Source organism: Tardiphaga sp. vice304 (assembly GCF_007018905.1).
GTDB lineage: Bacteria > Pseudomonadota > Alphaproteobacteria > Rhizobiales > Xanthobacteraceae > Tardiphaga.
In genome coordinates this window covers 2415152-2471828 of record NZ_CP041402.1, presented here as the reverse complement: position 1 = coordinate 2471828, position 56677 = coordinate 2415152, and the positions used below count along the sequence as shown (strand labels likewise).

At 63.6% G+C, this 56677-nt stretch carries 52 protein-coding genes (2 of these 52 cut by a window edge); 21 read left to right on the top strand and 31 right to left on the bottom strand.

Annotation, left to right across the window (positions count from 1 at the left end; genetic code table 11):
* Nucleotides 1–318: the 5' portion of a hypothetical protein gene (locus FNL56_RS11665; RefSeq protein WP_143577834.1), read on the bottom strand. Its footprint begins 294 nt before the window's first position; 318 of the gene's 612 nt are visible here — the first part of the coding sequence; its start codon is at nucleotides 316–318; its stop codon lies beyond the left edge, outside the window.
* Between the two features lie 160 nt (nucleotides 319–478).
* Entirely contained in the window at nucleotides 479–1864 is a 1386-nt protein-coding gene (locus FNL56_RS11660) for a hypothetical protein (protein ID WP_143572865.1), read from the bottom strand.
* 180 nt (nucleotides 1865–2044) lie between these two features.
* On the opposite strand from FNL56_RS11660, the gene purB reads away from it, so the two are divergent.
* The 4 genes from purB (at nucleotide 2045) to FNL56_RS11640 (ending at nucleotide 5788) form a co-directional block, all read left to right on the top strand.
* Nucleotides 2045–3346: an adenylosuccinate lyase gene (gene purB, locus FNL56_RS11655; protein ID WP_143572864.1), complete on the top strand. Its 1302-nt coding sequence runs from the start codon at nucleotides 2045–2047 to the stop codon at nucleotides 3344–3346.
* A gap of 156 nt (nucleotides 3347–3502) precedes the next feature.
* Nucleotides 3503–4042: an MOSC domain-containing protein gene (locus FNL56_RS11650; RefSeq protein ID WP_143572862.1), complete on the top strand. Its 540-nt coding sequence runs from the start codon at nucleotides 3503–3505 to the stop codon at nucleotides 4040–4042.
* A 40-nt stretch (nucleotides 4043–4082) separates the two neighbouring features.
* Nucleotides 4083–4880 carry a glutamate racemase gene (gene murI / locus FNL56_RS11645; RefSeq protein ID WP_143572861.1) on the top strand — a complete coding sequence of 266 codons (798 nt, stop codon included), beginning with the start codon at nucleotides 4083–4085 and terminating at the stop codon, nucleotides 4878–4880.
* A gap of 131 nt (nucleotides 4881–5011) precedes the next feature.
* Entirely contained in the window at nucleotides 5012–5788 is a 777-nt protein-coding gene (locus FNL56_RS11640) for an acyltransferase (protein WP_143572860.1), read from the top strand.
* A gap of 12 nt (nucleotides 5789–5800) precedes the next feature.
* On the opposite strand, the gene FNL56_RS11635 is transcribed toward FNL56_RS11640, so the two are convergent.
* The gene (locus tag FNL56_RS11635) at nucleotides 5801–5989 is read right to left on the bottom strand and encodes a hypothetical protein (protein ID WP_143572859.1); all 189 of its coding nucleotides are present in this window, start codon (nucleotides 5987–5989) and stop codon (nucleotides 5801–5803) included.
* Nucleotides 5990–6001: 12 nt separating this feature from the next.
* Nucleotides 6002–6217 carry a hypothetical protein gene (locus FNL56_RS11630; protein ID WP_143577833.1) on the bottom strand — a complete coding sequence of 72 codons (216 nt, stop codon included), beginning with the start codon at nucleotides 6215–6217 and terminating at the stop codon, nucleotides 6002–6004.
* A 270-nt stretch (nucleotides 6218–6487) separates the two neighbouring features.
* Between FNL56_RS11630 and rpsD the strand changes: the two genes are divergently transcribed.
* Complete coding sequence (rpsD, locus tag FNL56_RS11625) at nucleotides 6488–7105, top strand: 30S ribosomal protein S4 (RefSeq protein WP_143582002.1); 618 nt, start codon at nucleotides 6488–6490, stop codon at nucleotides 7103–7105.
* 209 nt (nucleotides 7106–7314) lie between these two features.
* A complete protein-coding gene (locus FNL56_RS11620; RefSeq protein ID WP_143572856.1) occupies nucleotides 7315–8385 on the top strand; it encodes a threonine aldolase family protein in 1071 nt (356 codons plus the stop codon).
* Nucleotides 8386–8559: 174 nt separating this feature from the next.
* On the opposite strand, the gene FNL56_RS11615 is transcribed toward FNL56_RS11620, so the two are convergent.
* From FNL56_RS11615 to grxD, 3 genes are all read right to left on the bottom strand, one after another.
* Nucleotides 8560–9852: a serine hydrolase domain-containing protein gene (locus FNL56_RS11615; RefSeq protein WP_143572855.1), complete on the bottom strand. Its 1293-nt coding sequence runs from the start codon at nucleotides 9850–9852 to the stop codon at nucleotides 8560–8562.
* The gene (locus tag FNL56_RS11610) at nucleotides 9833–11086 is read right to left on the bottom strand and encodes a serine hydrolase domain-containing protein (RefSeq protein ID WP_143576131.1); all 1254 of its coding nucleotides are present in this window, start codon (nucleotides 11084–11086) and stop codon (nucleotides 9833–9835) included. Before FNL56_RS11610 ends, FNL56_RS11615 begins: the two co-directional genes overlap by 20 nt.
* 187 nt (nucleotides 11087–11273) lie before the next feature.
* The gene (gene grxD, locus FNL56_RS11605; protein WP_143572854.1) at nucleotides 11274–11609 is read right to left on the bottom strand and encodes a Grx4 family monothiol glutaredoxin; all 336 of its coding nucleotides are present in this window, start codon (nucleotides 11607–11609) and stop codon (nucleotides 11274–11276) included.
* Between the two features lie 332 nt (nucleotides 11610–11941).
* Between grxD and egtB the strand changes: the two genes are divergently transcribed.
* Both egtB and egtD read left to right on the top strand, forming a co-directional pair.
* Nucleotides 11942–13141, top strand: coding sequence for an ergothioneine biosynthesis protein EgtB (egtB, locus tag FNL56_RS11600; RefSeq protein WP_246661660.1), 1200 nt, complete (start codon nucleotides 11942–11944; stop codon nucleotides 13139–13141).
* 38 nt (nucleotides 13142–13179) lie between these two features.
* Nucleotides 13180–14145: an L-histidine N(alpha)-methyltransferase gene (gene egtD, locus FNL56_RS11595; RefSeq protein WP_143572852.1), complete on the top strand. Its 966-nt coding sequence runs from the start codon at nucleotides 13180–13182 to the stop codon at nucleotides 14143–14145.
* Nucleotides 14146–14304: 159 nt separating this feature from the next.
* Here egtD and FNL56_RS11590 read toward each other — a convergent pair whose 3' ends face one another.
* Nucleotides 14305–14541, bottom strand: coding sequence for a BolA family protein (locus FNL56_RS11590; protein ID WP_143572851.1), 237 nt, complete (start codon nucleotides 14539–14541; stop codon nucleotides 14305–14307).
* Between the two features lie 225 nt (nucleotides 14542–14766).
* Between FNL56_RS11590 and FNL56_RS11585 the strand changes: the two genes are divergently transcribed.
* Together FNL56_RS11585 and FNL56_RS11580 are read left to right on the top strand one after the other, a co-directional pair.
* Nucleotides 14767–15939 carry an acyltransferase family protein gene (locus tag FNL56_RS11585; RefSeq protein ID WP_168204659.1) on the top strand — a complete coding sequence of 391 codons (1173 nt, stop codon included), beginning with the start codon at nucleotides 14767–14769 and terminating at the stop codon, nucleotides 15937–15939.
* Between the two features lie 44 nt (nucleotides 15940–15983).
* Nucleotides 15984–16919: a 2-hydroxyacid dehydrogenase gene (locus tag FNL56_RS11580; protein ID WP_210245496.1), complete on the top strand. Its 936-nt coding sequence runs from the start codon at nucleotides 15984–15986 to the stop codon at nucleotides 16917–16919.
* A gap of 208 nt (nucleotides 16920–17127) precedes the next feature.
* Here the strand turns inward: FNL56_RS11580 and purL are convergent, their stop codons facing one another.
* Nucleotides 17128–19332 carry a phosphoribosylformylglycinamidine synthase subunit PurL gene (gene purL / locus FNL56_RS11575; RefSeq protein WP_143572848.1) on the bottom strand — a complete coding sequence of 735 codons (2205 nt, stop codon included), beginning with the start codon at nucleotides 19330–19332 and terminating at the stop codon, nucleotides 17128–17130.
* A gap of 183 nt (nucleotides 19333–19515) precedes the next feature.
* Here purL and FNL56_RS11570 point away from each other — a divergent pair, with 183 nt between their 5' ends.
* The 3 genes from FNL56_RS11570 to FNL56_RS11560 all read left to right on the top strand — a co-directional run bounded on the left by FNL56_RS11570 (nucleotide 19516) and on the right by FNL56_RS11560 (nucleotide 22138).
* Nucleotides 19516–19998 carry a PaaI family thioesterase gene (locus FNL56_RS11570; protein WP_246660936.1) on the top strand — a complete coding sequence of 161 codons (483 nt, stop codon included), beginning with the start codon at nucleotides 19516–19518 and terminating at the stop codon, nucleotides 19996–19998.
* Between the two features lie 67 nt (nucleotides 19999–20065).
* The gene (locus FNL56_RS11565) at nucleotides 20066–21226 is read left to right on the top strand and encodes an acyl-CoA dehydrogenase family protein (RefSeq protein ID WP_143581999.1); all 1161 of its coding nucleotides are present in this window, start codon (nucleotides 20066–20068) and stop codon (nucleotides 21224–21226) included.
* An 87-nt stretch (nucleotides 21227–21313) separates the two neighbouring features.
* A complete protein-coding gene (locus FNL56_RS11560) occupies nucleotides 21314–22138 on the top strand; it encodes an IS5 family transposase (protein WP_143577461.1) in 825 nt (274 codons plus the stop codon).
* Between the two features lie 48 nt (nucleotides 22139–22186).
* Here FNL56_RS11560 and FNL56_RS11555 read toward each other — a convergent pair whose 3' ends face one another.
* The 8 genes from FNL56_RS11555 to purC all read right to left on the bottom strand — a co-directional run bounded on the left by FNL56_RS11555 (nucleotide 22187) and on the right by purC (nucleotide 30244).
* Nucleotides 22187–23713, bottom strand: a complete 1527-nt coding sequence (locus tag FNL56_RS11555) for a L,D-transpeptidase (protein ID WP_143581998.1) — start codon at nucleotides 23711–23713, stop codon at nucleotides 22187–22189.
* Between the two features lie 160 nt (nucleotides 23714–23873).
* Nucleotides 23874–25472, bottom strand: a complete 1599-nt coding sequence (locus FNL56_RS11550; RefSeq protein ID WP_143572844.1) for an ABC transporter substrate-binding protein — start codon at nucleotides 25470–25472, stop codon at nucleotides 23874–23876.
* 284 nt (nucleotides 25473–25756) lie between these two features.
* On the bottom strand, nucleotides 25757–27277 hold the full coding sequence (locus FNL56_RS11545) for a cryptochrome/photolyase family protein (protein WP_143572843.1): 1521 nt from the start codon (nucleotides 27275–27277) through the stop codon (nucleotides 25757–25759).
* Entirely contained in the window at nucleotides 27274–27453 is a 180-nt protein-coding gene (locus tag FNL56_RS11540) for a DUF2256 domain-containing protein (RefSeq protein WP_143572842.1), read from the bottom strand. The genes FNL56_RS11545 and FNL56_RS11540 overlap by 4 nt, the downstream gene beginning before the upstream one ends.
* An 87-nt stretch (nucleotides 27454–27540) precedes the next feature.
* Complete coding sequence (locus tag FNL56_RS11535) at nucleotides 27541–28500, bottom strand: tripartite tricarboxylate transporter substrate-binding protein (protein WP_246660993.1); 960 nt, start codon at nucleotides 28498–28500, stop codon at nucleotides 27541–27543.
* 11 nt (nucleotides 28501–28511) lie between these two features.
* Complete coding sequence (gene purQ, locus FNL56_RS11530; RefSeq protein ID WP_143572840.1) at nucleotides 28512–29213, bottom strand: phosphoribosylformylglycinamidine synthase subunit PurQ; 702 nt, start codon at nucleotides 29211–29213, stop codon at nucleotides 28512–28514.
* A gap of 10 nt (nucleotides 29214–29223) precedes the next feature.
* Nucleotides 29224–29466, bottom strand: a complete 243-nt coding sequence (purS, locus tag FNL56_RS11525; protein WP_143572839.1) for a phosphoribosylformylglycinamidine synthase subunit PurS — start codon at nucleotides 29464–29466, stop codon at nucleotides 29224–29226.
* 10 nt (nucleotides 29467–29476) lie between these two features.
* On the bottom strand, nucleotides 29477–30244 hold the full coding sequence (purC, locus tag FNL56_RS11520) for a phosphoribosylaminoimidazolesuccinocarboxamide synthase (protein WP_086937119.1): 768 nt from the start codon (nucleotides 30242–30244) through the stop codon (nucleotides 29477–29479).
* A 327-nt stretch (nucleotides 30245–30571) separates the two neighbouring features.
* On the opposite strand from purC, the gene FNL56_RS11515 reads away from it, so the two are divergent.
* Entirely contained in the window at nucleotides 30572–30895 is a 324-nt protein-coding gene (locus FNL56_RS11515) for a DUF1476 domain-containing protein (protein WP_143572838.1), read from the top strand.
* Nucleotides 30896–31091: 196 nt separating this feature from the next.
* Here FNL56_RS11515 and FNL56_RS11510 read toward each other — a convergent pair whose 3' ends face one another.
* The 5 genes from FNL56_RS11510 to FNL56_RS11490 form a co-directional block, all read right to left on the bottom strand.
* Entirely contained in the window at nucleotides 31092–32114 is a 1023-nt protein-coding gene (locus FNL56_RS11510) for an LLM class flavin-dependent oxidoreductase (RefSeq protein ID WP_143572837.1), read from the bottom strand.
* A 284-nt stretch (nucleotides 32115–32398) separates the two neighbouring features.
* Nucleotides 32399–32887, bottom strand: a complete 489-nt coding sequence (gene cynS / locus FNL56_RS11505) for a cyanase (RefSeq protein WP_143572836.1) — start codon at nucleotides 32885–32887, stop codon at nucleotides 32399–32401.
* A gap of 22 nt (nucleotides 32888–32909) precedes the next feature.
* Nucleotides 32910–33791, bottom strand: coding sequence for an ABC transporter ATP-binding protein (locus FNL56_RS11500; protein WP_143581997.1), 882 nt, complete (start codon nucleotides 33789–33791; stop codon nucleotides 32910–32912).
* Nucleotides 33792–33839: 48 nt separating this feature from the next.
* The gene (gene ntrB, locus FNL56_RS11495) at nucleotides 33840–34679 is read right to left on the bottom strand and encodes a nitrate ABC transporter permease (RefSeq protein ID WP_143572834.1); all 840 of its coding nucleotides are present in this window, start codon (nucleotides 34677–34679) and stop codon (nucleotides 33840–33842) included.
* 155 nt (nucleotides 34680–34834) lie between these two features.
* Entirely contained in the window at nucleotides 34835–36217 is a 1383-nt protein-coding gene (locus FNL56_RS11490) for a CmpA/NrtA family ABC transporter substrate-binding protein (protein ID WP_143572833.1), read from the bottom strand.
* A gap of 413 nt (nucleotides 36218–36630) precedes the next feature.
* On the opposite strand from FNL56_RS11490, the gene FNL56_RS11485 reads away from it, so the two are divergent.
* From FNL56_RS11485 to FNL56_RS11475, 3 genes are all read left to right on the top strand, one after another.
* Entirely contained in the window at nucleotides 36631–37323 is a 693-nt protein-coding gene (locus FNL56_RS11485; protein WP_143572832.1) for a hypothetical protein, read from the top strand.
* 227 nt (nucleotides 37324–37550) lie between these two features.
* Nucleotides 37551–37865 carry a BrnA antitoxin family protein gene (locus tag FNL56_RS11480; RefSeq protein WP_168202906.1) on the top strand — a complete coding sequence of 105 codons (315 nt, stop codon included), beginning with the start codon at nucleotides 37551–37553 and terminating at the stop codon, nucleotides 37863–37865.
* Nucleotides 37866–37897: 32 nt separating this feature from the next.
* Complete coding sequence (locus FNL56_RS11475) at nucleotides 37898–38182, top strand: helix-turn-helix domain-containing protein (protein WP_143572830.1); 285 nt, start codon at nucleotides 37898–37900, stop codon at nucleotides 38180–38182.
* 289 nt (nucleotides 38183–38471) lie between these two features.
* Here FNL56_RS11475 and FNL56_RS11470 read toward each other — a convergent pair whose 3' ends face one another.
* The 4 genes from FNL56_RS11470 to FNL56_RS11455 form a co-directional block, all read right to left on the bottom strand.
* Complete coding sequence (locus FNL56_RS11470) at nucleotides 38472–39143, bottom strand: HNH endonuclease (protein ID WP_143572829.1); 672 nt, start codon at nucleotides 39141–39143, stop codon at nucleotides 38472–38474.
* A gap of 41 nt (nucleotides 39144–39184) precedes the next feature.
* Complete coding sequence (locus FNL56_RS11465) at nucleotides 39185–40009, bottom strand: IS5 family transposase (protein WP_143577461.1); 825 nt, start codon at nucleotides 40007–40009, stop codon at nucleotides 39185–39187.
* A gap of 119 nt (nucleotides 40010–40128) precedes the next feature.
* Nucleotides 40129–42810, bottom strand: coding sequence for a DEAD/DEAH box helicase family protein (locus FNL56_RS11460; RefSeq protein ID WP_143581996.1), 2682 nt, complete (start codon nucleotides 42808–42810; stop codon nucleotides 40129–40131).
* On the bottom strand, nucleotides 42810–43685 hold the full coding sequence (locus FNL56_RS11455) for a hypothetical protein (protein ID WP_246660935.1): 876 nt from the start codon (nucleotides 43683–43685) through the stop codon (nucleotides 42810–42812). Before FNL56_RS11455 ends, FNL56_RS11460 begins: the two co-directional genes overlap by 1 nt.
* A gap of 36 nt (nucleotides 43686–43721) precedes the next feature.
* Between FNL56_RS11455 and FNL56_RS11450 the strand changes: the two genes are divergently transcribed.
* Nucleotides 43722–44917 (top strand): IS3 family transposase gene (locus FNL56_RS11450; protein WP_441351235.1). Its coding sequence is split into 2 segments (ribosomal slippage): nucleotides 43722–43983 and nucleotides 43983–44917, totalling 1197 coding nucleotides; the frame shifts between segments, so codons are not numbered across the junction.
* On the opposite strand, the gene FNL56_RS11445 is transcribed toward FNL56_RS11450, so the two are convergent.
* From FNL56_RS11445 to FNL56_RS11435, 3 genes are all read right to left on the bottom strand, one after another.
* A complete protein-coding gene (locus FNL56_RS11445; RefSeq protein ID WP_246661644.1) occupies nucleotides 44890–45270 on the bottom strand; it encodes a hypothetical protein in 381 nt (126 codons plus the stop codon). The two genes, FNL56_RS11450 and FNL56_RS11445, sit on opposite strands and share 28 nt — an antisense overlap.
* A gap of 192 nt (nucleotides 45271–45462) precedes the next feature.
* Nucleotides 45463–46284, bottom strand: coding sequence for an isocitrate lyase/PEP mutase family protein (locus tag FNL56_RS11440; protein ID WP_143572825.1), 822 nt, complete (start codon nucleotides 46282–46284; stop codon nucleotides 45463–45465).
* A 182-nt stretch (nucleotides 46285–46466) separates the two neighbouring features.
* The gene (locus FNL56_RS11435) at nucleotides 46467–47681 is read right to left on the bottom strand and encodes a TrmJ/YjtD family RNA methyltransferase (protein ID WP_143572824.1); all 1215 of its coding nucleotides are present in this window, start codon (nucleotides 47679–47681) and stop codon (nucleotides 46467–46469) included.
* A gap of 263 nt (nucleotides 47682–47944) precedes the next feature.
* Here FNL56_RS11435 and FNL56_RS11430 point away from each other — a divergent pair, with 263 nt between their 5' ends.
* The 3 genes from FNL56_RS11430 (at nucleotide 47945) to FNL56_RS11420 (ending at nucleotide 53282) form a co-directional block, all read left to right on the top strand.
* A complete protein-coding gene (locus tag FNL56_RS11430) occupies nucleotides 47945–49675 on the top strand; it encodes an alpha/beta fold hydrolase (protein WP_143572823.1) in 1731 nt (576 codons plus the stop codon).
* Nucleotides 49676–49790: 115 nt separating this feature from the next.
* A complete protein-coding gene (locus FNL56_RS11425) occupies nucleotides 49791–51011 on the top strand; it encodes an NADP-dependent isocitrate dehydrogenase (protein ID WP_143572822.1) in 1221 nt (406 codons plus the stop codon).
* 201 nt (nucleotides 51012–51212) lie between these two features.
* The gene (locus FNL56_RS11420; RefSeq protein WP_143572821.1) at nucleotides 51213–53282 is read left to right on the top strand and encodes a prolyl oligopeptidase family serine peptidase; all 2070 of its coding nucleotides are present in this window, start codon (nucleotides 51213–51215) and stop codon (nucleotides 53280–53282) included.
* A gap of 2 nt (nucleotides 53283–53284) precedes the next feature.
* On the opposite strand, the gene FNL56_RS11415 is transcribed toward FNL56_RS11420, so the two are convergent.
* Together FNL56_RS11415 and alaS are read right to left on the bottom strand one after the other, a co-directional pair.
* Nucleotides 53285–54517: a cyclic nucleotide-gated ion channel gene (locus FNL56_RS11415; RefSeq protein ID WP_143572820.1), complete on the bottom strand. Its 1233-nt coding sequence runs from the start codon at nucleotides 54515–54517 to the stop codon at nucleotides 53285–53287.
* Nucleotides 54518–54521: 4 nt separating this feature from the next.
* Nucleotides 54522–56677: the 3' portion of an alanine--tRNA ligase gene (gene alaS, locus FNL56_RS11410; RefSeq protein ID WP_143572819.1), read on the bottom strand. Its footprint extends 523 nt past the window's final position; only the last 2156 of its 2679 coding nucleotides appear in the window; its start codon lies off the right edge, out of view — the gene reads right to left on this strand; its stop codon occupies nucleotides 54522–54524.

Sequence of the window (56677 nt, the reverse complement as noted above, 5' to 3'; positions counted from 1 at the left end):
TCGGAGCGGCTCGACATGCGGGCCTAATTTTTGAAGAACGACCGCTGCCGCTGCTCCATAGTCCTGTTTATCGATATGAAAGAGCGCGCCGCAGTCTCCTACGATCGACTGGCTGTAATTGAACGAAAAATGCGCGAACGGACGATGCAATGGCATGACCGTTCGCACCAGCATCATGTGATCCTTACGTGAAGTGGTATCGAGAAAGAAGCCGCGCGCGATGTCGGTTGTCGGCGTGATGATGAGGTGGTCGCCGCACAGCACGGTGCCAGGCACCTGCGGCTGGATCAGCTTGAATATCCTGCGCGACCTGCTCATGCTTCAGGTTTGATCCGCGATGAAAGTGAAGCTCGATGACTGGGGTATAGGGCCCCGCTTTGGTCCGCTCCCTCAGTTCGTCCGCACGCGAAAGAGTAGACTTGGCTCCGCCGGTTTTGACGTCATGGACGGCGATGCACGTGCCCAGAACGACTCGTCTTCAGCTCGGCACCGCGATACCGAGCCTGACGTCATTCTCGTTGCGCCACTGCCGGATGAGCGTGTCGAGACCGGCCGGATCCGAGTCAAGTTGCTGACGAATCCGGGCGACGACTGGCCGCAGAGACACGAACCAGCTCTCGTCATGATCCGCCAGAACATCCTCGACATGTGAAAGCGCCTTCTCGCAACGCTGGACATCGCCGACCAGATAGTCAGCCAGAGCAAAATCGAGTTGCACGGGCGCCGTCGTGTTGGCCCGCATGAAATCGAAATATTCCAGGAAGGAAGCAACGGTCTGAATGTTTTCAAACTCGCTTACGAATGGCATGATCTGCCCGAGAACGACGGCCGCCGATCGGCAATCATCCTGGGGGTCGGTAATGGTCCAATAGGTCTCCGGATGCTTAATCAAAGTACCATAGTGCCCGCCAAACAGAAACGATGGCTGATCATGCGGCCGCCACAGTGGCGTCACGCACCGGTGGAGATCATTGTGGTTTTTCCGGCCCGAGGGGAAAAGCCGGAATCCACGCAGGAACATGTCAGCTTTTCCAACGGCAAGGAAATCACCATACAGGACCGAGCCTGGAATCTGCTTCTGAACAATACCGAAAAGGCGAGCCGAGCGTCGCATGCTTGATACGTGACCCCGAAGGATATGAAGCTCGATCACCGGAATATAGCGTGACGCCGAGAAGTGACTTCGCAGTTCGTCTGCACGCGATGGGCTTACCACGGCACCACCCGTCTTTAAATCATAAATGGCGATAATTTCTTGGCTTACCGATCGCAATGCTACGTCGGCTCGAACGCTTCCTTCTTCCCCGTAAGTTGCCGGCGAATTGTTCTTGTAGCTGAACTCGACCACAACCCCGTCCATGCCTTGCGCTAACACTGCCGCCCCGAACGCCGAATGCACAGCCGTGCCGTAAGCCCTCGGGGTGTCATACGGAATAAAATCAAAGACATCCATCACGCCCTTGAGCGTGTTGCTCAGCGTCACAGTCAAACTATCAATCCGTTCGTCGCCGGTTATAGCGTTGTTGTAGATGATTTTTGCTGCGGCGGGCTGAAGGGTCGGTTCTGAGTTGTCCGAGCCGGCCTCGCCGAGAAGCGCTTCGAGACGGGTCGCCAACGGAAGGCTGTTAAAATCCGCAAAAACGGCAGTCACGCTGTTTCCGGATGCGTTTGCCTCCTCTGCGGTCCCTGCCCCGTCGCCGTCCGTCCACCTTCCAAGGTCATCGCGCGGCTGGTCTGGATCGAAACCATCCTTTGCGGAGTAACTCAGCCGGCGCAACTTCAGCTCAACCTTGATGCCCATGAGCCGATACTTCAACCGCGCCAGTTCATCTCCAATCTCGTCGAATTCATTCCGCCCTGTCATCGCTCGGCCCCTTCCTTAGCTAGGTTAATAATCTTATAAGATTATTAACCTATGATCAAGTCGCTTTTGAGCAGTTATGGGAGGCTTTTAAGTCTCTCCCCACCCCTCGCATCCTTGGTGGCCTCTCCCATCCCTTTCTGCTAAAGCGCGGCGTAATCCCCCAAACCGCTGCGAGTGCCCATGATCCCCCGCTATACCCGTCCCGAAATGGCTGCCATCTGGGAGCCGCAGACCCGCTTCAAGATCTGGTTCGAGATCGAGGCGCATGCGGCCGATGCGCTGGCGGAGCTGGGCACCATCCCGAAGGATGCCGCGAAGGCGATCTGGGCCAAGGCGAAGGACGCCACCTTCAACGTCGATCGCATCGACGAGATCGAGCGCGAAACCAAGCACGACGTCATCGCCTTCCTGACCCATCTGGCCGAGATCGTCGGGCCAGAGGCGCGCTTCGTGCACCAGGGCATGACGTCGTCGGACGTGCTCGATACCTGCCTCAACGTCCAGCTCACCCGCTGCGCCGACCTCCTGATCGCCGACGTCGACCGCCTGCTGGCCGCGCTGAAGACCCGCGCCTATGAGCACAAGATGACGCCAACTATCGGCCGTTCGCACGGCATCCATGCCGAGCCGGTCACCTTCGGCCTCAAGCTCGCCTATGCCTATGCCGAGTTTACCCGCGCGAAAGAGCGTCTGATCACCGCGCGAAAAGAAGTCGCGACCTGCGCGATCTCCGGCGCCGTCGGCACCTTCGCGCAGATCGATCCGCGCGTCGAAGAGCATGTCGCGAAAGCGATGGGCCTGGTGCCGGAGCCGATCTCGACCCAGGTGATCCCGCGCGACCGCCACGCGATGTTCTTTGCAACCCTCGGCGTGATCGCCTCGTCGATGGAGCGCCTGGCCACCGAGATCCGCCACATGCAGCGCACCGAAGTGCTGGAAGTGGAAGAGTTCTTCTCCGAGGGCCAGAAGGGCTCCTCGGCGATGCCGCACAAGCGCAACCCGGTCTTGACCGAGAACATCACCGGCCTCGCCCGCATGGTCCGCGCCTATGTGACGCCGGCGATGGAGAACGTCGTGCTGTGGCACGAGCGCGACATCTCGCACTCCTCGGCCGAGCGCATGTTCGGCCCCGACGCCACCGTGACGCTCGACTTCGCACTGAACCGCCTGGCCGGCGTGATCGAGAAGCTCCTGATCTATCCCGCCAACATGCAGAAGAATCTCGACCGCCTCGGCGGCCTGGTGCATTCGCAGCGCCTCCTGATCGCGCTGACGCAGAAGGGCGCCTCCCGCGAGGACGCCTACCGACTCGTGCAGCGCAACGCCATGCCGGTATGGCGCGGCGAAGGCGAATTCCTGACGCTGCTGAAGGCCGACAAGGACGTCACGAAGTATCTCACGGATGCCGAGATCGAGGAACAGTTCGACCTCGGCTATCACTTCAAGCACGTCGACACAATCTTTGGCCGGGTGTTCGGATAAACACCACAAACTGTCGTCCCGGGGCGCGAGCAGCTTGCTGCGAGCGAACCCGGGACCTCGGACTGTTTTGAACATCTCGGGATTCCGGGTTCAGTCGCAGCTGGCGCTGCTCCCGCCCCGGAATGACAGTGTTGGTCGCAGCGTAAGAGAATCTGCATGCCCACCGTCCTCGCCGTCGCTTTCCGCCGCGGCCATCACTTCAGCAAAAATCCGGCGCTCAGCATTCGCCTGCTCACAGGCCTCGGCGTCGAGGGCGACGGCCACTCGGGCACGACGGTGCAGCATCTGTCGCGCAAGCGGTTCAACCCGACGCTGCCCAATCTGCGCCAGGTGCACCTGATCCATTCCGAGCTGTTCGACGAACTGCGCGACAAGGGCTTTGCGGTTGCGCCCGGCGACCTCGGCGAAAATATCACCACGCAAGGCATCGACCTGCTTGGCCTGCCGACCGGCACCCAACTGACGCTCGGCGAGACCGCGACCATCCAGATCACCGGTCTGCGCAATCCCTGCATCCAGATCGACCGCTTCCAGCCGGGCCTGATGACCGCCACGCTGGATCACGACGCTGCCGGAAACCTGATCCGCAAGGCCGGCGTGATGGCCGTGGTGCTGGCCGACGGCGACGTCCGCCCCGGCGATGCCATCACGGTCACGCTGCCGGCGGGCGCGCATCGGACCTTGACGCCGGTGTAGCAACGCAAAAGTAACCACATTCGGCCAGCATAGAGTCCGCATGTCCCCATCCCCGACCATCCTCGTCATCGATTCCGGCCTCGGCGGCCTCACCGTGCTGCGCGAGATCGTACGCGCGCGGCCGGAGGCGCGCTACGTCTATGTCGCCGACGACGTGTTCTTCCCCTATGGCCACCACAGCGAGGACGAGATCATCGCCCGCGTGGTGCCGCTGATCGGCGAGCTGATCGCGCGGCACGCGCCGGACCTGGTGGTGATCGCCTGCAACACGATGTCGGTCTCGGTGATGGCGCCGCTGCGCGCGGCCTATAGCGTGCCGTTCGTCGGCACCGTGCCGGCGGTCAAGCCGGCCTGCGCGGCCTCCACCACCAAGCGCGTCTCGGTGCTGGGCACCCGCGCGACCGTGAAGCGCGAATATACAAGGGCGCTGATCCGCGACCACGCCAGCGCCTGCACCGTGACGCTGGTCGGCTCGCCCAACCTCGCCACGCTGGCGGAGGCGGAACTGAACGGCGCGGCGATCCCCGATGACGAGATTTTGGCCGAGATCGCGCCGTGCTTCACCGAGACGGACGGGCTGCGCACCGATGCCGTGGTGCTGGCCTGCACGCATTACCCGTTGCTGCTGCAGCGGATGATCGCACTGGCGCCGTGGCCGGTGGCCTGGATCGATCCGGCGCCGGCGATCGCACGCCGCGTCAAAGACCTGCTCGGCCCGGCCGGGCACGGCACGCCAGATGCTCCAAGCTTCGCCTATACGTCCGGTTGCGCACCCTCCGCCCCGCTGGCCAAAGCGCTGGCGCCGTTTTTTGGCAGCGCGGCGCTCGTGACCGTCTGATCGCGTTCGATCCCGCCGCTCGTTAAAACACCCGACGGCGCGACCAACGGCTGCACAAACCGCCTGACCATGCTAGGTCACTAGGTACCGGCGGGCGACAGGACCGGGAAACTCTCGTGGGGCGGGACGGAATGCGAGGGACGATTCGCAGAGTGTCGGTGCCGCGCCGGCTGATCGCCGACCTCATGCATGCCTCGGCAAGCGTGCCGTTCGTGCAGCTACGGCGAAAGCTTGGCGTGGCCGCGCTGGCGGAGGCGCGCGCCGGCTGCGCGGTCCGGCCGGGCTGGGCCTCGATCTTCACCAAGGCGTTCTGCCTGGTGGCGCGCGACCAGCCGATCCTGCGCACCATGTATATCGGCGGGCCGTGGCCGCATTTCTACGAGCTGCCGCGCAGCACCGGCATGGTGGCGATCTCGCGCGTCGAGGGCGGCGAGCCCTGCGTGCTGCCGCAGCGCGTCTGCGGCGCCGAGGCCATGACGCTGGCGGAGGTCGATGCGGTGATCCGGCACGCCATGACGGCGCCGGCGCAGCAGGTGCCGATGTTCCGCAAGCTGTTGCGGGTATCGAAAATGCCGCGGCCGCTGCGCCGGCTGCTGTGGGCGGGCTGTTTCATGATCGGCCGGCAGCGCGCCAATTTCTGCGGCAATTTCGGCATCACCTCGGTGGCCGCCTTCGGCCCCGGCAATCTCGATGCGATCAGCCCCGGCCCGTTCCTGCTCAGCTACGGCGCGCTGGATGATGAGGGGGGCATCGAGGTGGTGATCCGCTGGGACCACCGCGTGACCGACGCCGCCCTGATCGCCAGGACGCTCAGCCGGCTGGAACAAGTGCTGAACGGCGAACTGGCGGCGGAACTGCGCGCCAAGTGCCCGCCGGTCGCCATGCCGATTCGGTCAATCGCGATGTGACCGCAGCGCCGGTCAGGCCTTGGATGTGAGGCTTCGTTTGCGCTGGGTGCCGTCGAACAGATCGGCCTCTGCCGGGGAAGCCGCGGGTAATCTCGGTGCCTTGTTGCGCGTCGCATTCGCCATCAGCAAGACGATGCCGCCGGTGGCAAGAAGGCCCGCGAACGTGATGGCGGGAAATACCCAAAACGGGAGGTCATTCATCTTCCACGTCCTTCAGGCCAGTGATGAACCACTGGCCCACCAATGTGTGGCGATCCCGAACGTCAGACAAGCCAGGAAGATCTGTATTTCGCCATAGGGCAGCGATTTGGCATCCCAAATTTTGCCGGCGATCGGGGTCAGGATACCCAGCGAAAACACAGTTGTGGCCAAAGTATTGCAGCAATTGGCGAAAAGCTTCAGATGTTCATTTCGCCGCAAGTGCGCCATGCGGGTTCTGTTTGGTTGCTAGAAACAACAAATACCACCTGAGCGATAGGGACGCCAGAGCCCGCTTACCGGCCGCCCCGGGCCCTGTCTTCCAATTGACATCCGGGGCGGTTCTTCCTAGAACCCCATTTGCTCGCGGGCCGTTTTCGGCCCGCGTTGCGTTTCGCACCCGTGGTTCTCCCCTCAGCTTGAGGATGAGCCTGTCGGTACCGGACTTCTCCGGTACACAGGAGGGCGCGTTTCCTCATCCACACAACCATCGAGGACGCGATGACCAAGCGTAGTGAAGCCAAGTATAAAATCGACCGCCGCATGGGCCAGAACATTTGGGGTCGTCCCAAATCGCCGGTCAACAAGCGCGAATACGGCCCCGGCCAGCATGGCCAGCGCCGCAAGGGCAAGCTCTCGGACTTCGGCGTGCAGCTGCGCGCCAAGCAGAAACTGAAGGGCTATTACGCCAACATTTCCGAGCGCCAGTTCCACTCCATCTACGTGGAAGCCGGCCGCATGAAGGGCGACACCGGTGAAAACCTGATCGGCCTGCTCGAGCGCCGCCTCGACACCGTGGTGTACCGCGCCAAGTTCGTCGCCACCATGTTCGCGGCCCGTCAGTTCATCAACCACGGCCACATCAAGGTGAACGGCAAGCGCGTCAACATCGCCTCCTACAAGGTGAAGGTCGGCGACGTCGTCGAAATGAAGGAATCCTCGAAGCAGCTCGCTTTCGTGCTGGAAGCCTCGACCCTCGGCGAGCGCGACACCCCGGACTACGTCGAAACCGATCACTCCAAGATGACCGCCAAGTTCATCCGCATTCCGCTGCTGTCGGACGTCCCGTTCGCCGTGCAGATGGAGCCGCATCTGATCGTCGAATTCTATTCGCGCTAAACGCTAACAGCGCTGACGAGATCAAGGCCCCGGTTCACCGGGGCCTTTTTGTTGGAGCGCCGTCTTCTCCCCCGTCATTGCGAGGAGCTCTTGCGACGAAGCAATCCAGCTCTTACAGCGTTTACAGCCCTCTGGATTGCCGCGTCGCTGCGCTAAGGGGAAAGCCAAAGCTCTCCCTGACCTCCCAATGACGGCTGAAAGGACTGTGCATGACCACCTACACGCCGACGCCGACCGATCCCGCGCAGCCAAAAATCCGCATCAATTTGTTGTCCGACACCCAGACCCGGCCGACCGCGACGATGCGCGCGGCGATGGCCGAGGCCGAGGTCGGCGACGAGCAGATCGGCGACGATCCCTCCGTCAACGCGCTGTGCGAGCGCGTCGCCGATCTGCTCGGCAAGGAGGCCGCGGTCTTCATGCCGTCGGGCACGATGTGCAACGTCGCCGCCACTTTGGTGCATTGCCGGCGCGGCGACGAGATCCTGGCGCATCCCGCCGCGCACCTCATCAGCCGCGAAGGCGGCGCGCATGCCGCACTCGGCGGCTTCCAGGTCACCGCGGTGCCCGGCGAGAACGGCCAGTTCACGCCGGAGGCATTGCAGGCGGCCCTGCATCCGCGCAACCGCTACGAGCCGCCGCAGACGCTGGTCAGCGTCGAGCAGACCGCCAATATCGGCGGCGGCACGATCTGGCCAAAGCACGCACTCGACGCGGTCAGCGCGATCGCGCGCCATCATGGCATGGCGACGCATATGGACGGCGCGCGGCTGCTCAACGCCTGCGTCGCCACCGGCATTTCCGCGCGCGACATGTCGCAGGGCTGGGATTCGGTGTGGCTGGATTTCACCAAAGGTCTCGGCGCGCCGCTGGGTGCCGCGATGGCCGGCTCGCGCGATTTCATCGACGAGGTGTGGCGCTGGAAGCAGCGGCTCGGCGGCTCGATGCGCCAGGCCGGCATCTCGGCCGCGGGCTGCCTGTATTCGCTCGACCACCATGTCGAGCGGCTGGCCGACGATCACGCCAATGCACGCGCTTTGGCCGGTGGTCTGGCGCAGATCGAGGGCATGGTGGTGCAGAGCCCGCAGACCAATCTGGTGTTTTTCGATCCCGCCGGCTGCGGCATCACGGGGCCGGCAATGGTCGCGGCATTGCGCCAGCAGGGCGTGCTGCTGGCTGTGATGGACGGGCGGATCCGGGCGTGCACGCATCTCGATGTCAGTGCGGCGATGATCGAGGAAACGCTGGGGCTGGTGCGAGATATCGTCAGGAAGGCGTGAGTCTTAAACTGTCGTAGCCCCAAACTGTCATTCCGGGGCGCGAGAGCAAAGCTCGAGCGAACCTCAGCCACTCCAATTGGAGTGGCGGGGAACCTCGACATGGGACGATGAACATATCGGGATTCCGGGTCTGCACCGGCCGGCTTCGCCGTCCGCTGCATCCCGGAATGACAGCTAATTCGTGAGTGCCCCATACACAATCTTCCTCACCGCTCCCTCGACCGGCGACCGCTGCGACGGCGCCTGCATCATCACGATGACGAACATGTCGTCCACGGGATCGATCCAGAAGAACGTGCCGCCGACGCCGTCCCAGCGATACTCGCCGACCGGGCCGGGTTCGCTGGCGAGTTCTTTGGTACGCACCGCGAAACCGTAACCAAAGCCGGAGCCGTCGCCCGGGAAGTAATAATAGTCGCGCTTGACGCCGCTCCCCGGCCCCACATGATCTGACGTCATCAGCGCGATCGTCTCGGGCTTCAGATAGCGCCGGCCGTCCAGCGTGCCTCGGTTCAACAGCATTTGCGCAAAGCGCGCGTAGTCGCTGATCGTGCCGATCAGCCCGGAGCCGCCCGCCTCCCAGCGCTTGATATCCAGCGGGTCATGCATCCCCACCACCGGCCCGAGCATGCGGTCGCCGGCGAAAGGTTCGGCAATGCGCGGGCGCTTCTGCTCGTCGGTGACGTAGAACGAGGTGTCATTCATGCCCAGCGGATCGAACAGCCGCGCTTTCAGGAAGGCGGACAGCGGCTGCCCGGAGATCACCTCGATGACGCGGCCGAGCACGTCGGTGGAATGGCCGTAGTCCCAGAGCGTGCCGGGCTGCTCGGCGAGCGGCAGCCGCGCGATGCGCTCAGCCAGTTCGGCATTGTCGATGTCGCTACTGTCGAACATGTCGAGCCGCGAATAGCGCCGCCGCGCCGGATCGTTGCCGTAGAAGCCGTAGGTGATGCCCGAAGTGTGGCGCAGCAGGTCCTCGATGGTGATCGGACGGTTGAGCGCTACGAATTCGGACGTCGCGTGCTCGTCGCCGCCGGCGCGGTCGATGCCGACCCGGGTTTTCGCAAACGCCGGAATGTAGGTCGACAGCGGATCGTCGAGCCGCAGCCGGCCCTCCTCGACCAGCATCATGACGACCACCGAGGTGATCGGCTTCGACATCGAATACAGCCGGAACATGGCGTCCGGCTGCATCGGGTTGCCGGCGTCACGGCGGCCGAAGGCCTCGAAATACACCGGCCGGCCGTGCTGCTGCACCATCGCGATGGCGCCGGGAATCTTGCCGGTGCCGACTTGCTCGCCGAAATAATCGTTCAGCCGCGCCTGCAGGTCCGGCGCAAATTTTCGCGCCGGCTGCGGCGCGGATTTTATCGCCGCAGGCGGCGTCTCGGCCCGCGCCGCGGACGCAACGCCCAGCGACAGCAGGCCGAGCAGCAGCGTGCGGCGGTCAGTGTTGCAGCGCTTCATACACCAGCAATTTCAGGGAGCGCTGGATGCGCTGCCGTTCCGACGGGGTCTGCTCCAGCAGCACGACGAAGAAATCATGCTTGGGATCGATGATGAAATAGCAGCCGGAGGCGCCGTCCCATTTCAGCTCGCCCAATGACCCCGGCGGCGGCGGCTTGGCGTTGCCGGCATCGGTGCGTACGGCGAAGCCATAGCCGAAGCCGAAACCGTCGCCGGGGAAATACATCGCGTCGCGCGCGATGCCGGATTCCTTGCCGATCTTATCGGTGGTCATGTCCTTGAAGGTGGCCGGGCTCATATAGCGTTTGCCGTCCAGTTCGCCGCCATTGAGCAGCATCTGCGCGAACTTCGCATAGTCCGACATCGTCGAGACCATGCCGCCCGAACCGGATTCCCATTTCTGGTAGGTCTCGGGCCGGTTCTGCCGCCCGGTGCGGAAGTCGCGGTCCCAGCCGATCGGCTTGGCCAGCATGATTTCCTTTTCCTTCTCCTTCACGAAGAAGCCGGTGTCCTTCATGCCGAGCGGCCCCAGAAACTTCTCCTGCTCGAAGGCCAGCAGCGACTTGCCGGAGATCACCTCGATGACGCGGCCGAGAATATCGGTCGAATGGCCGTAGTCCCAGATCTTGCCGGGCTGATACTCCAGCGGCAGTTGCGCGATGCGGTCGGCAAAGTCCTTGTTGTCGAAATTGCCATTGTAGATCTGCGCATTGCCATAGGCGCGCCGCACCATGCTGTCGCCATAGAAGCCGTAAGTGATGCCGGACGTGTGCAGCAGCAGGTCGCGGATGTTGACCGGGCGCTCCGGCGCCACGATCTCCAGCGCCTTCTCGCCGTTCTCGAGCTTCTTCTCGACGCCGACCTTCACGGAGCCGAACGAGGGAATATATTTCGAGACGGGATCGTCGAGCTTGAGCCGGCCCTCATCGACCAGCATCATGGCGGCGAACGAGGTGATCGGCTTGGTCATCGAATGCAGCCGGAAGATCGTATCGTCCGTCATCGGCTGGCCGGTGTCGGGATCGCGGACGCCGAAGAATTGCTTGTAGACCGGCTTGCCATGCTGCTGGATCAGCACGATGGCGCCGGGGATCTTGTTGTCGGCGATCTGCTTTTCGAAGAACTCGCCGATCTTCTTCAGCCGGTCGTGCGAGAAATGCGCGCTGGCGGGGATGTCGAAAGTGCCTGGCGCGGAAAACCGGTCTTCGGCAAGTGCCGGAAATGCGGCCACCATCAGCGCCGCACAGAGCAGCGCGCGTATTCCGTGTCGCAAAATCGTCACCCTTCCTGTGCTGGCCCGCGACAAGTGTAGCGATGGCGGACGGGCATACAAGGGGCGCCCCGCAAGGGCGGTAGGTCGGAACCTTCATCGCGCCTTTCCCGAACGCGTGACCGCGTTCGGGAACAATAAAGCGAGTCGATCAGGCGCCGGCCGGCGCGGTGACCACGCCCTTGTCGGCCAACAGGCTCTGCAACTCGCCGGCCTGGAACATCTCGCGGATGATGTCGCAGCCGCCGACGAACTCGCCCTTGACGTAGAGCTGCGGAATGGTCGGCCAGTTCGAATAGGTCTTGATGGCGTCGCGCAGCTCGGCGGATTCCAGCACGTTGAGGCCCTTGTAGCCGACGCCGACGTGATCGAGGATCTGCACCACCTGGCCCGAGAAGCCGCACTGCGGGAACTGCGGCGTGCCCTTCATGAACAGCACCACGTCGTTGGTCTTCACTTCGTTCTCGATGAATTGCTCAATGCTCATGATTGCGTCCCTGTTGCGGCTGGTCCACCGGCCCGCCTGCTGCCTCACGCATATATGTAGCCGAAACCGTTTCGCACCCCAACCAAAAGGTTGCACCATTCGGCCGTCGAACCGTTCAAAAAATCCGTTCAGCCGTTGATCCCGCAGGCTTTTCCGGAGCTTCGGACGTCCGCCCGATGGCATGACGGCAAGCCTTTAATCCGGCTCGGGATGTCCTATTTAGAACAGAACGCCCGCGGAACACGTTTCGCCAAGCTGCGTTCTCTCCAAAACCGGAGTTTGTCGTGACGAATCTTGCCCCCGCCGTGGCCCCGTTAGCTGCCCGCGCGCCGATCTCGACCGGCTCGCTTGCCCAGCAACTGGGCGATGCCTTCCTCAAAGTCCGCGTTGAGACCGAACGTCGCGCCGCGTCACTCTCGGCTGAAGACCAGCTCGTGCAGTCGATGCCCGACGCCTCGCCGGCGAAATGGCACCGCGCTCATGTCACCTGGTTCTGGGAGCAGTTTCTGCTCGGCGACCACGCGCCGGGCTACACGCCCTACCACCCCGATTACGCCTATCTGTTCAATTCCTATTACGTCTCCGCCGGCCCGCGCCATGGCCGAGCCCAGCGCGGCCACCTCACGCGGCCGGGCGCCGACGACGTCACCGCCTATCGCCGCCACGTCGACGACGCGGTGATCGCCTTTTTCAACGCCACCGATGACGCCAAGCTGGCCTCTTTGGTGCCGCTGCTGGAAGTCGGCTTCAACCACGAGCAGCAGCACCAGGAGCTGATGCTGACCGATATCCTGCATGCGTTTGCGCAGAACCCGATCCCGCCGGCCTACGACCCCGACTGGCGCTTTCCGGCCTCGACCACGTCAGGCGGTCCGTGGCTGACGCTGACCGAGGGCATCCACACCATCGGGCACCAGGCCGACAGCTTTCATTTCGACAATGAGAAGCCGGCGCATCGCGCGCTGGTCGGCCCCGTGAAGCTCGCGCGCAACCTCATCACCAACGGCGAGTGGCTGCAGTTCATGGAAGCCGGCGGTTATACGACGCCGACGCTGTGGCTGATGGACGGTTTCGCCGCCGCCGAGCGCGAGCAGTGGCAGGCTCCCGGCCATTGGCGCCAGGTCGATGGCGAATGGCGCGTCATGACGCTGGGCGGCCTGCAGCCGGTCGATCCCGCAGCCCCCGTCTGCCATGTCAGCTATTACGAGGCAGACGCCTTCGCGCGCTGGAGCGGCAAGCACCTGCCGACCGAGATGGAATGGGAAGTCGCCGCGCGCGCCGGCGGCCTCAACGACGCCTTCGGCATCGTCTGGCAGTGGACCCGCAGCTCGTACTCGCCCTACCCCGGCTACCGCGCCATCGAGGGCGCGCTCGGCGAATATAATGGCAAGTTCATGGTCAACCAATTGGTGCTGCGCGGCTCGTCGCTTGCAACTCCGGACGATCACAGCCGTATCTCCTATCGCAATTTCTTTTATCCCCATCACCGCTGGCAATTCACCGGGCTTCGGCTCGCCGATTACGGTGCCTGATTCAGTCGCAGCGCGTCAGCGTTGAGGAGAGGTTTTCGATGAATATCCATGCCCCGCAGGGCATAGCCCTGCTCGACGAAGCCACCACCCTGTTCGCCGCCGACGTCACCGAAGCGCTCTCGCAACACCCGAAAAAACTGTCTCCGAAATATTTTTACGACGCCGCCGGCTCCGAGCTGTTCGAACAGATCACGGTGCTCCCGGAATATTACCCGACCCGCACCGAACTTGAGATCCTGCGCGAGCGAGGGCCCGACATCCACGCCATCGTCCCGAAGGGCGCAGCATTGGTCGAATTCGGCGCCGGCGCCACCACCAAGGTGCGGCTGCTGCTGAATAGCTGCGAGTTCGGCGCCTATGTGCCGGTCGATATTTCCGGCGAATTCCTCAATGCGCAGGCCGCCGAATTGCGCGCAGATTTTCCGTCGCTGAACGTTTATCCGGTGACCGCGGATTTCACCGCGCCGTTCGAACTGCCGGCGGAAGTGAAGGCGATGCCGAAGGTCGGCTTCTTCCCGGGCTCGACGCTCGGCAATTTCGAGCCGCACGAGGCGAGCGCATTCCTGCGCAGTTCCCGCGCCATTCTCGGGCCGGGCGCGCTGCTGGTGATCGGCATCGACCTGGAGAAGGACGAGAAGCAGCTTTACGCCGCCTACAATGACGCCGCCGGCGTCACCGGGAAATTCAACAAGAACGTCCTGGTCCGCATCAACCGCGAACTCGGCGGCGATTTCGACCTGTCCGCATTCACGCACCGCGCGATCTACAACCGCGAACGCCACCGCATCGAGATGCATCTGATCGCCCGGACCGCGCAGACCGTGCATCTGCTCGGCCGCAGCTTCACCTTCCGCACCGGCGAGAGCCTGCACACCGAGAGCAGCTACAAATACAGCCTCGAGCGTTTCATGGCCCTGGCCAAGGGCTCCGGCTGGACCCCCAAGGCATCATGGACGGATGCCGGCAAACAGTTCTCGGTTCACGCGCTGGTCGCGGGGGAGTAGTGCCCGGACCTCGCCCCCGTCATTGCGAGGTCAAGGAAAGCCTTTGGCTTTCCCCTTAGCGAAGCGACGCGGCAATCCAGAAGGCGGCAAGCGCGAAAAGAGCTGGATTGCTTCGTCGCAAGGGCTCCTCGCAATGACGGCGGAGAGGTCGGTCGGTAACTAGCCCTCCGGCACGCCGGTCTGCAGCGCCAGCGCGTGCAGCACGCCGCCCATCTGGCCTTGCAGCGACTGGTAGACGATCTGGTGCTGGGCAACGCGGGATTTGCCGCGGAAGGATTCCGAGATCACGGTGGCCGCGTAGTGGTCGCCGTCGCCGGCGAGGTCGCGGATCGTCACCTCGGCATCGGGCAGCGCGGCCTTGATCATGGTCTCGATATCGTGGGCGTCCATCGGCATTGTCGAATCTCCAGGCCATCGAATCGGGCATAAAAGCATCGCGGCGGCTTCCCGAACTTAGCCCGGGCAGCGCAGCGCGTCACGGGTTTCCGGGGGATATATCGCCGCGGCAGCCCTTTCAAAGCCAGCTCGTGACGTCATGACCATCGCGGAATTTCGTGCTAGCTCGCAGCGTGCGCCGCCCTGGCGCGCAATGACATGCAGCCCAGGAGAGTTTTCACCACCATGTCAGACCGCAATGCCGCGCTGGACCGCGCCCGTACCTTCATCACCCTCTTGGTGCTGGTGAACCATTCGGTGGTCGCCTACACGGCGTTCGGCCGGTTCTATCCCAACCACTATCTGTGGTCGACGGCGCCGGTGGTCGACAGCCAGCGCTGGATGGGCTTCAATTTACTGACGCTGTTCAACGACGCATTCTTCATGTGCCTGATGTTCCTGCTGTCCGGGCTGTTCGTCGCAGGCTCGCTCAGGCGCAAGGGTATTGCCGCCTTCCTGCGCGACCGCGCACTGCGGCTCGGCCTGCCGTTTCTCGTGATGCTCATGGTGCTGATGCCATCAGCCTATTACGCCTCGTTCCGGCTGACCGGCTCGACGCTCGGCTTCTTCGAGTTCTACGCCGCCAATCTCCGCGAGGGGATCTGGTTCGATGGCCCCGGCTGGTTCATCTGGTACCTGCTGTTTCTCGACCTGTTGGCGATTCCGATCCTGTATTTCGCCCCCGGCCTGATCGACGGCATCAACCGGCTGTCGCAAAAATCCTTCCAGCGCCCTGCCTTGTTCGCCGGCGCGCTGGCCATCGTCTCGATCATCGCCTACGTGCCGATGCTGTTTCAGGTCGGCGCTGTCAGATGGTTCAACTGGGGGCCGCTGCAGGTGCAGCTCAGCCGCGTCGTGATCTACGGCGTGTTCTTCTTCGCCGGCATGGGCATCGGGGCTGCGAATATCGATCAGGGCCTGCTGGCAAAGACCGGCACGCTGGCGCGGCGCTGGTGGATCTGGCTGACGGCGGCGTTGCTGTCGTTCGGCGGGCTGACCTGGCTCGTCAATTTCCGTCGCATGCTTCTGTCCAACCTGCCCGGAGCGCCGCCGTTCTGGTGGCAGTCGAGCTACGGCGTGATCTATGCGGTCGCCTGCACCTTGATCTGCCTCGCGATTCTGGCGCTGTTCCTGCGCTTCGGCCAGCGCGAGCGCAGCTTCCTCGATCCCATGCGCGACGACGCCTACGGCATTTATGTCGTGCACTATATTCCGGTGCTGTGTCTGCAATACGCGCTGCTGAACGCGCCGCTCACGGCCATCCCGAAAGCGCTGATCGTGTTCGCCGGCACGCTGGCGCTGAGTTGGGGCGCGACCGCGCTGCTGCGCCGCATACCCGGCGCCCGGCGCGTGCTGTAATGCGCCATCCGGCGGAGATTCGCCGGCGAAATGGACAGGTGCAGGTGATCAAGCTTCTTTTCAACGTCAAGCCCGACCTCTACGCGCAATATCGCGCGCCGATCCTCGACGCGCTCAAGCGCCGCGGCCTGTCGGCCGAGACGGGTCTCCCCGGCGACATCGCGCCCGACGCGGTCGACTACGTCATCCACGCCACCGGCGGGCCGGTCACGGACTTCGCCGTGTTCACCCGCGCGCGCGCCGTGCTGAGCCTGTGGGCCGGCGTCGAGAAGATCGTCGGCAATGCCACGCTGACCCAGCCCTTGTGCCGCATGGTCGAGAGCGGCCTGCGCCAGGGCATGGTGGAATGGGTGGTGGCGCATACGTTGCGCGCGCATCTGGGCATCGATCGTTACGTCTGCCAGAAGCCGCGGACGTGGGAGCAGCATGTGCCGCCGCTCGCCAGCGATCGGTCGGTCACGGTGCTGGGCTTGGGCGAACTCGGATCGGCGGCGGCATCCACGCTGGCCTCTCTCGGCTTCCGCGTCACCGGCTGGGCGCGAAGTGCGCGCGACATTGCCGGCGTGCGCTGCCTCGCCGGCGCGGACCGCCTGCCCGAGGCGCTGGCCACGGCCGAGATCCTGGTGGCGATCCTGCCCGAGACGCCCGACACCATCGATTTGCTGAACGCCCAACGATTGGCGCTGCTGCCGCAGGGCAGTTGCATCCTCAATGCCGGCCGGGGTTCATTGATCGATGACGCCGCACTGATCGCAGCCCTCGACCGCGGACAGGTTGCCAATGCAACGCTCGACGTGTTCCGCACCGAGCCGCTGCCGGCCGATCATCCGTTCTGGTCGCATCCCGGCGTGACGATCTCGCCGCATGTCGCCGCCGCCACGCGCGTCAGCTCGGCCGCCGAGGCGATCGCGGACAATATCGCGCGCGCGCAGAGCGGCGCGCCGCTGCTGCATGTGGTGGACCGCACGCGGAGCTATTGAGAGTCGGTTCTATCAAATAAAACGCAGCCGCCCGTAATCCCCTCCCCCTTGCGGGGAGGGTCGTCCGAACGGAGGACGATGCGTAGCATCGTTCGCAGTGGAGGACGGGGTGGGGGTGCCGCGGGCGACGGCGCCGGTGGCACCCCCACCCCCAACCCCTCCCCGCAAGGGGGAGGGGAGCTACAGCGCTTGGTTTTGATAGTTGAGCTTAAGCCTTCGCGCCCATATAGGCCGGCAGCCAGGCTTCGTGCGCGTGCTCCAGCGCCTTGACGTGCAGCGCGCGCTCGCCGGCGACCACGACTTCGACGCCGCCGGTGACGCCGATCTGCACGCACGGTACGCCGACGCTCTTCAGCTTCGACAGCACGGTCAACAAATCCTCGTCGCGGACGGTGACGATGTAGCGCGCCTGGTCCTCGCCGTACCACCAGGCGTGCGGCACGATCGCTTCCGGCGCGGCGTCCAGCTTGCAGCCGATGCCCGAGGCGATCGCCATCTCGGCCAGCGCGATCAAGAGACCGCCGTCGGAGACGTCATGCACCGCGGTCGCAGTCCCCGCGTGGATCATGCCGCGCACCACGTCGCCGTTGCGCTTCTCGGTTTCCAGATCGACCGGCGGCGGCGCGCCTTCTTCGCGGCCGCAGATGTCGCGCAGGTATACCGACTGGCCGAGCCAGCCTTCGGTCGCGCCGATCAGGAGGATCGCATCGCCCTGCGTCTTGAACGCCAGCGTCGCCGACTTGGTGAAGTCGTCGAGCACGCCTACGCCGCCGATCGAGGGCGTCGGCAGGATGCCGCGGCCGTTGGTCTCGTTGTAGAGCGAGACGTTGCCCGACACGATCGGGAAGTCGAGCGCGATGCAGGCCTCCGCGATGCCCTTCAGGCAGCCGACCAGCTGGCCCATGATCTCGGGCCGCTCCGGGTTGCCGAAATTGAGATTGTCGGTGATCGCCATCGGACGGCCGCCGACCGCGGTGATGTTGCGCCAGGCTTCGGCCACCGCCTGCTTGCCGCCCTCGACCGGATCGGCCTCGCAATAGCGCGGTGTGACGTCGACGGTCATCGCCAGCCCCTTCGGGCCGTCCTCGATGCGCACCACCGCAGCGTCGCCGCCGGGGCGCTGCACGGTGTTGCCGCCGATCACATGGTCGTACTGCTCCCACACCCAGCGCTTCGAACAAAGCTCCGGCGTGCCGATCAGCTTCTCCAGCGCGTCGGCAATCCCCATCGGCGCAACGATGTCGCGCGCATGAATCACCGGCTGCGCCGGCGTCGGCACGTGCGGGCGGTCGTACAGCGGCGCCTCGTCGCCCAATTCCTTGATCGGCAGGTCGACCATGGTCTCGCCATTGTGCTTGACGACGAAGCGCATCGTCGGCGTGGTGTAGCCGACGATCGCGAAATCCAGCCCCCACTTCCGGAAGATCGCCTCGGCTTCCTTCTCCTTCTCCGGCTTCAGCACCATGAGCATCCGCTCCTGGCTTTCCGACAGCATCATCTCATAGGCGCTCATGCCCATTTCGCGCGTCGGCACGGTGTCGAGGTTGAGTTCGACGCCGAGGTCGCCCTTGGCGCCCATCTCGACCGCGGAACAGGTCAGGCCCGCGGCGCCCATGTCCTGGATCGCGATCACGCAATCCGCGGCCATGATCTCGAGGCAGGCCTCCAGCAGCAGCTTTTCGGCAAAGGGGTCGCCGACCTGCACGGTCGGGCGCTTCTCGGCGGAATCCTCGTCGAATTCGGCCGAGGCCATCGACGCGCCATGGATGCCGTCGCGGCCGGTCTTGGAGCCGAGATAGACGATCGGCATGTTGACGCCCGACGCCGCCGCGAGAAAAATCTTGTCGGCATCCGCGAGGCCGACGGCCATCGCGTTGACCAAATTGTTGCCGTCATAGCGGGTGTGGAAGCGCATCTGGCCGCCGACGGTCGGCACGCCGAACGAATTGCCGTAGCCGCCGACGCCGGCCACCACGCCACTCACCAGATGCTTCGTCTTCGGATGCTCCGGCGCGCCGAAGCTCAAGGCGTTGAGGCAGGCGATCGGCCTTGCGCCCATCGTGAACACGTCGCGCAGAATGCCGCCGACGCCGGTGGTCGCGCCCTGGTAGGGCTCGATATAGCTCGGGTGGTTGTGGCTCTCCATCTTGAACACGATGGCCTGGTTGTCGCCGATGTCGATCACGCCGGCGTTCTCGCCCGGCCCCTGCAGCACCCACGGCGCCTTGGTCGGCAGCCCCTTGAGATGCAGCCGCGACGACTTGTACGAGCAATGCTCGTTCCACATCGCCGAGAAGATGCCGAGCTCGGTGAACGACGGCTCGCGCCCGATCAGCTTGAGGATGCGCTCGTACTCGTCGGGCTTGAGGCCGTGGGAGGCGACGAGTTCGGGGGTGATTTTCGGCTGATTCATGGGAGCTCTGCGTTCGTGGTGGTTCCTCCCGGGGGAAGAACGGAACAGCGGGAAAAGGGCTTTTACCCCCTGCGCCCACCCTGTCCAAGGCTTTAAGGAAAATGCCGCCGGAGGCGCCATTTGCGCCCGGCGATGGAAACGGATTTAACCACTTTCAGCTGCCAATCCAAGGAGTTCAGCCGCGTGAATGTGCCTCTCGACGCCACCATCCCGTTCCATGCCGACGCCTTTACCGCCACGGAGGGCGAATTCGCCGGCTGGACCACCTGGAAGCGGGATTCCTTCGAATCGCTGTCCGGCCCGTTCTGGCACCAGGTTCAGCCCGACGGCACCGTGCGCTGCGCCTTCCGCGTCGAGGCGCGCCACCTCAACGGCATGAAGAACGTCCACGGCGGCTGCTACATGACCTTCGCCGATTACTGCCTGTTCGCGCTCGCCTCGCGCGAACTCGCCGGCCCCGGCATCACCGTCTCCTTCGCCTGTGAATTCCTCGACGCGGCCAAGGAAGATGAGTTGATCGAATGCGACGGCGAGATGACCCGCGTCGGCGGCTCGCTGATCTTCCTGCGCGGCATGCTGCGCTCGGGCGAGCGCAAGCTGTTCTCGTTCTCCGGCACCATCAAGCGCGTGAAGAAGAAGGTGCGGCCGGCGTTGGCCGCGGAATAGCCGGCCCGCATCACGGACGCCCCACAAAAAAAGACGCCGCCACGGCGCAGACCTACCGAGGAACCCCATGACCGAACGAGCCGACGCCATCGCCGCCAGGATCGAGGCCTTCATCCGCGCCGAGGTGTTTCCTTTCGAGAAGGATCCGCGGATCGGGGCGCATGGCCCGTCGGACGAACTGGTGCAGGAGCTGCGCGACAAAGCGCGGATCGCCGGCGTGCTGACGCCGCATATTCTTCAAGACGGCTCGCATCTGACCCAGCGCGAGACCGCCATTGCGCTGATCGCCTCCGGCCTGTCGCCGCTGGGGCCACTGGCCTGCAACACCATGGCGCCCGATGAGGGCAACATGTATTTGCTGGGCAAAGTCGGGACGCCTGAGCAGAAGACGCGCTTCCTCGAGCACCTGGTGTCCGGCCGCGCGCGCTCGGCGTTCTTTATGACCGAGCCTGCGGAGAGCGGCGGCGCCGGCTCCGATCCGTCGATGATGCAGACCACCTGCCGGCTCGACGGCAACCACTGGGTCATCAACGGCACCAAGAAATTCATCACCGGCGCGGAAGGCGCGAAGGTCGGCATCGTGATGGCGAAGTCCGACGACGGCGCCTGCCTGTTCCTGGTCGACCTGCCGGACCCTGCGATCCGCACGCTGCGGATCCTCGATACGATCGACAATTCGATGCCCGGCGGCCACGCTGAAATCGCCATCGAGGATCTGCGGGTGCCCGCCGACCAGATGCTCGGCGCGCCGGGCGACGGCTTCAAATATGCCCAGATCCGGCTCAGCCCGGCGCGGCTGTCGCATTGCATGCGCTGGCTGGGCCTTGCGATCCGCGCCAACCAGATCGCCACCGACTATGCCTGCCGCCGCCACGCTTTCGGCAAGCCGCTGGTCGACCACGAGGGCATCGGCTTCATGCTCGCGGAGAACCTGATCGACATCAAGGCATCCGAGCTGATGATCGACTGGTGCGCCGGCGTGCTCGACAGCGGCTCGCTCGGTACCGCCGAGAGCTCGATGGCCAAGGTGGCGGTGTCGGAATCGCTGATGCGGATCGCCGACCGCTGCGTGCAGGTGATGGGCGGCAACGGCGTCTCCGGCGACACCATCGTCGAGCAGGCGTTTCGCGAGATCCGCGCCTTCCGCATCTATGACGGCCCGACCGAAGTACACAAATGGTCACTCGCCAAGAAGATCAAGCGCGACTGGAAGGCCGCACAGGCCTGATCTCTAAGAGGCTGACTGAAAAAGAAGCTGAGTGATTTCAGCCAGTTGTGATTCCTTCGGATTTGCGAAGATTCGAGGGAGAGCACGATGGTCTGGACTGAAATCACCCGCCGACACTATAGGCGGGCGAGCTTGCGATATGAAAGCGATACGACGGATGCCGAGTGGTTTGTGATGGAGCCGCTTCTGCCGCCTGCTTCGGCGCTCGGTCGCCCGCGTGCGACAGATATGCGAACGGTGATGGATGCGATCCTGTATATTGCGTCGACCGGCTGCCAATGGCGGCAGTTGCCCAAGGATTTCCCGCCCTACTCGACGGTGCAGGGCTATTTCTACGCGTGGTCGCGCGGCGGACTGTTTGCGTCGCTGAACTACACGCTCGTGATGGCCTCGCGCGAGGCGGCTGGCCGAGAGGCGAGCCCAACGGCCGGAGTGATTGACAGCCAGTCGGTGAAAACCACGGAAAGCGGCGGCCCCCGGGGCTATGATGCAGGTAAGAAAATCAAGGGCCGCAAGCGCCACATCGTCACCGACACGCAAGGAAACTTGGTCGGGCTGGTCGTGCACGAAGCCAGCATTCAGGACCGTGATGGTGCCCCGTGCGTTCTTGCTTCGATACGTTATCGCTATCCGTGGCTGCGCCATATTTTTGCCGATGGTGGCTATGCCGGAGATAAGCTGCGTCAAGCTTTGAAGCGCATCGGCAATTGGACGATAGAAATCATAAAACGATCCGACAGGGAGCAGGGCTTCGAAATCCTACCGCGCCGATGGGTCGTCGAACGAACGTTCGGATGGCTCGGTCGCTGCCGCAGATTGGCAAAGGACTTCGAGACCACAATCGCCAGCGCCGTTGCCTGGGCGTTCGTCGCTCACATTCGCGTCCTTATAAGACGGCTTGCAAAAGCCTGAAATCAAACGAATTCATTATGAGTCAGACTCTAACGAATAGCGCGCGGCCTACCAGAAGCCGCGCGGGCCCTGGCGCATCGGCTGGCCGCGGCGCGGTTCTTCCGGCTGGAAGCCCCAGTTGCGCGGCGAGAACAGGTCGAAGCCATCGTCCGGCGCGTCGCGGTCAGCCACCATCACCGGCGTCGGCTTGCGGGTAATGAAGCCGCCCTGCGGCTGGTCGGCCAGCACCGCGACGAACTCGGTGCGGTAGTTGGTTTCCTTGCTGAGCGGCTCGTCGGAAATCACGATCGAGGAGCGCGGCCCCGCGGTCGGCGCGATGCGGTCGAGAATGTCCTGCGGGAGGGTGACGCGGTCGAGGGCGTCCTTTGCGCTGCCGGCGCCGTCGATCGAGACCGCGCTCCAGCGCAGGCCCGTCTCGGTCTTGGCCATCGCCGTGAACACATGGGTGCCGATCGGCCGGTCGGGATCGCGGATCGCAATCGGCGCCTCGATGCTGAAATCGAACACCTCACCGCCGCCGTCCGGCGCCGGCTTGTGGGTGTTGCGGCGCACGTAGAGCCTTTGCGTGGCGCGGCTGATGTAGATCGACACCGGCTCCAGCCCGAGCCTGGCATCGGTCAGGGCGGTGGCGGCATCGGCCTTGCGGGTGGCGGCGGATTTCGCGGTCTCCTTGAGAGCGGCGACGCTTGGCCTCGCAGCCGCGGCGTCGGTGGCGGCGTCGAGCTGCGTCGTTGCCTCTGCGACCGCAGCCGTCGCCTTCTGCTGCCGTTCTCCTGCGCGCGCGCGCGCTTCGTCGGTCGTGGCGGCGGCAAGCGCCTGCCCGGCATTGGCAAGGTCGCGATCGGCGCGGGCCTTCTGCGCCTGCAGCTTCTTCAGCGATGCATCGAGCGCCTTCGCCTCGCGCGCAGCGGATGCCGCAGCCTGCTTCGCCTCGTCGGCAGCCTTCGCCGCATCCGCGGCCTCGCGGGCCAGCGTCTCGGCGCGCGCAGGCGCGGCGGCAATGGCTTCCGGCTTCGGCACCAGCAACGCCGGGTGCGAAATGTCGATGGGCGCAGCATCGTTCGGCGACACGATCACCCGCATGCCGATCCGTGTCCGGTCGAACACCTTCCCGGCAAAGCCGAACGGCATGCGGACGCAGCCATGCGAGGCCGCGTAGCCCGGCAGCGGCCCGCCATGAATGGCGACGCCGTTCCAGGTGATGCGCTGCATGTGCGGCATGAAGGCGTCGTCATACAGGCTCGAGTAGTGCTCCTTGTTTTTTTCCAGGATGGCAAACACGCCGGCCGGGGTCTCGCGCCCCGTGGTGCCGGTCGATACCGGCGCACGATGGATCCAGCCATCGGCATCGTAGAACGTGACGTGCTGCGTCTTGATCGAGACGATCGCCATGATCGGCTCGCCGGCCTCGCGCGGCGCGGTGGCCTCGGTGATGGCCGCGGGGCGTTTCGATTTCGACGCCGCGTCAGCGCGCAATGGTACGAGGGCGGCGATAACGGCCAGGATCGCGATGGCGGGAGCGCCGCGGCGATGGATCGGTCCGCGGGGTCTGGCCGTCGAAATTCGCTGGATCATGCGGTGCCTCGGTCGGATGGGCCGACGCACACGCGCCGTCGAATCTCTCTTATACGACCGAATGTGCCCGCGGAAGGGCGACGCCGTCTTTCCCCCCCCGCGCCTAGCGAAGCTTCGCTTCGCGCGGAAAGGGAAAGGCCGCCCGCGTTTGCCGCTCGCCCTACTGCACGCTCACCTGCGTCATGTCGAGAAACCACGACTGCGGCGAGACGTAGCCCTTCACCTTGCCGCTCATCGCACGGGGATTCAGGTCGTGCACGATGTAGAGCCACGGCGGATTGTCCACCAGCCGCTCATGCGCCTTGGCGGTCGCCGCCGCAATCGTCTTCGGATCGGTCGACTCCGCCAGCGTCTTCAGCGCGTCCTCGAACGCATCATCCTTCCACTGCTCGAAATTGAAGCCGTTCGGTGAAAAATTCGCCGCGGCGAAGTACCGCGCCATGATGCCGGTGTCGGAGGTCGGCGACGAGATGTTGAGCGCCAGCGCGCCTTTCAGGCTGGGTGCGTCCGGCAGCGCACGGGCATTGCCGAGCAGCACCGTCCATTCGATCACGTCGAACTCCACGGTGACGTTGCAGGCCTCCTTCAAATTCTGCTGCAGGAACTCGTTCATCGGCAGCGGCAGCATCTGGCCGGAGCCGGACGACGACACCTGCACCTTGAACGACAGCGGCTTCGCCGCCGTGAAGCCGGCCTCGGCCAGCATCGCTTTGCCCTTGGCCGGATCGTATTTGTAGCGGTTGACCGGATTGCCGAAGTTCGGATCGCTGGTCTTCAGCCAGCCGGCCGAGGGCTCGGCGGTGCCGGACAAAAGCCCGACCAGCCCCTCGCGATCGACGCAGTAGTTCAGCGCCTGCCGCACTTTTACGTCCTTGAACGGGCTGTCCTTGGCGCCGATGTTGAAGAACCACGGCCAGGCATGCGGATAGGAGCCGGTGGTGATGGTGAAGCCGGCGGCTTTCAGCGACGCCAGGCCGTCCGGCGGCGGCACCTCGATCCAGTCGACCTGCCCGGAGCGCAGCGCGGCGAGCCGCGCATTGGCCTCCGGCACCGGCATCAGGACAATGGTGTCGACCTTGGCCTTGTGCGTGGCGTCCCAGTAGCCGTCGTTCTTCGCCAGCTCGACGCGCTCGCGCGGGACGAGTTTGGTAATGCGGAACGGGCCGGTGCCGGCGGCCGGCAGCATCGCGACCTTGGCCCAGTCGCCGGCCTTTGCAAACGACGCCGGCGAGGTGAACAGCAGATACACCGCCATATAAGGGAAATACGACGCCGCGGTCGTGGTCGAGATCGCCACCGTATTGTCGTCGATCTTCCTGTAGCTGCCCATCAAGGGCACGCGGGCGCGCGACATCGCGGAGGCCGCGACCTCGAACTGCGGGCTGTCGTTCTTGAAGTAGCGCTCCAGATTCCAGATCACTGCGTCCGCATTGAAGTCGGTGCCGTCATGGAATTTGACGCCCTTTCGCAGATGGAAGATCCAGGTCTTGTTGTCGCCCGGCGCCTGCTCCCACTTTTCCGCAAGACCCGGCCGTAATCCTGCGAGTTTCTTGTTGTCGGCGAGGTCCCACAGCACGAGGCCCTCGAAGATCGGATAGCCCATGAAGCGCATGCCCTCGAAGCCGTTGTTCGGCAGGCCGGTGGCGGTCGGAATGTCCGACGCCGTCATTGCGATGCGCAGCGTCGATTGCGCAAGTGCCGGTTGCGCGAGCAACACCGCGCCGAGCGCGAGGGCGTGGGTGAGGTGACGGTTCAGCATGATCTCTCCAGCGTCCATGAGGGACAGGCGCAGCCGTTGCGCGGAGAGAAAGGAGCAAGTTTTGGGCCAAGGGGACGCTGCTTCCCCTCCCCCCGTGCGAAGCGAAGCTTCGCTAGGCTGGGAGGGTGGCGCGTTTGAGAGCGAAGCGAACAAACGTGACGGTTGGGGGTGCCACAAGCGCCTTCGGCTGTGGCACCCCCAACCCGACCGGCCTGCGGCCGGCCACCCATGGCGGACGAATTCGTCCGCCAGACCCCGCAAGGGGGAGGGGAAGAAAGCGCGCGCTACTTCACCACCAGCCCATTCAGAAACGCTTCCGCATCCGCCAGCACCGCTGCTTTGTGCCCCTCGTCCCAGCGAGCGAGCGTGCCGTAGGGCATCGCCAGGCGCTGGTTGCCGCGCAGCGTGCCGGCATTGCGGATCAGGAACGCCCAGTACAGGTAATTGAACGGGCACGCCGTCGGCCCCGACTTCTGCTTCACGTCGTATTTGCAGCTCTTGCAGAAGTCCGACATGCGATCGATATAGGCTCCCGACGCGGCATAGGGTTTTGACGCCAGCAGCCCGCCATCGGCGAATTGCGACATGCCCTGCACGTTCGGCAGCTCGACCCATTCATAGGCGTCGGCATAGACGGCCAGATACCACTCCGCGATCTGTTTCGGCGCGATGCCGGCCAGCAGCGCGAAATTGCCGGTCACCATCAGCCGCTGGATGTGGTGCGAATAGGCATGGCGCCGGGTCTGCCCGATCGCCTCGCGCAAGCAGTGCATGTCGGTGTCGCCGGACCAGTAGAACCACGGCAGCGGCCGCGTGGCACCCAGCGCATTGGTCTCGGCATAGTCCGGCATTTTCAGCCAGTAGACGCCGCGAATATATTCGCGCCAGCCGAGGATCTGGCGGATGAAGCCTTCGACCGCATTGAGTGGCGCGCGCTTCTCAAGATACTCGCGCTCGGCGGCGATGCAGACTTCGCGCGGCGTCAGCAGCCCGGCATTGAGGTAAGGCGAGATCGCAGCGTGAAACACGAAGGGTTCGCCGGTAGCCATCGCGTCCTGATAGGTGCCGAAATTCGGCAGCGCGCCCTGCAGGAAGGTGTCGAGCGCGCGCAGCGCGTCCGTCCGCGTCACCGCCCATTCGAACGGCACGAGATCGCCGAAATGATCGGCAAACTTCTCGCCAACCAGCGCGAGCACCTCTTTCGTGATCGCATCCGGCGCAAAGCCGAAGCGTTGCGGCACCTGCACGGCCTTCGGCAGCCGCTTGCGGTTGTCGCTGTCGAAATTCCATTGCCCGCCGGCGGGCTGGTCGCCTTCCATCAGGAGATCGGTCTCGCGCCGCATCTCGCGGTAGAAGAATTCCATCCGCCACGCCTTGCGGCCCTCGGCCCATTGCGCAAAACGCTCCGGGCTGGCGAAGAAGCGATCATCGTCGCGGATGATTACGGGGACGCCGAGATCGAGCGCGCGAAAATCGGAGAGCACGCGCCACTCGCCGGGCGAGGTGACGACCACCCGCGACGGCGCATGGCGCATCACCGCGCGTTGCAGCTCGCCGGAGATCGAGCCGCTGCTGCCGACGTCGTCGAGTTTGACGTAGTCGACGACGATTCCTTCAGCGCGCAGTTCCTCGGCAAAGTGCCGCATCGCCGACAGCACGAAGGCGATCTTCTGCTGGTGGTGCTTGACGTAGGTGGTCTCATCGGCGACCTCGGCCATCAGCACGACGTCGCCGTCGGCATAGTCGCGCAAGGACGCGACATCGCGCGTCAACTGATCGCCGAGCACCAGGCGCAGGCTGGTCATGACCGCGCCGCGCCGGCGGCTTCACGATTCTGCCGGCGCAACTCGCCCTTGCAGCGATCCGAGCAGGTTTTCACCTCGTCCCAGTCCTTCGCCCATTTCTTGCGCCAGGTGAACGGCCGCCCGCACGCCGCGCAGGTCTTCTGCGGCAGATCGGATTTCAGGCGCATTTTCGGCATGGGGATTGGCTCGTCATCTGCGGGGTATGATCAGATACGAGGCAAACGCGAACGGGTTGCACGCGAGCGTAAAACGCGGGTAGCGCGCTACGGCGCCTTGTCGCCGGCGAGCATGCTGCGATATTTTGCGACGTCGCGCACGACCAGCGCCTGCAGCACCTCGGGCGCATGCTCGTCGGCATCGGGCGCCACGGTGGAGAGATCGACGAAACGCTTTTTTACGGCGGCGCTTTCCACCGCGGCGCGGGCCGCGGAGTTGAGCTTCGCGATGATCTCGGGCGGCGTGCCCTTTGGCGCGAACAGCCCGTTCCAGCCCTGCGCCTCGAACTCCGGCAAGCCCGCTTGCGCCGAGGTCGGCAGATCCGGCAGCGAGCCGAGCCGCACGTTCGAGCCCACGACCAACCCGCGCACGAGCTTGTCGTCGATCGCCTGCGATACGGACGCCGCGGAATCGCAGACGCCGTCGATCTGGCCGCCGATCGCGTCGGTCAGCGCCGGCGCGGCGCCGCGGTAGCCGACCAGCGTGACGTCGATGCCGGCGGCGGCCACGAAGCTCTTGCAGATCAGGTAATTCGACGAGCCGACGCCGGCATGGCCGAGATTGATCTTGCCGGGATTGGCCCGGGCGTAAGCGATGAATTCCTTCAGCGTCGCCGCCGGAAAATCCTTGCGCAGCGCCACGATGCCGAAGGTCTTGGCGATCATGCCGACCGGCACGAACGAGTCCGGCGTGAACGGCAGTTTTGGATAGATGGTGTAGGTCGCGGCAGAAGTGCCGGCATTGCCGATGGCGATGGTGTAGCCGTCAGGCGTGGCGCGCGCCGCACGGGCCAGCGCAGTTGAGCCGCCGGCGCCGACCACATTCTCCAGAATGATCGGCTGGCCGAGATGGGTCGCCATCTGTTCGGCGACGACGCGGGCGATCACGTCGGAGGTGCCGCCGGCCGCGAACGGTACGATCATGGTGATGGCGCGCTTCGGGAAATCCTGCGCCTGCGCGGTCACGGTTGAGACGACCGCCAGCACGGCGGCCGCGACAAGCCGGATTGCTGCGGGCTTCACGCTGCCTTCGCGAGATGATCGACCAGGCCCGCGAACAGCCCGCGGCCGTCGGTGCAGCCCATGATGTCTTCGACGTGGTTTTCCGGATGCGGCATCATGCCGAGCACGTTGCCGCGCTCATTGACGATGCCGGCGATCGAGGCTGCCGCGCCGTTGATGTTGTGGGTGTCGTTGACCTCGCCGGCCGGCGAGCAATAGCGATACAGCACGCGGCCGTCGCCTTCGAGGCGCTTCAGGGTCTCGGCGTCGGCGGTGTAGTTGCCCTCGCCATGGGCGATCGGCACGCGGATCACCTGGCCCGCCTTGTAGCCGCGGGTGAAGGCCGTGTCGGAACGTTCGACGCGCAGATGCACGTCGTGGCAGATGAATTTCAGTTTTGCGTTGCGCATCAAAATGCCCGGCAGCAATCCGCTTTCGCACAGGATCTGGAAGCCGTTGCAGACGCCGAGCACCATGCCGCCATCGGCGGCAAAGGCGCGCACCGCATCCATCACCGGCGAGCGCGCCGCGATGGCGCCGCAGCGCAGATAATCGCCGTAGGAGAAGCCGCCGGGCACCACGACGAGGTCGGTGCCCGCAGGCAGCGCGGTGTCGGCGTGCCACACCATCGACGCGTCATGGCCCGACGCGAGCTTCAGCGCCCGCGCCATGTCGCGCTCGCGATTGATACCGGGGAAGACGAGGACGGCGGATTTCATGTCAACTGACCTAGCTTAGAACTTCGACCTGGTAATTCTCGATCACGGTGTTGGCGAGCAGCTTGTCGGCGGCGGCCTTCAGGGCCGCCTCCGCCTTGGCCTTGTCGCCACCGGGGATCTCGATGTCGAACACCTTGCCCTGCCGCACAGAAGCAATACCTTCGACGCCGAGCGACTTCAGCGCGCCCTCGATGGCCTTGCCCTGCGGATCCAGGATGCCGTTCTTCAATGTAACCGTCACACGCGCTTTCACGGAAAAATCCTCAGCTCTTCACCAGTACCGGGCCGGTGCCCATCGGGCGTTCGTTTTCGGCGAGAATGCCGAGCCGCTTGGCGACCTCGGTATAGGCCTCCAGCACGCCGCCGAGATCCCTGCGGAAACGGTCCTTGTCGAGCTTCTCGTTCGACTTGATGTCCCACAGCCGGCACGAATCCGGCGAAATCTCGTCCGCCACGATGATGCGCATCATGTCGTTTTCGAACAGCCGGCCGCATTCCATCTTGAAGTCGACCAGGCGGATGCCGATGCCGAGAAACAGCCCGGTCAGGAAGTCGTTGACGCGGATGGCGAGCGCCATGATGTCGTCGATTTCCTGCGGCGTCGCCCAGCCGAACGCGGTGATGTGCTCTTCCGAGACCATCGGGTCGTTGAGCTGGTCGTTCTTGTAATAGAACTCGATGATCGAGCGCGGCAGCTGGGTACCTTCCTCGATGCCGAGGCGCTGCGACAGCGAACCCGCGGCCACGTTCCGCACCACCACTTCCAGCGGCACGATCTCGACTTCGCGAATCAATTGCTCGCGCATGTTGAGGCGGCGGATGAAGTGGGTGGGGACGCCGATGTCGTTCAGATGCTGGAACAGATATTCCGAGATCCGGTTGTTGAGGACGCCCTTGCCCTCGATCACCTGATGCTTCTTGGCATTGAACGCGGTCGCATCGTCCTTGAAGTGCTGAATCAGCGTGCCCGGCTCCGGACCCTCATACAGGACCTTGCCTTTGCCTTCGTAAATGCGACGTCGACGGCTCATGGGGATGTACCGTGTGTTGTTGAAATCCATGGGTGATATGGGCTCCGGGTGACGGGATCGACCTACGACGGAGCTGCCGTATTGGCCAGGATCGGTAAAAGAAACGAAACGAGAACCGGGCCCGCAAGCAACCTAGCCGATCGAACCGGCCGATACAATCGATCAGGCCTGGAACCCCCGGGGTTTTACCCGTCCCGCTGCCAAACGGACCGGTCGCCTGCGACCTTGCGTCAATTGTAGGCAACGCGTTCTATCCCTATCTAGGGCTCGGAAACGCCCAGACAACGGCTCCATCGTTTCATTTTCAACACAAGACAGGATTTAACCATGTCCTCATTCGACAAGCGCGGCGACGCCTTCGAGAACAAATATGCGCTCGACGAGAGCCAGAAATTCAAGGCCGAAGCCCGCCGCAACAAGCTTCTCGGCCTGTGGACCGCCGAACAGCTCGGCCTGTCCGGCGATGACGCCGCCGCCTATGCCAAGGAAGTGGTCGCCGCCGATTTCGAGGAAGCCGGCGACGCCGACGTCGTCCGCAAGGTGCACGGCGACCTCACCGCCAAGGGCGTGGCCGTCACCGAACCGGCAATTCGCGCCAAGATGCACGAGCTGATGGCCACCGCCGTCGAGCAGGTGAAGGCCGGGACGTAAAGCGAGGCTTCTTTACCCCCCTTGCAGTGAGCCAGGGTGGGGGGCGCTATAGCTACCCTCCCCCTTGCGGGGAGGGTCGGCCGAAGGCCGGGGTGGGGGTAGCCCCGATCTCTGCAGAGCATGTGGCACCCCCACCCCGCTCGCTTCGCTGACGCTCAGCGAACGACCCTCCCCGCAAGGGGGAGGGTGAAGGAAGTCACCGCCAGCCCAGCCCCGGCGCGACGTGCTTGATGATCGCCTCGATGACATGCGCGTTGTAGTCGACGCCGAGCTGGTTCGGCATCGTCAGCAACAGCGTATCGGCCTCGGCGATCGCCTCGTCGGCCGCAAGTTCCTTGATCAGCACGTCCGGCTCCGCCGCATAAGAGCGGCCGAAGATCGCGCGCTCGGTGCCGCCGAGATAGCCGACCTTGTCCGAGTCCTTGCCGTCGCGGCCGAAATAGGCGCGGTCCTGGTCGTTCATCAGGGCAAAGATACTGCGCGACACTGACACGCGCGGCGTCCGCGTGTGACCCGCCGCCTTCCAGGCGTCCTTGTAGAGCCGGATCTGCTCGGCCTGCTGGACGTGGAACGGCTTGCCGCTCTCGTCGATCTTCAGCGTCGAGCTCTGCAAATTCATGCCGAGCGTGGCCGCCCATTGCGCGGTCGCATTGGTCGAGGCCCCCCACCAGATCCGCTCGCGCAAGCCGTCCGCATGCGGCTCGAGCCGCAACAGGCCGGGCGGATTGGGAAACATCGGCTGTGGGTTGGGCTGCGCGAAGCCCTTGCCCTGCAGCACGTCGAGAAACACTTCCGTATGCCGCCGCGCCATGTCGGCGTCGGTCTGGCCCTCCGGCGGCGCATAGCCGAAATAGCGATAGCCCTCGATCACCTGCTCCGGCGAGCCGCGCGACAGGCCGAGCTGCAGCCGGCCGCGCGAGATCAGGTCGGCCGAGCCCGCATCCTCCGCCATATACAGCGGGTTCTCGTAGCGCATGTCGATCACGGAAGTGCCGATCTCGATTGTCGAGGTGCGCGCGCCGACCGCCGCCAGCAGCGGAAACGGCGCCGCGAGTTGTCGCGCAAAATGATGCACGCGAAAATACGCGCCGTCGGCGCCGAGCTGTTCGGCGGCGACCGCCAGATCAATCGATTGCAGCAGCGCGTCCCCCGCCGACCGCGTCTGCGAGGACGACGACGGCGACCAGTGGCCGAACGAGGAAAAGCCGATGTTCTTCATATGATGGGTGCTCGGAGGGACGTGTCACTCTATCTAGCGCGAAATCCGCGCCGCAACAGGCCTCTTCGCGAAACGCTGGGTTTCCAGAAAGCCGGGGCGGCCCCTCCCGCCTGTCGTCCCTGTCTCCCTGCGCCGAAGGCTCATGCCAATCGGGAACCGGCATGTCGAACGGCCGCGTCAACAACGGCATGTCCGGGTAACAGGCATGCTTACGAAAACCGCCGCGCTGGTTTCAGCGCGGCGGTTTGTCGTGTTGGCGATCCCGGCAGACCGGCGGAACGCGCTTAGTCTTCCTTGAACCCGTATTCCTGGTTGTTGCCGGTGGCGCCGTAATATTTGTATGGTAGGAACTTGCCGGACATCGTGATCTGCACGCGGTCGCCCTTGGGATTGGCGACGCGGTTCATCACCATGTCGAAGTCGATCGCGCTCATGATGCCGTCGCCGAATTCTTCCTCGATCAGCGCCTTCCACGCCGGGCCATTCACCATCACCATTTCGTAGAAGCGATAGATCAAAGGATCGGTCGGCGGCATCTGCACGTTCTCGGCGCGCATCGGCACCTCGTTGAGCATCAGCATCTCGCTCTTCGAGAGGCCGAACAATTCGCCCGCGGCGGCGGCCTGCGGTTTTGTCAATTTCATGTTGCCCAGGATCGCACCTATGATCAGCACTTCGGAATGGCCGCCGATCTTGTCGCAGATGTATTTCCAGCTCCACTCGTTATCGCGCTTGATGTCGAGCAGTTTCTCGGTGAGGTCGGAACGGATCATCGTCTTCTCCTTCGGTGAAAATTTAGCGCGCAACGGCTGCGGGCGCGGCGAATAGCGGCGCCGAGGCCGGGCGGACATGCGGCACGCGGCGCGGGTCGAAATCCGGGTTCTCGGTCGTGAACGTCTTGCTGCGCGTCACCAGGAAATCGATGATGTGGTTGCGCAGCGGGTAATAATCCGGGTGCTTGTGCAGATCGAGCCGCGAGCGATCCTTCGGCAGCGGGTTCTCGACCACTTCGGCCAGCACGGCGCCGGGGCCATTGGTCATCAGGAAGATCTTGTCGGCGAGATACATCGCCTCGTCGACGTCGTGGGTGATCATGAAGGTAGTCTGGCCGGTGTCGCGGGTGACGCGGCGCACCTCGTCCTGCAGCGTGCCGCGGGTCAGCGCATCCAGCGCCGAGAACGGCTCGTCCATCAGCATGATCTTTGGCGTGATCGACAGCGCCCGCGCGATGCCGACGCGCTGCTTCATGCCGCCGGACAGTTCCGACGGCCGCTTGTGCTCGGCGCCGGTGAGCCCGACCTTGTCGATGAAGATCTGCGCATGCGACTTGACCTGCGCCTTGGTCCACTTCGGCCATTTCGAGGTGACGGCGTAAGCGACGTTGCCCATCACCGTACGCCACGGCAAGAGCGCGTGGCTCTGGAAGATCACCGCGCGGTCCAGACTCGTACCTGATATCTCGCGGCCATCGACGATCACCGTGCCGGCCGAGGGCTCATCCAGCCCGGCGAGGATGTTGAGCACCGTGGTCTTGCCGCAGCCGAAATGGCCGATGACGCAGCCGAACTCGCCGGAGGGCACGTTGAGCCACAGGTTCTCGAACACCGCGACCTCGCCGCCCCCGACCGCCGGATAGCGCTTCGAGATACCCTCGATGGAGATGAATTTTTCGGTCATGCGCAAGGAGCCAGATTGTCGTTCATGTAGATTACAAATCGCATCGCCCTACTCCGGAAAGGTGACGAGGCGGGTGCATTGCGCCAGTATCTGATCGAGGATCATGCCGACCACGCCGATCATCAGGATCGCGATGATCACATTGGTGATCGACAGATTATTCCACTCGTTCCAGACGAAGTAACCAATCCCCGTTCCACCGACCAGCATTTCAGCCGCGACGATCACCAGCCAGGCGATGCCGATCGAGATCCGCATGCCGGTGAGGATGGTTGGTGCTGCGGCCGGCAGGATGACGGTGAAGGCGCGGCGGAGGTGGCCCACTTCCAGCGTGCGCGCGACATTGATCCACTCTTTTCGCACCGCGGCGACGCCGAACGCGGTGTTGAGCAGCATCGGCCAGATCGCACAGATGAAGATCACGAAGATCGCCGACAGTCCGGAATCCTTGATCGTGTAGAGCGCCAGCGGCATCCAGGCCAGCGGCGAGATCGGCTTCAGCACCTGGATGAAGGGATCGAGCGCGCGGCTCATCAGGGGCGACATGCCGATCAGGAAGCCCAGCGGAATCGCCACCAGCACGGCGAGCAGATAGCCGATCCCCACGCGCGCGATCGAGTACGCCAGCTGGATGCCGAGGCCCTTGTCGTTGGGGCCGTTGTCGTAGAACGGATTCCGGAGATGCTCCCACAATTTCGCGCCGACATCGAGCGGACCCGGCATCGCGGATTTGCCGGCGGTGGCGGTGAGGCCCATCAGCTTGGCATATTCCGGCGACATGGTCGCGGCCGTGCCGGTGCCGCGCGTGGCGAGGTGCCACACGCCGAGGAAGGCCGCAAGGATGAGCAGCGAAAGCAGCGCTGCGCGGAAGCGAAGGGAGAAGGTCATGTGGGTTCTCCACCCTCCCCTGGAGGGGGAGGGTCGGCTGCGAAGCAGCCGGGGTGGGGTGACAGCGCTTCAGCATTCACCCCCTCCCGACGATACTTCGTATCGTCGACCTCCCCCCTCGAGGGGGAGGTGAAGCAAGCAGCGCGGACCATCACTCACGTCGCCTTCTTGATCTTGAAGCTCGCCAGATATTCCTTCGGCTTTTCGGGATCGAAGGTCTTGCCCATCACCTGGAACGACTTGTAGGCGGAGGCCGGCGGCGTCAGGCCCATTTCCTTCATCACCTTTCCGGTGTCGGCGGCGAGATAGATCTGCTCGGCGACGCCCTTGTAGTCGACGTCGCCCTTGATCTGGCCCCAGCGCTGCATCTGGGTCATCATCCACACCGCGAACGACTGCCACGGGAACGGATCGAATTCGACGCGCTTGGGATCGACCTTGATGTTGCCAAGGCCGTCGGCATAGGTGCCGGTCAGCACCTGCTCCAGCACCACCGGCGGCGCGTTGAGATAGGCCGCCGGCGCGATCGCTTCCGCAATCGACTTGCGGTTCTCCGGCTTCGAGGCGTAGGCCGTGGCGTCGACGATGGCGCGGGTCAAGGCTGCGAACGAGTTCGGCGACGTCGTGATGAATTCGCGCGAGGCCGCAAAACTGCAGCACGGATGGCCGTCCCAGATTTCCTTCGACAGAAGATGCATGAAGCCGACGCCGTCATAGATTGCGCGCTGGCAGATATTGTCGGGTGCTAAGAAGCCGTCGATGTTGTCGGCGCGCAGATTGGCGACCATCTCCGGCGGCGGCACCGAGCGGATCTGGATATCGGTGTCGGGGTCGATGCCGTGCTCGGCGAGATAATAGCGCAACAGATAATTGTGCATCGAGTAGTCGAAGGGGACTGCGAGCTTGAAGCCCTTCCAGTCCTTCGGGTCGCGTCGGTCCTTGTGCTTCATGGCAAGGGTAATGCCCTGGCCGTTGATGTTCTCGATCGCCGGCACGGTATAGGGGATCGGCGTCGAGCCGAGCCCCAGCGAGATCGCGATCGGCATCGGCGCCAGCATGTGCGCGGCGTCGTATTCCTTGTTGATGGTCTTGTCGCGGATCACCGCCCAGCCGGCGGTCTTGACGACGTCGACCTTGAGGCCCTGCTTTTGATAGAAGCCGAGCGGGTCGGCCATGATGATCGGCGTGGCGCAGGTGATCGGGATGAAGCCGACCTTGAGGTCGGTCTTCTCGAGCTTGCCGGCGCCTTGCGCGAACACTTCGGTCGCCATCTTGATCGGGAAGAACTGCGACAGCACGCCGAGCGCCGCCGAGGCGCCGACCGATTTCAGGAAGGCGCGCCGCTGGATCTCTTTCGGAAATACCGCGCGCATCACCGCGGAAGCGACCACGCCCTCATAGCGCTTCGCCTCGTCCTGCGGCGCCGCGCAGGCGAGCTGCATGGCGGCGTCATGTTCCTCGGCGCTGGCGTGCTGGCCGCAGGGGCAGCCGGAGCGCAGACGACGGGCGGGATCGAACGGATTGTCGAATGTGGACATGGGACCTCCTGCGTGGACGCTACCGATCTGTACGCAAGGAGTGTGCCAGCCCCCGCGCGCCGGCGCGGCGCGGCCAGATGGGTGCTGGCGAACCCCCGGCGCAAGACGGCCGGCGGCTTCCCGGCCGGGTGATTAAATTTGCGGCAGCGTATCGCGTCGATTGCGGGCAGATGGATGCTGGTAGCGCCGCCGCCCCCCTCTTTGTCGTTCCGGGGCGCGGGCGGCGCCAGCCGAACGCGAACCCGGAACCTCGAAGTGTTTTGCGCTGAACATGTCGAGGTTCCCCGCCACTCCAACTGGAGTGGCTGAGGTTCGCTCGCGCTGGCGCGCTCCCGCCCCGGAACGACAGCTAGTTGCTTTTATCCCTATTCGGTATATAATTTTCGCCTGTCCGTAACGTAAAGGGAGTGAGCATGCCCGACCCTCTCGTTCCCCTCTTCCATCCCCGCATCCGCGCCCTCGACGACACCGTGCTGCGGATATCGCCAACCCCGGCGGAGGACGGCCCGCCGCCGGTGGCGGGCGGCCGCCCCAAAGGCTGCAAGCGGCTGCACACCAATGCCACCGTGGCCCGGGTGCGCCAGCTGATCGAAGACACCACGCTGACCCACAAGCAGATCGCGGCGAGGACCGGCACCAGCGCCGGCACCGTCGGCGTCTGGACGCGCGGGTTCGGCTGGAAGCGCCACCCGTTTGCGCCGCGCTGCACCGACACCGTGCCGACCGCGCGCGCCGGCCGCAGGCTGAAGCTGCGCCTGCTCGGTCACAAATTGTATGAGCTCGCCGAGCGCTGCGTGCAGCAATTGTGGGAAGACCCTTTGGTCGATCTCGACCGGCTGATCGAGGCCATGCAGGTGCTCAACATGGCGCGGCTCTACGTCAAGGGCCGCGGCCGGCCCGGCAGACCCGGCCAGGCGCCATCCACCGGGAAAGAGTGGCTCGACCGCGACGCAGCGATGCGCGCAGCACTCAAGGAGCTGCGCCGCGGCGGCGTCCGCCTCGACCGCATCCCCGAAGCCGCCATGGCGCTGCTGGAAGACGCGCATACGCCGCCGGAGCGGGACCATCCGGCGTTCAAGCCGAGGGGGCCGAGAAGGAGGAAGTAGTCAGTTCGATGGCGCTCCGTCACCTCTCCCCGCTGGGGAGAGGTCGGATTGCAAAGCAATCCGGGTGAGGGGGCTGCGCGTCGCCGATTCGCCGTCATGCAGGACACTGATCTGACTTTTGTCTAGCTCAGTGTCCTGCATGGAGCTTAACTGGCACCCGGCCAACAAGCGGGAGCAACAGCGGTATGAGCAAGGCCAAGACTAGCACCACCAAGGCACGGGCCATAATGGTAGACGGTAAGCCCTACGGCAGGAAAACCGACGGCAGCCTCGTGCCGCTGACGGGCAAGACCGACTGGACGCGCCTCGACCGGATGACGCCCGTGGAGGTCGAAGCGATCGCCGCTGCCGACAGGGACGGCGCGCCGATGAGCGACGAGGACTGGGCCAAGGCCGAGATCGTCCATCCGCACAAGGTCGCGGTCGGCCTCAAGCTCGATCATGATCTGCTCGGCTGGTTCAAATCCCAGGGCAAAGGCTACCAGACCCGCATCAACACCATCCTGCGGCATTACTACGAAACCCATCGCAAGGCGGGTTAGGCCGCGGCGCGCGATAATGCGAGGAATCGACGATGACCGAGCAGCGTTTCGACAGCGTCTGGGACGCCCTTGAAAACTCGCCGGCGGAGGCCGCCAACATGAAGGCGCGCGCCGGCCTGATGATCGCCATCCGAGACGCGATGGACGGCTGGCAACTGTCGCAAGCCGAAGCAGCCTCGCGGCTCGGCGTGACGCAACCGCGCATCAACGATTTGCTGCGCGGACGGATCGACAAGTTCAGCCTGGACGCGCTGATGATCCTGGCGACGCAAGCGGGGCTGACGGTGGAGTGGCGGGTGGGCAAGCCGGCGGCGTGAGGAGCTCGACCGCGACGCCGCGATGCGCGCGGCGCTGAAGGAGCTGCGCCGCGGAGCGTCAGGCTCGACCGCATCCCCTACGCCGCGATGGCGCTGCTGGAAGACGCGCATACGTCGCCGGAATTGGACAATCCGGCGTTCAGGGCGCGGGCGCCGAGAGGCGGCGCTAGTGCGCAGAATTGTCAGAACCAGTTTTGGCTGGCGACGCAAGTACCCGACTTTACCGATCGACTATTAATCCTCGCAGTTCAGGCGGCAGCATCCTGAACGTCCAGTTTTGAAAGAACTATTAGATACGGTTGCTCTTGCAGAGGTTGCAGCTCTCGCAGAGCAATTGCAGATTTCTGATCGAATTTGACCCCCCTCGCGAAAACGGCACGATGTGGTCGAAACACAAGCGCTCCCGTGTAGTACACTCAACGCAACGCCCACCATCCCGCTGCCAGACTTCGCGCTGAACTATTCGCGGTATTGCTTCTCGGCGTGGCTTTATAGGTCCGGCTTTTGGCATCGATGCTGGATCGATGAGTTGAGACCCACTATCAGCACTCGATTCATCAGCCTCCAGCGGATTCAACGTCCCCTTCGTATCACCGTGCGATTTGACCTCGGGTCGCGGGGCATTGGTGAGCATCGCTCGAATATATTGCGCTACATCATCTAGCTCTGCTGCATTACGGATTATCATTTTGAGGGCTGGCTCACCACGCCTCAAGCCGACCACCGGGTAAGTCCCGCTATGTCGACCTGCCTCGCCTGGGTATTCGAGAGCAATTTCCGGTACAGTCTGATCTCCACCGGGATAAGGCAGCCAAACAAAGGCGGCGTATTCGCGGTTCGGCTGGTCCATCTGCAGGACTACCCCAACATCACTGGAAAGACTCCACGATTTGACCTTGACGTTCTCGCGTGACGGGGACCCAAACTCTTTTGTAAATCGTTCAACGACCGCAGATTTCATGTGATCTCTAAGAGTCTGACTCATAATGAATTCGTTTGATTTCAGGCTTTTGCAAGCCGTCTTATAAGGACGCGAATGTGAGCGACGAACGCCCAGGCAACGGCGCTGGCGATTGTGGTCTCGAAGTCCTTTGCCAATCTGCGGCAGCGACCGAGCCATCCGAACGTTCGTTCGACGACCCATCGGCGCGGTAGGATTTCGAAGCCCTGCTCCCTGTCGGATCGTTTTATGATTTCTATCGTCCAATTGCCGATGCGCTTCAAAGCTTGACGCAGCTTATCTCCGGCATAGCCACCATCGGCAAAAATATGGCGCAGCCACGGATAGCGATAACGTATCGAAGCAAGAACGCACGGGGCACCATCACGGTCCTGAATGCTGGCTTCGTGCACGACCAGCCCGACCAAGTTTCCTTGCGTGTCGGTGACGATGTGGCGCTTGCGGCCCTTGATTTTCTTACCTGCATCATAGCCCCGGGGGCCGCCGCTTTCCGTGGTTTTCACCGACTGGCTGTCAATCACTCCGGCCGTTGGGCTCGCCTCTCGGCCAGCCGCCTCGCGCGAGGCCATCACGAGCGTGTAGTTCAGCGACGCAAACAGTCCGCCGCGCGACCACGCGTAGAAATAGCCCTGCACCGTCGAGTAGGGCGGGAAATCCTTGGGCAACTGCCGCCATTGGCAGCCGGTCGACGCAATATACAGGATCGCATCCATCACCGTTCGCATATCTGTCGCACGCGGGCGACCGAGCGCCGAAGCAGGCGGCAGAAGCGGCTCCATCACAAACCACTCGGCATCCGTCGTATCGCTTTCATATCGCAAGCTCGCCCGCCTATAGTGTCGGCGGGTGATTTCAGTCCAGACCATCGTGCTCTCCCTCGAATCTTCGCAAATCCGAAGGAATCACAACTGGCTGAAATCACTCAGCTTCTTTTTCAGTCAGCCTCTAATGTTGCATTTATAGAAATGCTGCTAGAATGTGCATCTTACAGCTTGTATTCTCGAAAGCCCTCGCTCAGGCCCTTGAAGGATTTGGGACTGTATTTCTCGAAGCTTTCTTGATCAACGTAGACAAAGTCATACGCGACATCGGACTGCACCCTGTTGATGTCCTCGCACCATTGCCGCAGCCGCGCCATTTTCAGCGGCACATCGAGGTCTTCCTGACCCTTTGTCTCGACAATGAACGTGCGATTTGGCCCAAGCTTGACTAGAAAATCGGGATAGTAGTTCGAGATATTGCCATCCGCGTTGACGTAATCCAGTTTGAAATTCACGGCAAAATAGTTCTTCGCATAGGACACGACATCGACGCAGCCATCGAGAAAACCAGCGAAGACGAGTTCCAGATGACTATCTCCCACAATCCGGTTAAAGACGCTCTTCTTTGGGACGACATACCCCTGATCTTTCGTCACGAACGGCCGCGTTTGACGGAGCTTGATCGTGTCTCGGATCTCTGCATCGCCCTTGTCTTTCACGGTCAACGCATTGATGGCCTTTTTGAAGCCCTCGAGCAGCGCTTTAGTTGCAGCCAGCTCCGACAAATTCCGCAACGTGTTTGGGCTCTCAAGATCGACCTCCCGGCCGAACAACTCCGATTGCACAAACGCTTTAACCTTGCCGTAAAGCACGTCATAGCCGCTGACTAAGCGAAGATCTTTCATGATCGTCTGGGCAAAATATCCCAGTACGCTCCGAAAATCGGCAACTCCAGCAGTATCAAGGATGGTTGTATGGGTCACGGCGCCCGTGGTGATATCCTTGAAGACGATTTCGCGCTGTTCCTCCTCGCTGAATTTAAGATAGGCGGCGATCTGATGCCCGAATGAGGTCACATCGAGATCGCCGAGCGATTTGTATTCGCGATAGATGCGCGGCGTCATCACCGGGATTTCGATGTCGAGTGCGTCGATGTCCTTCTTTTCGTTTTCGTTATCGATCTCGATCACCAGCGGCGTCTTCGGCTTGGTGCCATCGCCCATCGCCTTGCGTTCCAGCTCGACACCCTCGGCCTGGATGGATTCAACAAACTCCATAAAGGCATCAGTACCAACGACGCTGACATATTCCTCAATTCCACCAGGATACATTTTGCGAAGGCCACGACCGAGCGTCTGCTCCGGCAAGATATTACTCTTGGAAGAATAAGCGCGCAAACCGACGATGGTCGTCACGTTGCGGACGTCCCAACCTTCTTTCAGCATCAGTACCGATACGATGGCCTTGTACGGACTTGCCGGATCATCGATCTCGTTGGCCTGCTTGCGGAGCAATTCGAGTTCTTCGTTAGCCTTGCCGGAGGCGGCTTCCGAAATATCACCATTAGATTTTGTGTGGATGACCAGCACAGCGCCTTTCAGATCGGGATAAACACCTTCAAGATAGGCAGCCACGTCATCACAGTTTCGAGTGTCATCCGTCATGACGAATAGGATGGCCTTCTTACCAAGCTTCCGGTGCTCGGCGTCGGCCTTCCGCCATTCGATCACGCCCAAGTCGATATAATCTGCATATTTCTCAGTGTACTTAGCACTTTGCCGCTCCGATAGCTTCGCTCGGCTTGGGGCATCGGGGAGCACCGGATGCTTGACGACATTTTGCGAGATCGCTTCGACTAGCGGGTAGTCGGCAATCGTTTGAACGAAGATTGCGCCGTTGTTGTGCTTTGGCGTCGCCGTCACGTCGATCTGCAATGAAAGAGCCGAGCCCTTCTGCAGAAGCCGGTTATGAATATCCTCGATCGACTTGAACCAGGCCAGCCGCGAGTCATGGATATGATGGGCCTCGTCGTTCAGCACCATCAGTTCGTCGATATCCCGGACGATCATTCCGAGATCAACCTTGGAGTCGGTTGTTGCTCCGGTCGGCCGCTTGCCGAGGAAGTAGTCCATCGTGTCGTCGTCATCAGGCGATGGTGGGATGTCCTCCCCGGCATAAACGCGGTGGATGTTGGTCAGGAAGATGTTGCCGGTCGGCTGCGCGATCCGCACCTCGTCCTGCACATGCAACGTCAGTTGGAAATCATCCCGCCAGTTACGCCCGTCAAAACCATTGTCAGGAATTACAGGATCGTTAAAGAACAAGTGCAGACCCTGAAAATCCTTGTAGATGCGATCCAGAGCGATGATGTTGGGCGCGATCACCAGAAAATTGCGGGCAAGCGCCGAACCCGGCTCATAGAGCTTGTGATAAAAGCTCCAGGCGAGGGCGAGGCTCAGAACCTTGGTCTTGCCTGCACCGGTCGCCATTTTGACGACGAACCGCCGCCATGTCTCATCGAACATACTGGCGGAAACGGCGCCGCTGCTGTCGAACCGCATCAGGTCGAATTTGTCTTTCACGCCGACCACATCGGTCAGATAGATAATCGTCTCCAGCGCCTCGCGCTGGGAAAAGAAATACTGAAACTCCGCCATCGTGCCGTCGGCCTGCGGGATCAGATGCGGAGTTTTGAACCACCAGTTCAACAGGCTACGGCTGGTGTCGGACGCGCCTACATATCCGCCGTCGCGAAACTCCTTCACTTTCTGGCGCAAAACCGCCACGAGGGGCGGCATCAGCTTGTCCATGCTAGTCGCGCGAAGCGCCTCGTCGGCTGGAAACCAACGTATCGCAGGATCGAGGATCGCGTGCGGTAAATTTGGAAAGTCCGGGTGCAACGCCATTACTTTTTCTTTCCCACCGTCACTTCGGCGATCGTCATGGTATCGTTGCCAAAGATATCCACCACCTTCACGGCAATCTTTCGCCTCCCGGGCGGGCATTCGTGGGCCACGCTGGTCAGTTCAAGCTTACGGTTCTTTTTCGTACGAAACGACTGCCATTCATTTTCAAAGATGTAGTCGCCCGTCCAAGTTTCCTCCCATTCACCTGTGTCAGGGTGTTGGAGGCGGATGATTTCGCGCTTGTTCTCGAAATCGAAATCGACTGACCAATAGTCAATCCAGTCAGTCCAGTTTTGAGTAAGCGTCGCGCGGCTGACGATGCCGTTTTCGTCCTTGCTGACTTTGACGATCTGCCCCTTCTCGACGACGATCTTGGTTCCCTTATCTTTCAGGCCCGCCTCGGCATTGGCAATCGAATCTTGGGAATAGAATACGGAAAAGTCGGTCAATTCGACCGCGACACTGCCCCCTTTGACGTGTGGTTTGATCTCGATGAATGAGACATCATGGAATACAACTTGGTGCTTCTCAACTGCGCGCTTGTCGAACACATCGGCAGGAATATATTTTGGGGCGATGTCAATACCTTTCGCCCGCGCGTCGTCGAGAACGTTGGGGAACAGACCCATCTCAAACTCGAAACCGAGAATATCGACTTTGGTAATATGCTTCTTGCGGCATTCGAGAATGATCTCTTCCACGAACAGCCGCGAAACCGGCATGTTGACCGGGCCAACCGCAACCAGACGTCCCGCGCGCTTGCCGCTAAAACTGATGAAGCCATCGGTCCGCTCGGCGCGATAGGCCCGCAGAATGAGATCGAGGAACGCGCCCTCCTTTTCCTCAAGTGACCTGCGCCCCTGAACTTCCGCCAAAAATGGGTAGAATCCGTCACCTGAAGGAAGACGGAGATGAAGCAGTCGAGGTTCACGGAAGAGCGGATCATCGCGATCCTGCGGGAGCACGAGGCAGGCTCAAAGACCGGGGACGTTTGTCGCAAGCACGGGATCAGCAGCGCGACGTTCTACAAATGGAAGGCGAAGTATGGTGGGCTCGATGTGTCGGAGGCCCGCCGCCTGAAGGTTCTGACCGACGAGAATGCCAAGCTAAAAAAGCTGCTGGCCGAAGCGATGCTCGACAACGCCATGTTGAAGGATCTCAATTCAAAAAAATGATGACGCCCGTCGCGAAGCGACAAGCTGTGGCTCACCTTTGTTCAAGTTTTGAGGTCAGCCAGCGGCGGGCGTGTGCGGTCATCGGAGCGGATCGAACCTCGGTACGCTATCGCAGCGTGCGGCCCGACGATGTTGTCATTCGCGCGAGGTTGCGCGAACTGGCCAATATCAGACGGCGGTTTGGCTACCGTCGCCTGCTCCTACTGTTGCGCATCGATGGCGTTTCGATCAATCACAAGAAGCTGCGGCGTCTGTACGCCGAGGAGCGGCTTCAGGTTCGACGGCGTGGTGGTCGCAAGAAAGCGCTGGGAACAAGGGCTCCGATGACGTTGCCCCAAGGTCCCAACCATCGCTGGTCGCTCGACTTTGTCAGCGACACGCTGACCGACAGCCGGCGCTTCCGCATGCTGGCCGTGGTGGACGACTTCACCCGCGAGTGCATCGCATTGGTTGCCGATACGTCGCTCTCGGGCACAAGGGTCGGCCGAGAGCTCGATGCGGTGATCGCCCGGCGTGGTCCCCCGCTAACGATCGTCAGCGATAACGGTACCGAATTTACCAGCATGGCCATCTTGCGATGGTCACAGCAGACCAGGATCGAATGGCACTACATCGCACCAGGCAAGCCGCAGCAGAACGCATTCGTAGAAAGCTTCAATGGGCGCCTGCGCGACGAACTCCTGAACGAGACGTTGTTCTCGTCCCTCAACCATGCCCGCGAAGTCCTTGCTGAATGGCAGGACGACTACAACACCGTCCGCCCTCACAGCGCGATCGGCAATCTTCCACCGGCTACCTATGCCAAGCTCCACGCGTCCGACATGCAACGGGACGGACCGCATGAGCTGATTTGGGGCTCCGCGCCCCGTCCCGTTGCATCACCGAGCCACACAGGCTCAAATGATCAAAGGATTCTTCCCATCGCTGGATGAAGCTTGGGGCTCAGGTCAAATGGCCCATTTTTTAAAGATGATAGAATGAGCTTATTATCGCCCCAGATGAGTTTGTTTGACCAGCCCTTGAGCTGCCGGCCCCTACTGTCAGTCGAAAATAGATCCTTCTGTGAAGCAGTGTCTTCCGGCTTTTCGGCGCGCGGCTCGTCGACCTGTTCGATGGTCTGGAATGGCAAAACGACATTGCAAACCTCGTTGGTCTTGCCGTTCCAGACCAGTTCGATCTCGCGTTTATCCTCGAACAGTAGGAAGCGATACTTGTCCGGCAGCGGCTTGTCGGCCTCGACAAATCGGATGATGCCCTGCTGTTCCTGTTCAGTCAGCCGCGCCATGCCCGCCTCATCCCTTGTTTTCAACTAACGTTCAAACGCCGATTCCGCTTACCCGTTCATGCAGCAAGCGGGCGATGCCGGCAAGGCCAGCTCAATTTTTGCCGCGCCGTCATTTGCTTTTCCTGAGAAGTTCATTTTTTCAATGTTCTAAGTTCACTCGCGCAGGGGTGCTCGCGCCCCGGAACGACAGTTCTATGGCTTTGCAAACAACCCATTCAACTCCGCGCCCTTCGCCGCCCCCGCGAACGCCGTGAACGTGCCCTGCTCCGCGATCTCCGTCGCCGCCCCCATGAACCCCGCCCAGGCCACGCGCGCGAGCGCGCCGCCGACGCTGATGCGGCGGACGCCGAGGTCGGCCAGCGCCTGCACCGTCATGGTCGGCTGCACGATCAGCAAATTGACCGGCTTGGGATGCACGGACTTCACCAATGCGGCGATGTCCGCGGGCGTGCTGATGCCCGGCGCATAGAGGCAGTCGGCGCCCGCTTCGGCGAAGGCGGTGAGCCGCGCGATGGTTCTGGCGAGGTCGCGCTCGCCGGTGAGAAAACCTTCGCAGCGCGCCACCAGCATCACGGCGGGATCGACGCCGTCGATCGCCGTGCGCGCGGCACGGATGCGCTCGACCGCGAGGCGGTCGTCATAGAGCGGCTGGTCATTGCGGCCGGTGGAATTCTCGATCGAGAGGCCGGCCACGCCGGTGCCGACGGCGCGAGCGACGTTATCAGCAACGCCGTCGGGATCATCGGCGAAGCCGGCCTCGAAATCGGCGTTGAGCGGCAGGTCGGTCGCCGCATTCAGCATGGTGAGGTGATCGATCACGTCGTCTGACGTGACATGGTTGTCGGCGCGGCCGGTCGACCAGGCATAGCCGGACGAGGTCGAGGCCAGCGCCTTGAAGCCGGCGCGGGCAAGATAGCGCGCGGAGCCCACGTCCCAGGGATTGGGGAGGACGAAGCAGCCCTGTTCATGCAGCTTGCGAAACGCGGCGCGTTTCTCGGCGGTGCCGATCGCCATCGTCGCCTCCCTGTTGGGCCCAGTACCGGTCGCGGCCGGGCGACGTCATCGTAGCCCGGATGGAGCGCAGCGTAATCCGGGAATGTCGGGTGCGTGGAAGCGCCGGTCCCGGATTTCGCGGAGCTTATCATCGGGCGCGCTACGCGCGACCCGTTGGCTTCATCCGGGCTACGGCTGAGAGATCATGCCTCCCCCGGCATGCTCCCCGCCAGCGCCGTCTCCAGCCGCGCCAGCACGGCGTCGAGATCGCCGGTCACCTCGGACGTAGACATCGCCACCACGGTGTAGCCGCGCTCCTGCAGCCACGCGGTGCGCGCGGCGCGGTCGGTGACGATCATTTCGGTCTCGTCGGCATTGACCAGCTCGATCGCGGTGCGTTGCGGGAAGGAGACGAAATCCGGGATGTGGCGGCCGACCGGGGTCTGGCGCTTGAACTGGCCGGCAAAGCGGCGGTCGGTGCGCAGCGCTTCCCACAGCAGGCGCTCGGCGTCGGTCGGGTTACGGCGCAGGAGGCGCGCGAGGCCGCGCACGGTGCCGCTCTCGTGCGGGGATGCGCCCTGGCCGTGTTCGGCCAGCAGCGCGCGCAAGCGCGTGGCCTGTTCGCCGTCGAGCACGCCGCCCTTGGCCGGGCCCTTGCGGCCCTCGGCGATCGCCATCACCACGCCGTGCAGCGTGTGCATGTCCTGCTTGGTCGGGTCCATCCGCGAAAAGATGTTGCGCAGATTGACCAGCATGGTCTCGCGCTTCTCCACCGGGCGCAGGAATTCGACCTTGTCGAGCTCGCGCACCAGATTGTCGAAGAACGCCTGCATCTGGTGCTGCGAGGCGGGCTCGGAGCGCTCCGGCATCGCATAGGGCAGCGCGCTTGCCGTGGCGTGCTTGAAGCATTCGTAACCGCACAACAGCACGGCCTGCGCCAGGTTGAGCGAGGCGAAGCCCGGATTGACCGGGAAGGTGATGATGCGGTTGGCCAGCGCCACCTCTTCGTTGAGCAGGCCGTAGCGCTCGCGGCCGAACATTATGCCGGCGGTGGCGCCGGTCGCGACATGGGCGATCGCCTCGCGCGCGGCGGCTTCCGGGGCGACCACGGGCTTGGCCTGGTCGTGGGCGCGCGCGGTGGTCGCGAACAGCAGCGTGCAGTCGGCGACCGCTTCCTCCACGGTGTCGAACAGCTCCACCTTGTCGAGGATGTGGTCGGCGCCGGAGGCGGCGCGGCGCGCCTGCACGTTCGGCCAGCCGTCGCGCGGCTTGACCAGGCGCAGCCGCGTCAGGCCGAAATTGCCCATCGCGCGCGCCGCCATGCCGATGTTCTCGCCGAGCTGCGGCTCGACCAGCACCACCACGGGGCCGGCGATCTCGATCATCGCTTTGCTCTGGTCGGTGCCTGAACCGGACATTTACTTCACCTTCTGATTCAACGTCGCAAGAAGCGGCCGGGCGCCTGACATCAGGCTGGTGCGCCCGCTCGCGCTGCTGCTGTTCCTCCATCCCGGCCGTTTTATCAAGCCGAATGATGGGCTTGGCCGCTTTTCCCGAGATCCTTAAGAAAGTGTTTCACAAGTTCCATGAGCCTGTTTTCTTTCATAAAACTTTCGCCTATTAGTCGAAAACGCAAATGAAACGAACCTGCGGCGTGGACCGCGGGGTGGGGGAGGATGAGATGCGCGCACATTGGACGTTGGCCATTTTCGGGGCCATCTTGATGCTGGCAGGCTCGCTGCTGGCGCATTTCACGCAGACGACGGGCGGCATCACGGTCAAGGACATCCGCTTCACGGGCGCCCGCGGCCAGACCATGAGCGCCCTGCTCTACACCCCGCCCGGCGCCACCGCGAAGACCCCGGCCCCCGGCATTCTCGCCGTGCACGGCTACATCAATTCGCGCGAGACCCAGGACGGCTTCGCCATCGAATTCGCCCGCCGCGGCTATGTCGTGCTGGCGCTCGACCAGACCGGCCATGGCTATAGCGACGGCCCGGCCTTCTCCAGCGGCTTCGGCGGGCCGGACGGCCTCGCCTATCTGCGCAGCCTCGACATCGTCGACAAGGCCAATATCGGGCTTGAGGGCCATTCGATGGGCGGCTGGACCATCCTGTCCGCGGCCACCGCGATGCCGAACGACTACAAGGCGATGGTGCTGGAAGGCTCGTCGACCGGCAAGCCGTTCGCCGCCGACGGCACGCCGGTCTGGCCGCGCAACCTCGCTTTGGTGTTCGCCAAATATGAGGAATTCTCCACGCTGATGTGGGGCGTGCCAAAGGCGCGCGACGTCGTCACCAGCCCGAAATTGTGGGCGCTGTTCGGCACGACCGCGGCCGTCGAGCCCGGCCGCGTGTACGGCGATATCGGCCAGGGCACCGCGCGGGTGCTCCATACGCCGGCGATCACGCATCCCGCCGAGCACATCTCGCATGAGGCGATCGGGCATGCGCTCGACTGGTTCGGCAAGACGCTGACCGGCGGCACGCCGCTCCCGGCGACCGACCAGATCTGGTTCCGCAAGGAGATCGGCACCGGCCTCGCGTTGCTCGGCTTCATCGCCTTCCTGCTCGGCATCTTCAATGGCCTTTTGAAAGCCCCGATGTTTTCGCGGCTGATGCTGCCGGTCCCGGTCGACGGCACCCAGCCCGCCGAGACCCCGGTCGACCGCGGCCGCTGGCTCGGCGCGCTCGCGCTGTCGGCGCTGCTGCCGGCGCTGACCTATTACCCGGCATTCGCGCTGGCATCGACCTATGTGAAGCCGCAGGCCTGGCTGCCGCAGGGCATCACCAACCAGATCGTGGTCTGGGCGCTGATCAACGCCGCCATCGCTTTGGCCTTGATGCCGTTCGCGCCGAAGCGCGCCAGCCGGCGCGGCATCGTCGGCCTCTCGGTCGGTATTGCGCTGGTCACCGTGGCCTGCGGCTATCTGGCGCTGTGGCTGGCCGATCTCGTGTTCAAGGTCGATTTCCGGTTCTGGATCCTGGCCCTGAAGCTGCTGAGCGGCAAGCAGGCGCTGATGGCGCTGATCTATCTGGCGCCGCTCACCGTCTTCTTCGTGGTGGCGTTGCACGTCCTGCACCGCAATTTCTCGACCCTGTCGGCGCGCCCGGGTGCGGTCTATCTGACCAATATCGTGGCGCTGGCCGGCGGCTTCGTGGTGCTGCTCGGCGTGCAATATGGCGCGCTGTGGCTGAACGGGCAGCTGATCGATCCGGCGCCCCTGGTGCTGACCTCGATGCCGCTGAACACCATCGTGGCGATCCAGTTCCTGCCGCTCTTGGCGATCGTGGCGGTGATTGCCACCTTCACCTGGCGCCGCACCGGCTCCAGCCTGCCCGGCGCGCTGATCTGCGCCTTGCTGGTGGACTGGTACGCGGTGGCGGGCACGGCGACGCAGGCCGCGTTCTGAGCCAAAATTTGGGCGGAAATGGCATGGCCCGTCGGCTTCCGCCGACGGCCGGCCGGTGCTATAGCCCCCCTCACCATCCCCTGCCCACCGCAACGCGATAAAGGCCCGATCATCCATGGCAAAAATCAAGGTCGCCAATCCCGTCGTCGAACTCGACGGCGATGAAATGACACGCATCATATGGCAGTACATCAAGGACAAGCTGATCCATCCTTTCCTTGATATCGACCTGCAATATTACGACCTTGGCATGGAATACCGCGACAAGACCGACGACCAGGTCACCGTGGACGCGGCCAATGCGATCAAGAAGGTCGGCGTCGGCGTCAAATGCGCCACCATCACGCCGGACGAAGCGCGCGTGAAGGAATTCGGCCTCAAGCAGATGTGGAAGTCGCCGAACGGCACCATCCGCAACATCCTCGGCGGCGTGATCTTCCGTGAGCCGATCATCTGCAAGAACGTGCCGCGCCTGGTTCCCGGCTGGACCAAGCCGATCATCATCGGCCGCCACGCCTTCGGCGACCAGTACCGCGCGACTGATTTCAAGTTCCCCGGCAAGGGCACGCTGACGATGAAGTTCGTCGGCGAAGACGGCCAGGTCATCGAGCGCGAAGTGTTCCAGTCGCCCGGCGCCGGCGTGGCGCTGGCGATGTACAACCTCGACGATTCGATCCGCGACTTCGCCCGCGCCTCGCTGAACTACGGCCTGTCCCGCGGCGTGCCGGTGTATCTGTCGACCAAGAACACCATCCTCAAGGTCTATGACGGCCGCTTCAAGGACATCTTCGAGGAGATCTTCGAGGCCGAGTTCAAGACCAAGTTCGAAGCCGCCAAGATCACCTACGAGCATCGCCTGATCGACGACATGGTCGCCGCGGCGATGAAGTGGTCCGGTGGCTACGTCTGGGCCTGCAAGAACTATGACGGCGACGTGCAGTCCGACACAGTTGCGCAGGGCTACGGCTCGCTCGGCCTGATGACCTCGGTGCTGCTGACGCCGGATGGCTCGGTGGTCGAAGCCGAAGCCGCCCACGGCACCGTGACCCGCCACTACCGCGAGCACCAGAAGGGTAAGGAGACCTCGACCAACTCGATCGCGTCGATCTTCGCCTGGACGCAAGGGTTGGCCCACCGCGCCAAGCTGGACAACAACGCCGAACTGGCGAAGTTCTCCAAGACTCTGGAAAAGGTCTGCGTCGACACCGTCGAGGCCGGCTACATGACCAAGGACCTGGCACTGCTGGTCGGCGCCGACCAGCGCTGGCTGTCCACCACAGGCTTCCTCGACAAGGTCGCGGAAAACCTGACCAAGGCGATGGCGCCCGCCGCGTAAGCGACACGCCACGCTGACCAAAACCAGTCCGGGCTGCCGCAAGGTGCCCGGACTTTTTGTTAGAAAGGCACTGCATCTAACGCCGTCATTGCGAGGAGCCCTTGCGACGAAGCAATCCAGTTCTTGCAGAGTTTGCGGCCTCTGGATTGCCGCGTCGCTTCGCTCCTCGCAATGACGACCTCTGGCAGTTGGATATTCCCCATGACCGCACCCAACAATCCATCCGATGGCAGCCACGATCCCCTGCTCTGGCTCGAGGAGATCGAGGGCGAGCGCGCGGTGGCGTGGGTCGAGGCGCAGAATGCGCGTACCGATGCGGCGCTGTGCGACGACGCCTATCGCGCCGACTACGACGCGGTGCTGAAGATCCTCAATGCCGACGACCGCATTCCCTTCGTCGGCAAGTCCGGCGAGCATCTGTACAATTTCTGGAAGGACGCGGCGCATCCGCGCGGGCTGTGGCGGCGCACGACGCTCGCGTCCTACAAGACGGACACGCCGGACTGGGACGTGTTGCTCGACATCGACGCGCTCAACGCCGCCGAAGGCATCTCCTGGGCCTTCGCTGGCGCGGCGCGCTCGCCGGATCACAGCCGCGCGCTGATCAGCCTGTCGTTCAACGGCACCGATGCCATCGAACTGCGCGAATTCGACATCGCGACCAAGAGCTTCGTGACCGACGGCTTCTTTCTGCCGAAAGCGAAGACCCGCGCCGGCTGGCTCGACCAGGATACGCTGCTGATCGGCAGCGCGCTGGACGCTGCCGACACCACCGTGGCCGGCTATGCCCGCGTGATCCGCAAGTGGCCGCGCGGCACGCCGCCCTCCGCCGCGGAAACCATGTTCAAGGCCGAGACGCAGGACGTCGCGGCGTGGTTCGGCATCAACCGCCGGCCGACACATCAGCGCGTGATGTACTGGCGCGCGCTGGATTTTACCCGCTCGCACATCTTCGTCGAACAGGCGCAGGGGGAGCACGCCGGCAAGCGGCTGCGGCTCGCTCTGCCCGATGAAGTCTCGATCTCTTGCGACGCCGACGACCTCTTCGTCAGCCCGAAGCAGGACTGGACCGTCGACGACGTCACCATCCCGAGCGGTGCGCTGGCGGCGATCAATCTCGACCGCTTCATCGATGGCGGACGGGACTTCGAGATCATCTTCAAGCCCACGCCGACCCGCGCGCTGCAGTCCTGGCTGGAGACGCGGCATGGCGTGGTGCTGGAAATTCTCGACAACGTCCGCGGCCGCATCACGCTGGCGCGGCGCGACGGCGAGGGCTGGAGCGAGACCGCGATCCCCGGCCTGCCCGACAACGCCTCGATCTCAGCCGCGGCGTTCGGCGGCGAGGACGACCCGCAGCTCGGCGAGGACGTGATGCTGACCATCACCGGCTTCGACCGGCCGACCACCACGGCCCTGTGGCACGGCGCCGGTCCGCTGGAAGAGCTGAAGCATTCGCCGCGCTCATTCGCGCCTGATGGCATCGAGGTGAAGCAGTGCCATGCGGTGGCCGCCGACGGCACGCACATTCCGTATTTCCTGATCGGCAAGCATCTTGATGATACCAGCAAGCCGCGGCCGACCATCCTGTACGGCTATGGCGGCTTCGAAGTATCCTTGACGCCGTCTTACATGGGCATCACCGGCAAGCTCTGGCTGGAGCAAGGCCATCTCTATGCGCTCGCCAACATCCGCGGCGGCGGCGAGTTCGGCCCGGCGTGGCATCTGGCCTCGCGCAAGATCACCAAGCACGTCGCGCATGATGACTTCGCCGCGGTGGCACGCGATCTCGCAGCCTCCGGCGTGACGTCGGCGCACAAGCTCGCCTGCCACGGCGGCAGCAATGGCGGGCTGCTGGTCGGCAACATGCTGACGCGCTATCCGGACCTGTTCGGCGCGGTCTGGTGCAGCGTGCCGCTGCTCGACATGGCGCGCTATACCAAGCTATTGGCCGGGCAAAGCTGGATCGCGGAATATGGCGATCCGGAAATCACCGAGGAGTGGGATTTCATCCAAAAATTCTCGCCGTATCACCTGATCGAGACCGGCAAAACCTATCCGCCGATCTTCATCACCACCAACCGCACCGACGACCGCGTGCATCCCGGCCACGCCCGCAAGATGGCGGCCAAGCTGGAAGAACTCGGCTATCCTGTGTGTTTTAACGAGACGGTGGCCGGCGGACATTCCGGCGCGGTCGACAACAGCAAGCAGGCGCAGAGCCAGGCGCTGGGCTTTGCGTTTCTGCGCAAGACGATCGGGACGACCTGAACTCAGTCGCTCGACGTCGGGCCTGGTGAAGCCAGCGCGATTTCCTCGGCCGCGATGTCGCCCTTCGGGCCGTCCGGCGTATCGGCCAGCCGTGCCTTGGCGGTTTTCTCGATATGCGCGGCCAGCGCAGGCACGCGCGCGATCAGCGCATGGAAGTCTTTCGCGTCGAGCGCCAGCAGCCGGGTCTTGCGGGTTGCCGTCACGGTGCCGCTGCGATCGGCCCGGCGCAGCAGCGCGATCTCGCCGAAAAACGTGCCCTCCGCCAGCCGCACCCGCTGCGTCGGCATTTCGATCTCGACTTCGCCTGCGGTGATGAAATACATCGACGACGCCGGCTCGCCGCGGCGCACCAGGATCTCGCTGCTCTCGATGGTCTGGGCGCGCAACAGCCGCATGATGTCGGCGATTTCTTCGGCGCCGAGTTGCGAAAACAGCGGCACCCGCGCCAGCATGCTCCAGGTCACGACAAAATCGCGACGATGCACTTCGTCGGCGAAGGCGCGTGCGACGATCGCCACCGGCAGCGCAATCATGATCAGGCCGCCGACGATCGCAAACACCGACACCAGCCGGCCCATCGCCGTGACCGGTACCACGTCGCCATAACCCACGGTGCCCAGCGTCACGATCGCCCACCACATGGCGGCGGGGACGTTGCCGAACTTGTCGGGCTGCACATCGTGCTCGATGCCGTAGAGCAACGATGCGAACAACAGAACCGCACCGACCAGGATGACCAGGCAACCGAAAAGCGCGCGGCGCTCGGATTGCAGCGCCGCCAGCAGCGAGCGCATCGCCGGCGAATAGCGGACCAGTTTGAGAAACGGCAGCATGCCGCATACCACCATGGTGGCGCGGTCGCCCATGAACATCGCCATCCACGATGGCAGGAAAGCAAGCACATCGATCACGCCGAGACTGCTGAATACGTAGTTGAGTTGCAGCCGCCTGGCGCTGATGCCGCGCTGCGGCGCATCCGCCGCCACCGCCCATAGTCGCGCCAGATATTCCAGCGTGAACAACGTCAGCGCTGCACGGTCGATCAGCGTCAGCACCAGGTCAAAGCGGGCATCGATTTCCGGCACGGAAATCAGGATCATCGCCAGCACGTCGACGATGATGATCGCGACGATCAGGCGGGCAACGCGACTGCCCGCGGAATGCGGCAGGTGGTCGTGCTCCAGCAACTGACAGAGCCGATCGCGAAATCCAGTCGCGTTCGGCTGGGTGCTCATGGCGTTACGCCGCAGCCATCGCTGCTTCGATCGCGGCCAGTGCCGCGTCGGCCTTGGCGCCGTCGGGGCCGCCGGCCTGCGCCATGTCGGGCTTGCCGCCGCCGCCCTTGCCGCCGAGCACGTCGGAGGCCTTGCGCACCAGCTCGACCGCCGAAAAGCGCGCCACCAGATCCGGCGTCACGCCGACCACGACGCTGGCCTTGCCGTCTTCGCTGGTCGCAATCAGCGCCACCACGCCGGAGCCGAGCTCCTTCTTGCCCTGATCGACCAGGCTCTTGAGATCCTTGATCTCGACGCCTTCGACTAAACGAGCCATCAGCTTCACGCCGGCGACGTCGCGCACGCCGACAGGACCTGCCGCCGCGGCGCCTGCAGCAGCACCGCCACCCATCGCCAGACGCTTGCGCGCTTCCGACAGATCGCGCTCCAGCTTCTTGCGCTCTTCCACCAGCGCTGCGATGCGGACCGGCAGGTCTTCCAGCGTGGTGCGGAGTTCGCCCGCGGCACTCTTGGCCAGTTGCATCGTCTCGTTGGCGTGACGGCGTGCATGGTTGCCGGTCAGCGCCTCGATGCGGCGTACGCCGGAGGATACCGCGCTCTCGCCCGTGACCGAGATCAGGCCGATGTCGCCGGTGCGACGCACATGGGTGCCGCCGCACAATTCGACCGACCAGCCGAGCGCATTGCTGCCGCTCTCGCGCGCCGTCTTGCCCATCGACACGACACGAACCTCGTCTCCGTACTTCTCGCCGAACAGCGCGCGCGCGCCGGCGTCGCGGGCGTCGTCGACGCCCATCAAGCGCGTCGTGACTTCGTCATTTTCCAAAACGATGTCGTTGGCGATGTCCTCGACGCGGCGCAGTTCGTCGGCCGTGATCGGCTTCTGGTGCACGAAGTCGAAGCGCAGGCGATCGGGCGCGACCAGCGAGCCGCGCTGCGCGATGTGATCGCCGAGCACCTGGCGCAAAGCTTCGTGGAGCAAATGGGTCGCGGAGTGATGCGCGCGGATCGACGAGCGTCGGCTGTGATCAACATTAAGTGCCAGCGGCGCGCCGAGCTTCAGCGTGCCCTGCTCCACGGTGCCGAGATGCACGAACAGGTCGCCGGCGCGCTTCTGGGTGTCGGTCACCTTGAACACGACGCCGTCGCCGGCGATCACGCCGAGGTCGCCGACCTGACCGCCGGACTCCGCATAGAACGGCGTCTGGTTGAAGACGATGGCGCCGGTCTCGCCGGTCTTCAGTTCGTTGACTTCCGCGCCGTCCTTGACCAGCGCGCCGACCACACCTTCGGCAGTCTCGGTCTCGTAGCCCAGAAATTCCGTGGGGCCGAGCTTCTCGCGCAGACCGAACCAGATCGTCTCGGTCGCCGTCTCGCCGGAGGAGAAGCGCGAGGCGCGCGCCTTGGCCTTCTGTTGCTCCATCGCATCGGTGAACGACGCGATGTCGACCGAGATGCCGCGGTTGCGCAGCGCGTCCTGCGTCAGGTCGAGCGGGAAGCCGTAGGTGTCGTACAGCGTGAACGCGGTCTCGCCGTCGAACATGTCGCCCTTCTTCAGGGTGGCGCTCTTCTCATCGAGGATGCCGATGCCGCGGTCCAGCGTCTTGCGGAAGCGGGTCTCTTCGAGACGCAGCGTTTCCTCGATGGTTTTTTCGGCGCGCACCAGTTCGGGATAGGCCTGGCCCATCTCACGCACCAAGGCCCACACCAGCCGCCACATCAGGGGCTCCCTGGCGCCGAGCAGCTGGCCGTGGCGCATCGCGCGGCGCATGATCCGGCGCAGCACGTAGCCGCGGCCTTCATTGGACGGCAGCACGCCGTCGGCGATCAGGAACGACGACGCGCGCAGATGGTCGGCGATCACGCGCAGCGAGGCCTTCATCGGTCCCTGCGGATCCGCGCCGGTGAGATCGGCGATGGCGCGGATCAAAGCGACGAACAGGTCGATATCGTAATTGTCGTGCTTGCCCTGCAGCACCGCCGCGATGCGCTCCAGCCCCATGCCGGTGTCGATCGACGGCTTCGGCAGCGACAGGCGATTGCCGGGCGCGAGCTGGTCGAACTGCATGAAGACGAGATTCCAGATCTCGATGAAACGGTCGCCGTCTTCATCAAGCGAGCCGGGAGGGCCGCCGGGAATCTTGTCGCCGTGGTCGAAGA

Bases quoted from the DNA above. Each gene is read 5' to 3' on its own strand.
- FNL56_RS11660 (WP_143572865.1), bottom strand. From the start codon at position 1,864: ATGACAGGGCGGAATGAATTCGACGAGATTGGAGATGAACTGGCGCGG.
- purB (WP_143572864.1), top strand. From the start codon at position 2,045: ATGATCCCCCGCTATACCCGTCCCGAAATGGCTGCCATCTGGGAGCCG.
- FNL56_RS11650 (WP_143572862.1), top strand. From the start codon at position 3,503: ATGCCCACCGTCCTCGCCGTCGCTTTCCGCCGCGGCCATCACTTCAGC.
- murI (WP_143572861.1), top strand. From the start codon at position 4,083: ATGTCCCCATCCCCGACCATCCTCGTCATCGATTCCGGCCTCGGCGGC.
- FNL56_RS11640 (WP_143572860.1), top strand. From the start codon at position 5,012: ATGCGAGGGACGATTCGCAGAGTGTCGGTGCCGCGCCGGCTGATCGCC.
- FNL56_RS11635 (WP_143572859.1), bottom strand. From the start codon at position 5,989: ATGAATGACCTCCCGTTTTGGGTATTTCCCGCCATCACGTTCGCGGGC.
- FNL56_RS11630 (WP_143577833.1), bottom strand. From the start codon at position 6,217: ATGGCGCACTTGCGGCGAAATGAACATCTGAAGCTTTTCGCCAATTGC.
- rpsD (WP_143582002.1), top strand. From the start codon at position 6,488: ATGACCAAGCGTAGTGAAGCCAAGTATAAAATCGACCGCCGCATGGGC.
- FNL56_RS11620 (WP_143572856.1), top strand. From the start codon at position 7,315: ATGACCACCTACACGCCGACGCCGACCGATCCCGCGCAGCCAAAAATC.
- FNL56_RS11615 (WP_143572855.1), bottom strand. From the start codon at position 9,852: ATGAAGCGCTGCAACACTGACCGCCGCACGCTGCTGCTCGGCCTGCTG.
- FNL56_RS11610 (WP_143576131.1), bottom strand. From the start codon at position 11,086: ATGGTGGCCGCATTTCCGGCACTTGCCGAAGACCGGTTTTCCGCGCCA.
- grxD (WP_143572854.1), bottom strand. From the start codon at position 11,609: ATGAGCATTGAGCAATTCATCGAGAACGAAGTGAAGACCAACGACGTG.
- egtD (WP_143572852.1), top strand. From the start codon at position 13,180: ATGAATATCCATGCCCCGCAGGGCATAGCCCTGCTCGACGAAGCCACC.
- FNL56_RS11590 (WP_143572851.1), bottom strand. From the start codon at position 14,541: ATGCCGATGGACGCCCACGATATCGAGACCATGATCAAGGCCGCGCTG.
- FNL56_RS11585 (WP_168204659.1), top strand. From the start codon at position 14,767: ATGTCAGACCGCAATGCCGCGCTGGACCGCGCCCGTACCTTCATCACC.
- purL (WP_143572848.1), bottom strand. From the start codon at position 19,332: ATGAATCAGCCGAAAATCACCCCCGAACTCGTCGCCTCCCACGGCCTC.
- FNL56_RS11565 (WP_143581999.1), top strand. From the start codon at position 20,066: ATGACCGAACGAGCCGACGCCATCGCCGCCAGGATCGAGGCCTTCATC.
- FNL56_RS11560 (WP_143577461.1), top strand. From the start codon at position 21,314: ATGGTCTGGACTGAAATCACCCGCCGACACTATAGGCGGGCGAGCTTG.
- FNL56_RS11555 (WP_143581998.1), bottom strand. From the start codon at position 23,713: ATGATCCAGCGAATTTCGACGGCCAGACCCCGCGGACCGATCCATCGC.
- FNL56_RS11550 (WP_143572844.1), bottom strand. From the start codon at position 25,472: ATGCTGAACCGTCACCTCACCCACGCCCTCGCGCTCGGCGCGGTGTTG.
- FNL56_RS11545 (WP_143572843.1), bottom strand. From the start codon at position 27,277: ATGACCAGCCTGCGCCTGGTGCTCGGCGATCAGTTGACGCGCGATGTC.
- FNL56_RS11540 (WP_143572842.1), bottom strand. From the start codon at position 27,453: ATGCCGAAAATGCGCCTGAAATCCGATCTGCCGCAGAAGACCTGCGCG.
- purQ (WP_143572840.1), bottom strand. From the start codon at position 29,213: ATGAAATCCGCCGTCCTCGTCTTCCCCGGTATCAATCGCGAGCGCGAC.
- purC (WP_086937119.1), bottom strand. From the start codon at position 30,244: ATGAGCCGTCGACGTCGCATTTACGAAGGCAAAGGCAAGGTCCTGTAT.
- FNL56_RS11515 (WP_143572838.1), top strand. From the start codon at position 30,572: ATGTCCTCATTCGACAAGCGCGGCGACGCCTTCGAGAACAAATATGCG.
- FNL56_RS11510 (WP_143572837.1), bottom strand. From the start codon at position 32,114: ATGAAGAACATCGGCTTTTCCTCGTTCGGCCACTGGTCGCCGTCGTCG.
- cynS (WP_143572836.1), bottom strand. From the start codon at position 32,887: ATGATCCGTTCCGACCTCACCGAGAAACTGCTCGACATCAAGCGCGAT.
- FNL56_RS11500 (WP_143581997.1), bottom strand. From the start codon at position 33,791: ATGACCGAAAAATTCATCTCCATCGAGGGTATCTCGAAGCGCTATCCG.
- ntrB (WP_143572834.1), bottom strand. From the start codon at position 34,679: ATGACCTTCTCCCTTCGCTTCCGCGCAGCGCTGCTTTCGCTGCTCATC.
- FNL56_RS11490 (WP_143572833.1), bottom strand. From the start codon at position 36,217: ATGTCCACATTCGACAATCCGTTCGATCCCGCCCGTCGTCTGCGCTCC.
- FNL56_RS11485 (WP_143572832.1), top strand. From the start codon at position 36,631: ATGCCCGACCCTCTCGTTCCCCTCTTCCATCCCCGCATCCGCGCCCTC.
- FNL56_RS11480 (WP_168202906.1), top strand. From the start codon at position 37,551: ATGGTAGACGGTAAGCCCTACGGCAGGAAAACCGACGGCAGCCTCGTG.
- FNL56_RS11475 (WP_143572830.1), top strand. From the start codon at position 37,898: ATGACCGAGCAGCGTTTCGACAGCGTCTGGGACGCCCTTGAAAACTCG.
- FNL56_RS11470 (WP_143572829.1), bottom strand. From the start codon at position 39,143: ATGAAATCTGCGGTCGTTGAACGATTTACAAAAGAGTTTGGGTCCCCG.
- FNL56_RS11465 (WP_143577461.1), bottom strand. From the start codon at position 40,009: ATGGTCTGGACTGAAATCACCCGCCGACACTATAGGCGGGCGAGCTTG.
- FNL56_RS11460 (WP_143581996.1), bottom strand. From the start codon at position 42,810: ATGGCGTTGCACCCGGACTTTCCAAATTTACCGCACGCGATCCTCGAT.
- FNL56_RS11445 (WP_246661644.1), bottom strand. From the start codon at position 45,270: ATGGCGCGGCTGACTGAACAGGAACAGCAGGGCATCATCCGATTTGTC.
- FNL56_RS11440 (WP_143572825.1), bottom strand. From the start codon at position 46,284: ATGGCGATCGGCACCGCCGAGAAACGCGCCGCGTTTCGCAAGCTGCAT.
- FNL56_RS11435 (WP_143572824.1), bottom strand. From the start codon at position 47,681: ATGTCCGGTTCAGGCACCGACCAGAGCAAAGCGATGATCGAGATCGCC.
- FNL56_RS11430 (WP_143572823.1), top strand. From the start codon at position 47,945: ATGCGCGCACATTGGACGTTGGCCATTTTCGGGGCCATCTTGATGCTG.
- FNL56_RS11425 (WP_143572822.1), top strand. From the start codon at position 49,791: ATGGCAAAAATCAAGGTCGCCAATCCCGTCGTCGAACTCGACGGCGAT.
- FNL56_RS11420 (WP_143572821.1), top strand. From the start codon at position 51,213: ATGACCGCACCCAACAATCCATCCGATGGCAGCCACGATCCCCTGCTC.
- FNL56_RS11415 (WP_143572820.1), bottom strand. From the start codon at position 54,517: ATGAGCACCCAGCCGAACGCGACTGGATTTCGCGATCGGCTCTGTCAG.